We start from the raw sequence: 57,671 nt of genomic DNA on the forward strand, positions 1-57,671 counted from the left end.
CCCGCTAGCGCCAAAGACAGCAAAAGTCCACTGCTGGCAACTGTAGATGGCGGACAGACTTGGGTGGATGGCCTGTTACCGGACATGAAGGCAGCGATTCAGAAGGAGAAGGATCACCTTCAGCAGTTGAAGCTGGAATCTTCGCTCTATACGGATCAGGCCGCGGCCAAGGCGATCATCGGCTCGAAGTGGAAGCTTGTGCCGGAAACCGCCGCTCCCGGCGATGTGGTGCTGGTGCGTCATGACGAGCCAGGAACGATACAATGGCTGAACAAAACCTATACGCTTCAGCCGTATGGAGCGGGATATTTCGCTTATTTGCCGCTTTCGATGAGTGCCAAGCCAGGCAAATATCCGATTGGCGACCAAACCTTGACCGTACGGGCGAAAAAGTTTGAAACGCAGTATTTGAAGGTTACCGCTCAAATGGAGAGCATGAAGCAAGATACGGCGCGCATTGATGCGGATCAGAAGAAGATTGATCAGGCTCGAAGCAAGTCCGAGCCCGCGTTCCTGTTCAGCGGTCCGTTCGTGAAGCCGATCGAGGGGATTTTGACGACGCCGTATGGGTACACCCGTTATGTGAACGGGAAATACGACAGCGCTCATCTGGCCGTTGATCTGGCTGCCAAGGAAGGCACCCCGATCAAAGCCACCAACGACGGGGTCGTCGCATTAGCCGACAGCCTGTACTTGACCGGCAATTCCATCTATATCGACCATGGGATGGGGCTTTTTTCGCAATATGCCCATCTGTCTGAGCTGCGCGTCAAAACGGGCGATCGGGTCAAGCAGGGCGATATTATTGGGCTAGTCGGCACGACGGGATTCTCCACAGGGCCGCATCTGCACTTTACCTTTTGGGCGCATAATGTGCAGGTCAATCCCGATCTGTTCTGGGGCACGACACCGTTTCGCTGGGTAGAGCCCAAAGGCTAGGAGGCAAAGGACACCGAACCGCTGAGTTGCAGCGTGGCCCGGTGTCCTTTCTCATTTTAGCGCAGAAATACGCTCATATGTTTCGAAATCGCAAATGACGAACAGCCGCGCTTCCTCCGGAATGAGCTGATCCAGCTTGCGGTTGATATTCAGTTGATCCCCATCGGAGATCAGGGTCGCCCCTTCTTCCAGCAGCTGCTCGAAGGCATCGCGGTATGTTCTCCACGATTGCCTGCGGCGAAGAACATGAAAGTTATTATCGGATTGTCGAGTAAGCAGCTGGGATACGATGCGGGAAGAACCCGGCGAAAAAGCAGAACGCACCGCTAATTGTGAAATGGTTTCGTTGCCCAGAATGAACTCGTTGACGTTGACATGTTGGAAATTTTGCATGTTTTCACGATTTTTGATTTCGACAATGGAATGTACATGACTGTAATTACGTTCAATGGTCGTGGCAACGAGCAGTGTTTTGCCATCAACGAACGAAGGATCGCGAAGCATCGTATGGTCCTCTGTCGTATCATTGGCAAAAACGAATACGGAACGCGCTTTGGTCATATTCGCCATTTCTAACGTTTCGAGATGAGACGGATTTCCTTGAATATAATGAACGCGGTTATGGATAATAGGCGTCTTCTCCATGATATCAATGAGTACAATCTCAGTTTCGGTATCTGTATTCAAAATTTCCTGGATGGCCAGCTCGGCATGCTTGCTCCAGTCGATGATCACAAAATGCTGTTCCCCTTGGTATCTCAATTTGCCCGCTTCCTTTCGCTGTCTGTAGATAAAAAGTGAATCAATCACTTTCCCGATGCTTACAGAGATCAAGCCTATACCGAAGACATAGAGAAAAATGCCAAGGCATTTGCCTGCCACTGTTCTCGGATAATAGTCCCCATAGCCTGTTGTGGTCACGGTTGTCATCACCCACCAAAGGCCATTGAAGAGGTTCCCGAAGGTCTCTTTTTCCAAAAGGTAAGCACATGATGAGGAAAGTAGGAGAAACAGAGCGGCTAGTCCAAAAAGGAACTTGTTATTCATCCGCAGCAGCTTCAGAAAAAATTTACTGAAATAGAACATAGAGCTGTCCTTTCATGGGTCCAAATGGAAAAAATGGGATGGGAACGACATCATTGTATCATAGTTTGATTTATTGTTGGAGAAGTGGATTTTTGCCGCTTATGCGTGTTAAAATAAGGAACAAATGTTCTGAAATGGAGAATCAAAATGGCTGAAATCTTCAATATTTCCGTCCGCTCTTTGGTGGAATATGTGTATCGCAGCGGCAGCATCGAGTCTGGATTTCGGACAAGCCGCGCGCTGACAGAAGGAACCAAAGCCCACCAAAAACTACAGAAGCAATATGACGAGTTGGATCTGCATGAAGTGTATGTTTCGGCGGAGATTACTTATCAGGGACTGCTATTTGTCATTGATGGGCGCTGTGATGGTCTATTGTTGGACCCAGACGGCGTAACGGTTACCGTGGACGAAATCAAATCAACCTCTTCGGACATCAGCCTGATTGAGGCGGACTCTTATCCGGTTCACTGGGCACAAGCGAAGTGCTATGCCTATATGGTAGCCAAAGATCGGGGTCTTACCCGCATGCGTGTACAACTGACCTATATGCAAGTGGAAACGGAAGAAGTTCGACGTTTTGTCGTTGAGGCATCCATCGAGGAGCTGGAGCAGTTCGTCTTTCATGTCGTGCAGCTATTCTATCCATATGCATTGGCGAAATATGAGCATGAGCAAGGCAGGAATCTCAGCATTAAGGAACTCGCTTTCCCGTTTCCCAGCTACCGTGAAGGGCAGCGAAAGCTTGCAGGCGCTGTTTATCAAACGATAAACGAAGGGCATAAGCTGTTTGCCAAAGCCCCAACGGGCATCGGGAAGACGATGTCGACCCTTTTTCCCTCGGTCAAAGCGATGGGTGAGGGGCTATTGCAGCGGATATTCTATCTAACGGCAAAGACGATTACAAGAACGGCTGCGGAGGAAGCTTATTCACTTTTGCAGGATCAGGGCCTGCGACTTCATACGGTGACGATCACGGCTAAGGATAAGGTGTGCTTTAAGGACGAAGTCCGGTGCACCAAGGAGTACTGTGAATTCGCTGACGGCTACTATGACCGGATTAATGAAGCGGTGTTAGATCTATTGCGGCATGAGACGATAATGACTCGCCAAGTCATTGAGTCGTACGCGCGTAAGCATCGTGTATGTCCTTTTGAATTTTCTTTGGATGTCGCTTATGCGGCTGATGCGATCATTTGCGATTACAATTACATTTTCGATCCTCGGGTGAATTTGAAAAGGCTGTTCGAAGAGCAGAAGCGGCAAACCGCTCTGCTTGTGGATGAAGCGCACAATCTCGTTGATCGTGCGCGGGAGATGTACTCCAGCGAGCTGCAGAAATCCAGCTTTCTTGCGCTGCAGCGTGAGTTCAAGGGCGTCCATGCTGAGCTGCACGATGCGGCTAAGGCGATCAATCAGTATTTCATTGCGCTGCGTAAAAGAATTGGAGACAGCCCTATGCTGGTGGAGCCGGAGCTGCCGGAAAGCTTGATTGCACTGCTCGAAGTGTTCATTGCAGCGGCCGAGAAAGTGCTGGCCGGGGCGGGAGGCAGAGCGGATCAAGGGAGAGCAGACATTTTCTCAGGGGAGACGACTCCTGACGAGAGGGATCGCTTGACGGCACCTGCGCTGCTGCTTGAGGCCTATTTTAGCACGCAGAATTTCGTGCGTATCGCGAAGCTGTTTGATGAGCGGTATGTGACGTTCACCTCTAGTGACAGGAACGAGGTTAATGTGAAGCTATTTTGTCTGGACCCTTCCCATCTGCTTCGGCAAATGGGCAAAGGGTACCGATCCCACGTGTTCTTTTCTGCGACTCTGTCGCCACTGTCCTATTTCATGGACACACTGGGTGCCGGAGAGGACGACTATTCGGTAACGGTGCCATCCCCTTTCAGCAAAGACCAACTGGAGGTGTTCGTACAGCCGTTATCGACACGCTATCAAGACCGTGAGCGCAGCCGTGAGCCGATTGCACGTTCCATCTTGGAGCTGGTGACGGGCCGTTCAGGCAATTATCTCGTATTCTTTCCTTCCTATGCTTACATGAGCAGCGTGTATGAAGCCTTCACCGATCTTGTCGAAGCTCAGCCAGCGGGTGGTGCATCATCGGGTGAAGCCGGGAGCGGTCTGGACGTTCTTGTTCAGCAAGCTCTCATGTCCGAGGAAGAGCGCGAGCAATTTCTGGCCGCGTTTCAGGCGGGTACGGAGAGGACGCTGGTAGGCTTTGCTGTGATGGGAGGGATTTTCTCCGAGGGCATCGACTTGGTGGGAGATCGGCTGACAGGCGTAGCTGTCGTGGGCGTAGGCTTGCCTCAGCTAGGTCCGGAACGGAACTTGATCAAGTCTTACATGGACAGCACCGGCAAAAATGGCTACGAATACGCCTACGTTTTCCCCGGCATGAACAAAGTCCAGCAAGCCGGTGGTCGCCTGATCCGTTCTGAAACTGATCGCGGCGTACTGCTGTTGATCGACGACCGCTACCTGCAGCCGCTGTATCAGCGCTTGCTGCCGGAGGAGTGGCGCGACTACACGGTGCTTCCTTCGCGGCGTCGGTAAGATTGAGCCTGCCGAAAAGGCAGTCTCAGCAGCCGTCTGCGCGCCAATCCGCGCTGAGAAGGCGAAAATGGCAAGCACAGCAAGCACCCCCTCTAGGCTCCCAAAGAGCCGTCTCATCTCCAACCCCATCAAAGCAAAAAGTGCCCACCGGCACGATCATGCCAGTGAGCACTTCTTTCCTTACAGTGACATGCGATAAATGTTCACGACGTCCTCGCGCGACAGCTTCTTAAAGTTGCCGAAATCGCCGTAAATCATGGCCTTGTCTGCCATCACTTCGATGCTGGACTCGTCGATATCGTAGTCTGCCAGTTTGCTTGGCGCACCGATGGAAGCCAGGAAATCGCGGAGTGCCGCAATCCCTTCCTCGGCAACTTGACGGTCCGTTTTGCTGGACGCATCAATGTCGAAGACGCGCTGAGCGAATTGTTTGAACCGCGGCACGTTGGCATCGAGTGTGTAGGTCATCCAGTTCGGAAAGAGGATGGCTAAGCCGCCGCCGTGCGGAATATCGTGAACCGCGGATACGGCATGCTCCAGATTATGCGTGGCCCAATCCCCGCGAACGCCCATGCTTAGAGTACCGTTGAGCGCCATCGTGCCGCTATATAGAATCGTGGCACGCTCCTCCAGATTCTCCAGATCCTGAAGCAGGCGTGGTGCCGTATCGATCACGGTGCGAAGAATGGTCTCACAGAAGCCATCCTGCAAAGGCGTATTTGTTGTATGATGGAAATATTGCTCAAAGACATGGGACATGATATCTACGATACCGTAAACGGTTTGGTTTTCAGGCAAAGAAGTGGTATGAGCCGGGTCGAGAATTGAAAATTTCGGGAAGGCGAACGGGCTGCCCCAGCCGAGCTTTTCTTTTGTTTCCCAGTTGGTGATAACAGAACCGGAATTCATCTCCGAGCCAGTCGCGGCAATAGTGAGAACTGTTCCGAGCGGCAGCGCACCTGTAGGGGAGGCTTTGCGTGTCACAATATCCCAGAAGTCACCGGCGTATTTAGCGCCTACGGCAATCGCTTTGGCACAATCGATAACGCTTCCCCCGCCAACTGCGAGCACAAGATCGATGTTCTGGTTGCGGCACAATTCGACTCCTCGATGAACGGTAGTCAATCTCGGATTGGGCTCAACACCGCTAAGCTCGAAGACATGGGCGTCAATGACTTTTAGCAAATGAAGGACATTCGAATAAATCCCATTTTGTTTAATACTTCCGCCGCCATAGACGAGCAGCACGTTTTTGCCGTATTTAGGTACCTCAGCTGTTAATTTCTCCAGTTGCCCCTGACCGAAATGCAGTGTGGTTGGATTATAAAATGTAAAAGTATTCATTGGTGTGCCTCCTCTGTGAATCTGTAGGAAAGTTGGACGTACTAGTTTTCATTGTATAGAAAGCAGCTTGAAAAACAAAATAAGCCCTTCCTAAAGACAAACCGCCTTTACAATCAGGTTACCCTATCCAGAGCTGGATGAATCTAATTGTCGAAAATTAAGTGGGCTATTTGATCCATATTGGAACTTTAACCGTTAGGAAAGTAGCGTCCCTCTTATCTATAAGCGTAATATAGAATCTACATGTATAATTCCATTTTCAGGGAAGTGATAGCAGCATGCTGGCGACTAGACGGTCGGATCATATTTTGGAAATTGCTTATAGTTGTGTTAGGTGGTTTTTGGTGCCGACGTCGACTCTCTTATTTCTCAACTACTATCATCGAACAACGACAGATCTTATCATTTTTGTGGTACTATTCGTTTTAGCGGTGACGTATATGGCGGTTACGGAAATTGCCATCCATCGGAGCCCTGTTGATTCAGTGTTCTACCGATATGTGACGAGAATTGGCGTGTTTATGGATTATACGGCGTTTCTTGCAATTATTTCACTTACAGGGGGAACCAACAGTCCCTTGTATCCGATAGCTTATTTAGTTCTGTTGCATGCGTCGCTCTATTGGAGTTTGGTTGGCGCTATCGTTGCGGTAATTATGGTGATTATTGGCTATATCGGTGTTGTCTTATGGGTAGATGGCGGATTTATGCAGCAGGAGATGCCGCGGCATTTGTTTAATTTTGCTTTTTTGATCATGATCGGTGTGATTGGCGGCATTATCGTAGCGCGGGAGCGAAAGCATTTTGTAGAGAAAGGAATTTTTGAGAATTTAGCTAAAAAAGATTACCTTACGGGGCTGTATAATCATCGCAGCTTTCAAGAGCAGATCAGAGAAACGATTGTGCAGAAGAAGCATTTTTGCCTCGTTATGGGGGATATTGATTACTTCAAAAAAATTAACGATCAATATGGCCATCAAGTGGGGGATGCGGTTTTAAGAGCTATCGGGACTTTGCTGAATTCTGTTATTTCTGCTAATCAAGGCAGTGCTTTCCGTTACGGCGGAGAGGAGTTTGCCCTTATTTTATATACGCAAGATCAGCAAGAAGCAACGGAGATACTACGTCAATTCATGGACAAGCTTAGTATGCTGGAATTCGGTGCGGATATCGCTAAGTTCCCTATCACGATGAGCTTCGGTGCGACCATTCGCAACAAAGAACAGAGAACGACGGAACTGGTAGCCGCAGCGGATTCCCTGTTGTATGCAGCCAAAGAGCAAGGCAGAGATCGCTTAATTTGGGGATAGAAACAACATTTGCAGATGCTCAAGAGGAGGAAGTTAAGATGGCCACATTAACACCGTACATTTATAGTAGTGATGCAAGAAAACAAGCTGATTTCTATGTGAAGGCGTTGGGTGGGGAAATTGTCAGCCTGCGCACCTTTGCAGATATGCCTGGTGTTGAGGAATCAGAGAAAAATAGGGTGATGCATGTGGAGCTTCAATTGCTCGGATTGCGTTTTTTTATGGCTGATTCGGGTACGAACACGGTAGAACGAGGTCATGGACTGGATCTGACACTAGAAGTGAAAAGTGAAGAAGAAGGGCGCCGTATTTTTGAAGCTCTGTCGGATGGCGGTGTTGTGAAAATGCCTTTTGCCCGCATGTTTTGGGGGACGATGTTCGGTCGACTTGTCGATCCTTTTGGGGTTTGTTGGCAGGTATCAACAGAAGCTTAAGTGGGTCAGGGGGAAATCGAATCATGAAAGGATACTCTGTAGGGCAGACGGCTAGAATATGCCAGACCTCGATTCAAACGCTCCATTTCTACGATAAAATAGGGCTTGTAAAGCCGCATCGTGTAGATCACCAGAATGGCTACCGCTATTACTCCAGCCAAGATATTCTGGCGGTTAAGATTGTTCAGGACCTGCAAGGCATGCAGTTTACGCTGGAGCAGATCGGCCAGATGTTCAAGGACAACAACACGGCGAGCATCCCGGAGTTGATGAGTGCCAAGAAGGCAGAGGCACAAGCGGCGATTCGCTCACTCGAGTCCGTAGTTGAGTCCATTGATGAAAGATTGCGGGATTTGGAAATTCATCATCAGCTGCGCAAAGCGTTCGAGCATACGGAATATTATCTAGAGCTGAAGACGTATCCAGACCGGTATATAGCTTTCGAAAGGAAAAATGATGTATGCGGGATGGAATCTTCTGTTATACGGTTTATGGCCTTGTTAGACAGGGTCAAAGAGAACGGATTGACGGTAGACGGTCACATCTGGACGATCTATCATGAAGATTTGCTGACATTTGATCGAAATGACTCTGATATTGAGGTATGTGTGCCGCTGCTGGCGAGCGAGATTGAACCGTCCTTCACCAGGTGGTTGCCGGGCGGAGAGTACATCTCTGCTGTCTATGCCGGGTTTCCCGATGAAGAAACGTGCAAAGGGCTATACAAGCGGTTGCGAGAATGGATGATCATGAATGGCTATGAAGAGAACGGTCCTGTGCTGGAGCGATACTTGATTGATTTTACTCATATGAGGAATACAGATGAATTTATTGTTGATTTGCAAATTCCTGTGAAACGTGTATTGACCCTATAGCTGCTATAGGGTTTATTTTTATTTCATAAGGCTAATAAGCTGGCGAAAAACGCCAAGGAGGATGCGAGATGGAAGTGATATTGGGAGCAGGTCCGCTGGGCAGAGCAGTCATGAAGGAGTTATTGAAAAGAGGGAACCGTGTAAGGTTGGTGAGTTCCTCGGGAAAAGCGGATGTGCCCTCTGGTGTAGAGATCGTTCAGGCTGACCTGATGAGTGAAAGCGGTGCATTAGCTGCGATCAAGGGAGCGAATAACGTCTTTCAATGCGCAGCTCCGCCGTATCATAAGTGGGAAGGCTTATTTCAGCAGATGATGGGCCATATTGCGCACGCGGCATCGTATCATCAGGCCAATCTTATTATGGGGGATAACCTGTATATGTATGGAGAAGTGAAAGGGCCTATTCATGAAGGGTTGCCTTATAGAGCCTATACCCGCAAGGGAAAGGTAAGGGCTGAGCTGGCTCGAAATCTGCTCAACCTGCATGATACAGGCACGTTAAAGGTAACGATTGGCCGAGGATCTGATTTCTACGGTCCACATGCTCGGAATTCCTCGTATGGTGACCGTTTTTTTGGTTCACTGACGAAGGGGAAGGCCGTTTCGCTGTTGGGAAATCCGGATGAATTGCACACGGTCACGTATGTGGAGGATTTCGGGCGAGCACTGGTTATCCTAAGTGAGCATGAGGAGGCTTTCGGCCAAGTGTGGCATGTCCCGCATGCCGAGACTGTGAGCGCCCGCAAATTCACAGAACTAGCCTATGAAGTTGCTGGACACGCTCCGCGTATCGGTACAATGGGTCGCGGGATGCTTCGTTTGGGTGGTCTGTTCATACCCGCGGCGAAAGAAGTTGTGGAGATGCTGTATGCGTTTGAGCAGCCTTTTGTGATGGATTGTACGAAATTCACGAAGCGCTTTGGTAAGGAAATGGCACCAACACCTCTACGCGCTGCGCTTGAACAGACCATCGCTTGGTATCGTCAGCAGTCCAAATAACCAACTACACCTGCCGACCGATTCATTTTGTTTATATTCCGTTTAAAATTGATGTGTATGATCAGGTTAAAGAAGTAGAACATACACAGACGGATCATAAGCATCCGATCGGCAAAGGAGTAGGAGATATGACTACAACAAGGAAAGAAGAGCTCAGGGGCAAGAGCAACTGGCGCGGGTTCATCCGCTTGCTTCTCCAGACGAATCCCCCCAAGCTCGTACTCGGCATAGCATTAGGTTTAAGTGTTATTTCAACGTTAGTAGGCTTGGTCATACCATTGTTCACCAAAAATGTCGTGGATAGCTTCTCCATCGACTCTCTAAACTGGCTGCAGATTAGCGGGATGGCGATTGCTTTCGTAGCCTCAGCAGTTGCCTCCGGGGTATCCGTGTACTTGCTCAATTTAGCAGGACAGCGTGTAGTAGCAGGAATCAGGGATCGGCTTTGGAAAAAGCTGCTCGTGCTGCCCGTTAGCTATTATGACAATCATCAAACGGGTGATACGATCTCACGGATGACGAATGATACCGCTGTGATTAAAGGCTTGATTGCCGAGCATATGTCGGGCTTCATTACAGGCATCATTGCCATTATCGGTTCGATCGTAGTTCTGCTTTATATGGATTGGAAAATGACATTGATCATGTTCAGCGTATTCCCATTAGCTTTCATTATCTTGTTCCCGTTAGGGCGGCAAATGTTCAAAGTATCCAAAGGCCTGCAAGCGGAGACCGCCAGTTTCACTTCGGTACTCAATCGAGTATTGTCTGAAATCCGCTTAGTGAAAGCGGCCAATGCGGAACCGGTTGAGTATAAAGAAGGCAGCACGGGCATTCAGAAGCTTTTCAAATTTGGGCTGAAAGAAGGCCGCATTCAAGCGCTGATGGCGCCGCTCGTTACCTTCGTCATGCTGATGCTATTCGTCGTCTTATTCGGCTACGGCGGTATGCGTGTCGCCTCCGGGGCAATTTCTGCCGGTCAACTGGTGGCGTTCATGTTGTATTTGTTCCAAATTGTTATGCCGATTACCCAAATCACACAGTTCTTCAATCAAGCGCAGAAAGCGATGGGCGCTACGGATACGATCCTGAATGTTCTAGATTATGAAGAAGAGAATCCACATGCAGGAGCAGCTGTCACGAACGCCTCGCAGTCGCTTCAATTCGATCGGGTGACCTATGGATACAAAGAAGGGGAACCGGTATTGAAAAATGTCAGCTTCACGATGGAAGCGGGTAAAGTCACGGCTATCGTAGGTCCGAGCGGCAGCGGCAAGACGACGATGTTCTCGTTGTTGGAACGCTTTTACTCGCCGCAAAAAGGGGCTATTACCTTAGGTGTAGAAGGCATTGATCAGTTCTCTCTCATATCCTGGCGGAGTCAAATCGGCTATGTGTCCCAAGAGAGCCCACTGATTGCCGGTACCATTCGGGACAATATTTGCTACGGTTTGCAGCATGAAATCACGATGGAAGAGCTGAAAAGAGCTTCGCAGATGGCCTATGCCGATGCTTTTATCGAAGAACTCCCGCAAAAGTATGATACCGAAGTGGGTGAGCGTGGGATCAAGCTGTCAGGTGGTCAAAGACAGCGGATTGCGATTGCACGGGCTCTGTTGAGAGATCCGAAAATTCTGATGCTGGACGAAGCCACATCGAGTCTGGACAGCAAATCGGAGGTTGTCGTCCAGCAAGCCCTGCAAAACTTGATGCAAGGCCGCACCACGTTGGTCATTGCGCACCGCTTGTCCACCGTGGTGGATGCCGACCAAATTATCTTCCTCGACAAGGGTGTCGTCACAGGGAGCGGGACGCATCAGCAATTGCTGGAGTCTCATGAGATGTACCGCGAATTTGCTACGCAGCAGTTGCAGCTTCAGGAGCAGATGGTTGCGGAGCATGCTCCTAGTGTATCGTAACTACCGTTGAAGCCGCCTGAATCCTTGGGCGGCTTTTTTCTTGTGAGTTTGGATCAAGGGGAGAATGCGCAGTGAATACAGAAAAAGATCAGATCCATGAAATGGGCTCTGATCTTTGTTTTTAAGATATGTAGAATTATTGCTGAATACACCTTCTAATAACATCGGCCAGAGGCTGTTCGTCTCTAACTGACTTGATAAAAGCCAGAAGAATTTCATCTTTGTGTACTAAAGACCAGTCTAATTTAAACCCAGTATTTAGGGCCAAGCATCGGAGGAACTCTCTCTGAGCTCGACCGTTACCTTCCCGGAAGGGATGTAAGTGGTTAAGGTCCCCCATAAATAACGCCGCTTTCAAAGAAAAGATCTCAACGTCCAATTCAATTAGGTGATTTTCGTCTTTCAACTTGCTGAATATCTCCTTGGCTTGAGGGAGTATATGCTGGGTATAGGCAAAATTAAAGTTGCCCTTACTTATGTCCTCTTCCCGGATTTTTCCGGCAAACAAGGGATATACATCATGGAAAAGATAATGATGGATGACCTGTAAGTGTGCGAAGTCAAAAGAACCAGACATGGGCTGCGTAACCAATAATGCATTGCGTCTAGTAGTAACTATACTCTCGTATGCCGTTAACTTATGTTGATCCCTTATGTCGGGCTTATTAATTAGAATTTCTGTACCGGGATAGCAGTACTTAGATTGATTGGAAGCTTTTCTATACACCTAAAGCAATTTCGAGCGCACGTTGGAGGAATTCCTCTTCGGATAACTCTCCCCTGAGATTTTGTAGGATTAGTTCTTCACTGCCTGTAGGTAAAGTTTGTCCTTCTATTTCAAGTGAGGCTTTCGCGTTGCGAAAAGCATAGTCAGTTGTGTCTTCGATCATAGTGACTACGTTTGGCATTATTACCCCTTCTTTCCCTAGGAGACAGTATTATTATCTCTATATTATACCCTAAAACATAGGGCATTAACACTTCTATTTGCCAAAAGGGAAGGGACAATCGTACGTCGAATATGTTCATCAACTAGATTGGACTGATACCAGTAGGAGGAATGACGAATGGATAAAGTACGATGGGGAATTATCGGCTGCGGCAATGTGACGGAAGTCAAAAGCGGCCCTGCCCTACAGAAGGTGGAAGGCTCTGAGCTTGTAGCCGTAATGCGGCGAGATGCGCATCTTGCAGAAGATTATGCGAATAGACATGGCGTAGCCAAGTGGTACGACAATGCCGAAGCGCTGGTTCATGATCCAGATGTGGATGCGATATATGTAGCAACACCCCCGGCTTTTCACCACGAATATGCTTTAATGGCCGCTCGTGCTGGGAAGCCTGTCTATGTCGAGAAGCCAATGGCGAAAAATCATCAGGAATGCTTGGATATGATAGCGGCCTGCGAAGAGGCAGGTGTGCCTTTATTTGTTGCTTATTACCGTAGAGGCTTGCCTAAATTCGTGGAAATTAAGCGGCTGCTGGACAGTGGTGTGATCGGCGATGTTCGTTTCGTACAGACCACCTATTTGCAGCAGGCTAAGGACAATCAGGGAGAAGTACTGCCTTGGCGGTTGCAGCCAGAGCTATCCGGGGGCGGGTTGTTTGTTGATTTAGCCAGTCATACGTTGGATATTCTTGATTATTTGTTAGGTCCGATCGGTGAGGTAAAAGGTTTCGCCAAGAATCAGGCCCAGCGTCATCAAGTAGAAGACATTGTGACTGCGACGTATGCGTTTGAGTCCGGCGTGATGGGGACGGGGATATGGAGCTTCAATACATGTACGCACTTGGACAAAAACGAGATTGTCGGCAGTCTGGGGAAAATGACGTTTTCCACGTTTAGCGGCGATTTGCGGATTGAGGGCTTGGACGGTCTTATCGAAGAGAAGATCATACCGAACCCGGCGCATGTGCAGCAGCCGTTAATTACGAAAGTCGTAGAGGAATTGAGAGGACTTGGCAAGAGCCCGAGCACAGGCATAACGGCCGCGAGGACGAATCGGGTGATGGATGAGCTGTTAAAAGACTTCTATCATATGACATAGGCGTGATTGCGCTTCCACTAGATGTTTACAAAAAACGTACAAATACGGATAAAACGATTGACGGAAACCCTAGACCCAATTAAACTATGGTTAATTGTGATCTATACTTAGGCGCTTCGCAGTCTGGCATCCACGCACTTTGCTCCGCGAAAGCGTTAAAGTGGTGAGCGGGCGAATTGGCCAAGTCCAACAAATAGGAACGTAGAGAGGGGTAATCAGTTTGAAAAAGAAAGCACTCGCGTCACTCGTATTATCAGCAGCACTTATGCTTGTAGCAGCAGGTTGTGGGCAAAAGGCGGCTGACAAGACTCCGGCAGCAAGCGCGCCAGCATCAACAGCACCAGCGGCAACGGCTGCAGCAGGCAAGACTTACAAAATTGCCATTTCGCAAATTGTTGAGCATCCATCCTTGGATGCTACGCGTCAAGGCTTCTTGGCAGCATTGAAGGATGCAGGAATCGTGGAAGGAACGAACCTGAAGGTTGATTTCAACAACGCACAGGGCGATCAAACGAACAACTTATCCATTGCTCAAAAAATTGCCTCCGCAGACAATGATTTGGTACTCGGTATTGCGACACCATCCGCACAAGCGGTTGTGCAGCAAGTGAAGAAAGCTCCGATTCTATTTGCAGCGGTAACTGATCCGCTTGCAGCGAAAATCGTTAGCAGTGTAGACAAGCCGGGCGGCAACGTATCTGGAGCATCCGATACGAATCCGATGGCGGTTGCTCAGTTAATGGATTTCGTGGCTACGAATATGCCGAAGATCAAAACAGTAGGTCTCGTTATCAATGAAGGGGAGCCGAATGCGGTCATCATGGCCAAAAATGCGGAAGATTCTCTGACCAAACACGGTATTAAATTGGTAAAAGCACCAGTTACGAACACATCGGAAGTTAAGCAAGCTGCTCAATCCCTTGTGGGTCGTGCAGATGCCTTCTTGATTACGCTCGATAACACGGTTGTTAGCGGCGTAGACGGTATCATTCAAATTGCGAATGACAAGCACATTCCTTTCTTCTCCAGTGATCGTGATACCGTAGAAAAGGGTGCTTTCGCAACAGTTGGCTTCAAATACTATGACCATGGCTATCAAGTTGGCCAAATGGCTGTAGACATTCTCAAAAACGGTAAGAAACCGGCAGATATGAAAGTTACTGTGCCTGAGAAGCTGGACCTGATTTTGAACCTGAAAGCAGCGAAAGCCCAAGGGGTTGAAGTGACGGATGCCATGAAAAATGCCGTCAAAGATAAAGAGAAAAACATCATTCAGTAAAGTTTAGGACACAAAAGGGGTGAACGTCACTTTCGTTCATCTCTTTTTTCAAGTTGTGAGTTTCTTTGTTTATGAGTTAGGGAGGTTTTTCAGATGATGGATTCCATGATTGGCGCTGTCGAGCTAGGTTTGCTCTATGCGCTGATGGCACTTGGCGTGTATATCACGTTTCGTATTCTCGACTTTCCGGATTTGACGGTGGATGGCAGCTTCACGACGGGCGGTGCGATTGCTGCAATCATGATTTCGAACGGATATTCGCCGATACTTGCGTGTGTGGCTGCTTTTGCAGGCGGACTTGCTGCCGGAGCATGCACGGGCTTGCTTCATACGAAGGGGAAAATTAATGGATTGCTGTCAGGCATTCTCATGATGATCGCCCTTTATTCCATTAATATGCGGATTATGGGGAAACCGAATATTTCACTGCTGGGAGCCGATACGTTATTCTCGACGATGAAGCCGATTACGGTCGTGCTTATTATTGTGATCATTTTCAAGCTGCTGTTGGATGCGTTCCTGCATACAGATTTAGGACTGTCTCTGCGAGCAACAGGGGATAATGCCCGCATGATCCGCAGTTTTGGCGCGAATACGGATCGAACAACGATTCTGGGTGTCAGTTTATCCAACGGCTTAGTTGCGCTTTCCGGTGCGTTGATTGCCCAGCAATCAGGTTTTGCCGACATTTCGATGGGGATCGGGATGATCGTTATCGGACTGGCTTCGGTCATTATCGGTGAAGCGATTTTTGGCGCTCGCACCGTATTCCAAGCGACGCTGGCTGCGGTACTCGGTTCTATCGTGTACCGTATCGTAGTGGCCTTGGCGCTCCGCGTAGAATGGCTCAAAGCTTCTGATTTGAAGCTGATCACCGCTATCATCGTTATCATTGCGCTTGTCCTGCCTTCTGTGCAGCGCTCTGTGAAGCAAAAGGCAACAGCCAAACGCCGCTCAGCGGAGCTCATCGCTCGCGCTGTGCAGCTGAATAAGGGAGGTAAACGCTGATGCTCCAGCTCTCCAATGTTTCCAAGCTTTTCAACCCTGGCTCGGCGGATGAGAAAATCGCGCTGATCGGTATTAACTTAAACCTGAAGCCCGGCGACTTCGTGACGGTCATTGGCAGCAATGGCGCCGGTAAGTCGACGCTGATGAACATCATCTCCGGCGTGATGACGCCGGATGCGGGCGAAGTGCGCATCGGCGGCGAGGTGATTCACCACCTGCCGGAGTACGAGCGCAGCCGCTGGATCGGCCGCGTCTTTCAAGATCCCATGGCGGGGACCGCTCCTCGAATGACCATCGAGGAGAATCTCGCCATGGCGTATGCCCGCGGCAAGAAGCGCGGGCTGAGCTTCGGCGTCACCGCGCGCAAGCGCAAGCTGTTCCTGGAACAGCTTCAGCGCCTCGGAATCGGCCTGGAGGGCCGTCTGCGCGCGAAGGTGGGTCTGCTCTCCGGCGGCGAGCGTCAAGCCCTCAGCTTGCTCATGGCGACGTTCACCAAGCCGCAGATTCTGCTGCTTGACGAGCACACAGCCGCGCTCGATCCCTCGCGCGCGGAGCTGATTACCCGATTGACCGAGGACATCGTGCGCGAAATGAAGCTGACCACCTTGATGGTCACGCACAACATGGAGCAGGCGATTCGGCTCGGCAATCGCCTGATCATGATGGACAAAGGCCGTATCATCCTCGATGTCAGCGAGGAGCGGAAGAAGGACCTCACCGTGGAGCAACTGCTCGGTGAGTTTGAGAACATTAGCGGCACTAAGTTAGCGGATGACCGCGTGGTGTTGGGATAAAGAACGAAAGCCTTTGGCCCAGGGGGGAGAAGTATTCCCTCAGGACCAAAGGCTTTTTGTTAATGGAGTGCGCGCGCAAACCAAGTAGAGGACTTTCATGTCTGTATCCAACGGAGTTACGTGCTAAATATTTTGCAAGAAAATAGGAGTTAAAAAAGTCCCGGAATATATGCTAATCGCAACGATACTTGAAATGATGAGTGTGAATGAGTAACCTGTATTATACAAAAAGCGAATATTCAGCAGTGGAGTTTCTACCGATAGTTCTCTCCAAATGAAGAGGAGAAGCAAGACAAAACCAACGAGCATGAAGCCCGTAATCGTCCACTTCCTCCACTCCAGTGATTGACATCTTTGCCGGATTCTCTATAATTTGAATGAAAATCCATCATACTATCTAAGAGTTTATATGTCAATAATGACATATTGAAGGAGGTCTTATGAATACCCTTTCTTATGGCTTGCTAAGCCTGCTAACGAAACACTCTCGAACAGGTTATGAACTCATGCAGCATATTCAGCCTTTTTGGCAAGCTAAACATAGCCAAATCTATCCACTGCTTGCGCAATTGGAGCAGAATGGATATGTGGAGTTCGTTCATGTCCCGCAATCAGATAAACCAGATAAAAAAGTGTACTCCATCACGAAGAAAGGCAAGGAGGCGACGAGTCTTTGGATCGCAGAGCCTACGGATGAGCCTGTAGTGCGGGACGAGCTTGCTTTAAAGGTATACTGCATTAGCCTCGTCGATAAAGAACATGCGTGGAGATTGCTTGCAGAACGCAAAGAATACTATTTGAAGAAGAAAAATCGTCTCCATTTATTATTTGATAAAATCAAGGAAGAGAGCGGCAAGCCGCTGGAGAAACTGGAAATTCACGATTCCCAGTTCGGTCCCTACGTATTGGTACAGAAGGCTATGATGAAAGTAGACGCAGATTTGTCCTGGTGCGAGTGGATGAAGAAGAAGCTTAGTTAGTGAGCGGCTCCAGCAGCCAGCCAGTTTAGATTTATTTAAGAAATTAGTTAGAAAGCATTTAGATGGGGGCGTTACACTAGGAGAGGAGTGATGATCTTAAACGGGGGTTCGATATGAGTAAAAAGTGGAGCGTGTTCTTCATTATCCTTATTGTAGGTGTTGCGATTGCCGCGGTGTTTCCCTATGTGACCTTAGATCCTGCACGCAGCCGAGCAACACTGAATCCCTCTTTTTCTTTGCACTATACGGTGCTTGTAGTTCATATTGGATTTGCCCTGGTTGCTCTGATCAGCGGCTTATTTCAATTTCCTGCGCAATTTCGCGCACGCTATCCGTCATGGCACAGAGCTCTCGGTCGTGTATATGTCGCTAGTGTTATGCTAAGCGGCTTTTTGGGGCTGGTCATCACCTTATACATCGACAGCTTTATCAAAGCGATGGCTTTTCTGACCTTGAGTATAGTCTGGCTGTTTACCACATGGAAGGGCTTCCGATTTGCAGTCAAAAGAAAGTTCCCGGAGCATCGCCTTTGGATGATCAGGAGCTATGCCGTCACCTTGGTCGCGACATCAGCGCGGTTGATCGTGCCTTTTTGCATTTTGATTTATCTCGCTATGCACGGATTTCATCTGCCGGAAGGCGGCCGTGAGCAGATGATCGCTGATATTTTAGAGGTCAACGTTTGGCTAGGGCTGCTCGTCAATCTGTTCCTTGTGGAGTGGTTTTTGCTGCGGGGCCGGAAGCTTTTGGAATGAAAGGGAACTAGGATCCGTTATTTCATCGAAAATGGCTTTATTTCCAGCTTAGGCGGAACTAGGATCCGCTAAATGTGGCCTTGCTTCTCCGAAACAGGCACATTCGGGCACTTAGCGTACTCTAGTTCCGTTTCACTCCAAATTAGCCCTTTTTTCTCGAAATAGTGTACCGTAGTTCCGTTTCATCATCTGAAGAAGGTGCCACATCTCTTAATGGCATCCACGCGCGAAATTCTTGCAAATAACAATCCACGAACTTCCATACTCCTAAGTAGAAGTCCCTAACATCCACGTCCGCCGGAATGCCATCCCAGCCTCCCAATCAGACGCTTCAACCTCCGATATCCTGAATGACCGTTTGAATCTTCTGCAGGCGAATATACTCCGACTTCTCCAGTTGAGGCCGAAAATAGGCATATAGATAGGCGGCATCGTGGAAACTTAATCCGGGGTAGCAGACGACCTCCTGTACTACATTGGGGTTATCCATGATCACCTGCCATTCCCCTGTGCGGTTCGCAGGCTCTATGGTCGTGAGGACATGCTTTTTGGCCGCTAGAGTAGCCTCAAGTTCTGCCCACACACATTCCCATGAAGGGCTGAAGTGGACTGGCTCTGGGAATAGGCGGCGGCCTTTGGCGATCGTCAGCTCAATGTCTGCAATATCTGCGTCAGTTGCGGTCTTAATGATCTCTGTCAGGCCGTCTAAGATCCGGCGGAAACCGGAATAGCCCTCGGCATGGACCTCTTTTTGAAATGCTTTTTCATCCTCGCAGGTAGGAAGGCTTTGAAAATCGGCAAATCGATGATTGGTCATACGGATATGTCCCCCCAAACAGTTCCTTTCTCCAAAATGTATCACATATTATTTCCCAAAAAAAGCCCTTACAGGACTAACGGCTGCTTTGGTTTAAATTCAGTTTATAAAAGCCCCTTATGCTAGGTGCAGGCAGACGACCGACATAACAGAGTTGATCATTTTCCGCGGACTGCATGGAGTTTGCGCAGGTGCCTTGATACCGATAGCCATTACGATAATTGGTGATATTATGCCTGTGGAGACATGAGCGAAAGGCGAGACTGCTGCCTGCCAGCACCAAAGGATATAGAGATACAAGTAGATGCGGATTCGGTGCTGAAGCTACCGGAATTCGTCTAAATGAGCTAGGAGTTGTATGTTAAAATGAGGTTAAAGCAAGTGCGACTAGATTCTAACAAAGCGAGGCTTGAGGCAGATGGCTCCCTTACTAATTGTTGATGATGACCCCTATATCCGCGAACTGGTTCGCGTCTTCATGCAGAATGAAGGCTTCGAAGTAGTCGAAGCCTCGGACGGCGCGGAAGCGCTCAAGCTGCTTGAGACCGTCCAGGTAGATATGGTGATTATGGATATTATGATGCCCAATATGGACGGCTGGGAGCTGTGCAAAGAGCTGCGGGAGCACTACGATCTCCCGCTGCTTATGCTCACAGCCAAAGGCGAGACTTCGCAGAAGGTCAAAGGCTTCGAGCTAGGTACGGACGATTATCTCGTCAAGCCATTCGAGCCTGTGGAGCTGGCGCTGCGCGTGAAGGCGCTGCTGAAGCGCTACAAAATCGCTTCGTCTCAGACTGTTCAGGTCGGGGATCTCAGCATGAATCGTAAAACGTATGAAGTCTCGGTCGGTTCTGATAGCATGACCCTGCCGCTCAAAGAATTTGAGCTGCTTTATAAGCTTGCCAGCTATCCGGGAAAAACCTTCTCCCGCGACCAGCTCATCGAGCAGATCTGGGGCTTCGATTATGAAGGCAACGAGCGGACAGTGGACGTTCATGTCAATCGGCTGCGGGAGCGGTTCCCGGAGGATCAGCATGCTTTTCGCATTGCGACGATTCGGGGACTCGGGTATCGGATGGAGGTCCTGCGATCATGAGCAGGGAAAAGCGGCAAGAACGCAGGAACTTGCGGAGGAAGGAGCACGAGCAGCGCAAGAGCATGCGAAACATGCAGTCCAGAAAGCAGCGTGTACGAGGCTTCTTCTTTGCGATAGGCATTTTTATCTTGATTATTATCTATTGGCTGGTGTCGTTTTACGGGACGTCCTGGTTATATAGCTGTCTCAATAAACGTCCTTCCGAAGTTGTGGTCCAACTCATTAACTCAGTCTGCGGAATGTTTCTCTGGGGGCTCACCATGGCGATTATGGGGCGATTCATTCAGAGCCAGCAAATGATCTTTTTTCAAAAAATGATAGCGGCCATTCGCAGCATGTCAAGGGGAGATTTCAACGTTTCTGTCGAGAATAATCCGCATAACGGCCCCTTTGTGGAATTGGTGGATTCGATCAACACGATGGCCGTAGAGCTCGGGCAGGTAGAAAAAATGAGGCAGGAATTCATCTCCAATGTCTCTCATGAAATACAGTCTCCGCTGACATCTATTAGTGGATTCTCACGGGCGCTGCAAAACGAGCAGCTATCGCCCGCAGAGCGGAAGCATTACTTGGAGATTATCGAAACGGAAAGCACAAGACTATCGAAGCTTAGCGATAATTTATTGAAGCTAACCTCGTTAGAATCACAGCATCATCCCTTTGAACCGACAAGCTACCGTCTGGATAAGCAGATTCGCAATCTTATTCTAGCCTGTGAGCCCCAGTGGGTGGACAAAGATATTGAGATGGATATTGAGCTTGAGGCGGTTACGATATCCGCTGATGAAGACCTCCTAAGTCAGGTATGGACAAATCTCATTCATAATGCTGTGAAATTTACCCCGGTAGGGGGAACGATTGGTGTCCATGTTACAAGCAGCGGTGAAAGTGCAATCATCCGAATTTCCAATAATGGCGCGTGTATTTCGGAGGAGGATTTGCCGCATATTTTTGAAAGGTTCTATAAATCCGATAAGTCGAGGAACCGAACTTCAGGCGGCAATGGACTTGGCTTGTCGATTGTGAAGAAAATTATTGAGATGCATGAAGGCTATATTGTTGTAGAAAGTGAACCAGAGAAAAACACGACCTTTATTGTCCGTTTCTCATTGCCGAAATAAGTGCATGAACAGAAATAGGGACCCCCGCTTATCTGAGATAACCGGAGGCCCCTAAGGTTCATTCATCGTATTCAATTGTACTTACACACACTCCAATCAACCAACTGACGTTGAAATTACGACAACATTACGTACCTACGGATCCTTTCCTCGAATAAACGCTATTCACATTTACCGTGTTGGATTCCCACATGTCCGATGAACGATGGCCGTTCCCGCACCTTTTCTTCCGTCGTTTGAAGGAAAAGTGGACATGTTTCGCTAACGTGGTCCAATGGACTATCCCCTTCCTAAGTTGAGGTTATCCTCGCTCCTATCCGAAGGCTGTACCAGCTGTACGGCTTGTCCTTCAAGTGAGCTTGTATTCATTATATATTAATATTTTAATATTGTAAATATTCAGAATATTCTATTATAGGCGAGTTATCCCGCCTGGTTTCCTATATGCTTTGAATTGCTCGTGTATGCGTTGTTTTTGGGCGAGAGTCTACGATTAATTTCGAAAGCAGGCGATCCACCATTTCTGATTTCAGGCAGTATGCTCATAGTAAACGCGAGAATGCCTTGTACCGGGTGCCTTGGTACGAGAGAGTTCCCAGATCGCCTTCCACGATATAGCCGAACTGCTGACGGCCAATATATAATTCAAGCCGACTCCGATCTTCGAATTCAAACGTCGCATAGTAGCTCGTGCTTGAAGTTGAATCGCCAGAGCCGCGGCTTACCTGCATTCTTTTGGCGACAACCTTGCAGGTCCGATTTTGGAGGGGGGAGGCGTTATTGGACACCCATGTTGAGAGCGACTTGATGATAATGAAGATAAAACCACCAATGACGAGAACAAAAATAAGGATAAAGACCGTAAAAAAAATGTTGCTGCCCATAGAAAAAAATCCTATGTTAAACCCAGTTGGCATGCTGTTCACTCCTTAGAAGTTTCTTAGAGGTTAGACGTATAGGTGATTGCATTTTCTATAAAAAACGTTTGACGAATCGGTAGCCAGTTTCATGAAAATCTAGCGGCTCGTTATTCTCACGTGATTGGTCATGCTTCTCTGCTCCGGTGATCCACCACATCCCGTTGCAAGCATGCTTCTTCGTCAATTGCTCGGCATAATTCTTCAATTTATCGGCGGCAGCCTGCTGATGTTTCGTTTCATCCAAAGAAATAACGGATATCTCGCTGAACTTTAGAATCTCACCATCGCCTTGACGAATACGAAAGCCCAATGTGCCTAGAATCTGGTTCTGCTCTTCGTAGACATAGAGGGATTCGTTTGGATTATCTCGCATAAAATGCAGCCTATTTTCAATGTGCAGAGGTGAAATGTCTTTACCTGTACGCGCTGAAACAAAGGTGCTGATTTCTTTGGTATCTTGGGAAGTAGCTTCACGAATGATGTACGTCATAAATAGTCCTTCTTTCTATTATCCTATGATTATGCTAATTATACCATATATTGGAACATGAGTTCTACGTTTGAACATGAAGCTGCCAAAATAGAAGGTGGATCGCACAAAAAAGGGTTGAACAGAAACGCTTCTGCTCAACCCTTTTTCATTTTTAATTCAAAAGAATTCAATTACGCTTGCGCATGAATCGTGTCCAACGTCGTGCGATCGCTAGCTTGCACGAGTTTAATGAGCAGCTCCTTCGCGGCTGCGTAATCATCCACGTGCAGGATCGACGCGGAGGTATGAATGTAACGCGCGCATACCCCGATGACGGCTGAGGGGATGCCTGTGCCCTGCACATGCACGAGGCCGGCATCTGTTCCACCCGCCGAGATGAAGTACTGATACGGGATCTTATGCGTCTCCGCCGTATCCAGAATGAACTCTACCATCCCGCGGTGGGTTATCATCGTGGGATCGAAGATACGCAGCAGCGCTCCACGTCCCAGTTGCCCGAAGGCATTGCGGTCGCCGGTCATATCCCCGGCGGCGCTGGCGTCGAGCGCGTAGAAGAGGTCCGGCGCAATGAGGTTCGCCGCCGTGCGTCCGCCGCGCACGCCGACCTCCTCCTGTACGGTTGCACCGGCGTACAGGACATTCGGGAGCTTCGTACCGTGAAGCTCCTTCATCAGTTCAATCGCCAGGCCAACGCCGTAGCGATTGTCCCAAGCTTTGGCCATAATCCGTTTCGGATTGGCCAGCGGGGTGAACGGGCAGATGGGCACAATCTGCTGCCCGAGCTTGACGCCGATGGCGAGCGCATCGGCTTTGTCTTCTGCGCCGATGTCGATGTACATCGTCTTGATGTCTGCGGGCTTGCTGCGTGACGCTTCGTCCAGCAAGTGCACGGGCACCGAGCCGATCACACCGATGATCGGCCCCTGCTCGGTCATAATCTGCACGCGCTGCGCGGGCAGCACTTGACTGAACCAGCCGCCTAGGGGCTGGAATTTGATCGTACCATGCTCGGTGATACCGCTGACGAGGAAGCCAACCTCGTCGAAGTGGCCGGCGACCATGATTCTAGGACCTGTTTCATCGCCGCGCAGGATGCCAAACAAGCTGCCGAGTCCGTCCTGGACGAACTCGTTCGTATATTTCTCTAACTCACCGCGTACAAACTTGCGGATGTCCCGTTCAAAACCGGGCGCTGCTTGCAGTTCAGTCAGTGTTCGGAATAACTCTAAAGTTTCAGTATTCATGATGGTTCCCTCGCTTTGATTCATTGTAGTTGTAAGAACATACGATGCGGATCTGAGCAATATTTTAACATAGCCAAGAAAAAGCGTGAAATCTTTCATAAGCCTATTGACTAAACTAATGTCATTAGTTATTATACTAATATAAATAGCAAACAGGAGGCGTTATAATGAAAATCACGCAAATCGGTCAGTTATATCAAATTACTTTTATGCCCAAATTATTCCCCGTTAATTGTTATTTGGTGGAGGAAGCTGAGGAGTTAACCTTAATTGATGCGGCAATGCCATTTAGTCTCAAAGGGATTCTGAAGGCGGCCGCGACGATCGGCAAACCCATTACACGCATTGTACTTACCCACGCGCATAGTGATCATATCGGTGCTCTGGATGGCTTGAAAAAGGCACTGCCGCAAGCCGTTGTCTACATTTCACGCCGAGATGGCAAGCTGCTCGCAGGCAATCAAGAGCTGGAAGCGGGCGAGCCAAATTTACCAATTAAGGGCGGCGTGCCCAAAGCAGGTGCCATCCAAACGAAACCGGATGTATACTTGGAAGATGGCGATTTGGTCGGCTCGCTGCAAGCCGTAGCGGCTCCAGGGCATACACCCGGCATGATGGCTTTCTTGGATGTTCGCAGCCGTGCGTTGATTGCAGGGGATGCTTTTCAAGTGCGCGGAGGGGGGGCCGTGTCCGGAGTGACGAAATTCTGGTTCCCCTTCCCGGCTCTGGCAACTTGGAGCAAAGAAGGGTCACTGGAGAGCGCGGTTAAACTAAGAGCACTTCAACCTAGTGTACTCGCAGTTGGTCACGGACAAATGATTGAGCGACCGCAACAAATCATGGATAAAGCTTTGGAAGAAGCATCCAAAAGCTTTCATAGCCAAACAGCAAACATCTAGAGATGAGGTAGCCAAATGGCCATTCGACAAGGACTGGATTCAGAAACCGTACTGCTAGCAGCGATCGAAATAGCAGATCAACAGGGCATCGAGCTCGTTACCTTGGCTGCATTAGCAGCAAAATTAAATGTGAAGACACCGTCTCTCTATAATCATATCAAGGGATTGCCGGATCTTAGGAAACTAATGTCTCAACGGAGTTTACAGCACATAAGAGAGGCGATGGTCGAAGCTGTGCTTGGCAAGTCCGGCGAAGACGCGCTGCTGGCTGCTGGATTCGCATATGTGAATTTTGTCAGAAAGCAGCCAGGCTTATATGATGCTATGGCGGCATTGCCGGATTTGGAAGATCCGCAAGTCAAAGAAGCGAGTACACAAGTTGTGATGTTCATACTGCGTCTGCTGGAGCCTTACCACTTAAGTGAAGAAGATGCTCTGCATGTAGTGCGCGGCTTCCGCAGCATCGTCCATGGGTTCGCTTCCCTTGAGATGAAAAACGGATTCCGTATGAATCTGGAACGGGACGAAAGCCTGAGACGGCTTTTGACGACCTATTTGCGGGGAATGGCCAAGGGGTGAATCCCTTGCAGCTTCAGGCCTAGTGGGATTTGGGGTAGGCTGTGAGAATGGTTGGCTGCTGATGTCTAAGAAAACCCAATATTACCATTAAATATCGTGCCACTATAGAGATGATAGAATTTATGATAAATAATAGTTATAAAGTATCATTTTGGAATTAAAAAGAAACTTTTTCCATTGTTGTATTGTCTAATAGTATGAAAGACCAACAAATCTACACTACTTCTCCTTTACAAGCGACAGCAGGTGTAGAGCTATGGAAAGATGGTTATTACATAGACACACATAGTGCTACTGTGAATGGAAGTGGTAAGGTAGAAGCTAAAGACTTACTAGATGCGTGTACCCATCCAAGTATCTATGATTACGATTTATATGTAACTTATTATGGTTCCCTGATGCTACTGCAAATAATATTTATGGTGCATACAAAAGTTCGCTTTTAGCGAATTGGTAGACATTATAGGAGGTAATAAAAATCAATAAGAAGCTTATTTCAATAATGAGTATTGGTGCAATTATTACTGGAATAGTTGCACTTACACCTGTATTTGCAGAATCAAATGTCCATCCTGAGAAGGGGAGTAAGGTAGTAACAGTACCGGCAGAGCAGCAACAGAAAAAGGAAGTTGTAGATCGCCTGAAAAAGTCTTGGGCGAAGGGAATAGCCAAAATTGAGCTGAGTAAAGGCGAGATGTTCAAGAATGATGAATGGGACTTAATATATGGCGTAGATGTTGATTTTCATTTTACTAACAATCTTTCAGCCACTGAATCACAATCATTCTTTATGGCGTTGGATTTGGCCAAAAAAGAGTATAAAGCTGGCGATTCTCAATATGGGATATTGTTAAATAAAGATCATAAATCGGCTAGAATTATTTGGGAGCGTGCCAATGGAGGTTTCCATATTGCAGATATAGCCATAAAAACCCAAACTGCGACTTTAGAAAAAGATCCAAACGTAAGCAAGAATCCAGTTTGGTCGTTAATAAGCCAAGAAGAATTACAGTAACTTTATATTAATATATTGAAATCATATATAATGCCAGCCTTTATTCATTAGAGGCTGGCATTAATAATGCTTGGCTCCCCAACTCACCGTTCTTAAATGTCAAGTCTACAACTTTTTTTCTTTGTCTAATACTTTACTTTCTCAGTCCACAACTTTATTTTCTTCAGACAGCTGAGAGCATGAGAGCATGAGAGCATGAGAGCACGAGAGTATGAAAGTATGAAAATGTGAAATTGCTGAAACAGTGAAACATAGAAAGGCGACAAAAGCACTAACCAGAAGCACTAGAAGCATCGAAAGTACCAGAATCATTAAAAGTACCCAAAGCCTCGAGAACACCGATAGCACCCACAGTATCTAAAGCAACAAAAGTACTGAAACTATTAAAAGAACCAAGAGCATCAGCAGTACCAACGAAAAGCACCCAAAGCAACAAAAGCAACAAAAGTAACAAAAGCACTGAAAGCACTGAAAGCACTGAAAGCACTGAAAGCACTGAAAGCACTGAAAGCACTGAAAGCACCCAAGTACTGAAACTATCAAAAGCACCAAGAGCATCAGCAGCATCAACAGCATCAACCAAAAGTATCAAAAGCACCCAAAGTATCCGAAGCATCAGAAGCATCAGAAGCACCAGAAGCAATGAAGGCACTCAAAGCACTCAAAGCACCGAAACCATCGAAACCATCGAAAGTACTGAAAAAGCACCGAGAGCATCTACAGCACCCACCCACCCCAAGCGCCCAAACCACCAAAAACCTGCAAAAATGCAGTTTTTCTTCACGAAATCGACGGAAAAATGGAAAAGCCTGCAATTGTGCAGGAATTTCAAGCTTTTTTGCTCTGAAATCAAAAAAGAGACTCAAAAGCCTGCAGAAATGCAGGAATTTTATTAAAAAGGGTTATTCCAAGAGTAAAAAGATGCACAATTGCAGGTTTCCCAAAAAGTCTAGCCGCACATTTCGCTGAAGCCCCGAATTTTAGCCAAATGCCGCAGCCGGCAGTCTCGCAAATGTCGTGACGTTAGCGGTTTTCTGCGATTTGACACTCTTCAACCGGCAGGCCGGAATCTACATAGCCCAAATCGACGGCACGCCATAAGTAGAGCGAGGCGAAGCTGCGGTAAGGTGCCCACCCCGGTGCGATTTGTCCCAAATAATTGCCGTCCTTGCGTTCCTCCAGCTGGTGCAGCCAGCGAGCTGCGCGCTGAAGGCCTGCATCTCCGATGGACATGACATCGGATCGGCCCAGCGCAAAAATCATGAACATTTCCGCCGTCCAGACGCCAATGCCTTTGACGCTTGTAAGCTGCTTCAGCAGCTCGGCGTTATCCAGTTCATGCAGGCGATCCAAGTTCACTTCGCCGCTTACGATTTTAGTGCTGAGATCGCGGATATAGCGGATTTTGGGGAATGAGACACCGCATGCTCGTATAGCAGTTTCATCGGCAGCGAGTACTAATTCGGGCGTGAATGCCGGTATGACAAGCTTGACTCTGGCTTTGATGGTCGCGGCTGCTTTGGCGGATAATTGCTGAGAAATAATCGACATTGCCAATGATTCATAAGGAAATGGGCTTGGTGTCAGCGTTCGCTCACCGATAAGGTGAATTAGCTGCGCTAGACGACTATCGGCTTGGCATAAAGCGAGGATAGCGGGGTGTTCTGTATGTAGGCGAATGGATGAAGCGGTTGGAACAGGCAGCAGTTGTTCTCCGGAAGATTGTGTCTCCATGCAGCGGCAAACCTCCTATCTTAATTGATGGATTAGTCCTATTGAATGCTAGTGTAGTAATACATACGATGGCTTAAAAGAATTGTTGCGCTGAAACGAACTGCTTGTTCCTTCAAGCTGATTCTATCGATCGAGAGGATGCAAAGCTCATGTATCTCGCCGTGTTTAACTTTTTGAATGCGCTTTTAGTATAATGTAAAGATAAAGGCGTTGCAGAGAAGGAGCGGGGGAAGCGGATGGTAGACGAAATGGGTAAGCAGTTGTCGGTTTCGCGCAGGAATGTGGGGATTTTTGCCCATGTCGATGCGGGGAAGACAACAACAACGGAGCATCTTCTTTATCATAGCGGACGAATACGTGCCTTAGGCAGTGTAGATAGCGGTACGGCGCAAACGGATTCCATGGATGTGGAACGGGAGCGGGGAATTTCGGTGCGCAGTGCGACGACGGCTTTTTCGTGGAAAGAGACGTTTATTAATTTGGTAGATACGCCGGGCCACGTGGATTTCTTATCCGAAGTGGAGCGCTCTCTGCGGGTGATGGACGGCGCGATTCTAATTGTTTCTGCGGTGGAAGGCGTGCAGTCGCAAACGGAAATGATTTGGCATGCGCTGCAATCGTTGCAGATTCCAACCTTACTGTATGTGAATAAAATGGATCGCATCGGCGCGGACCCAGCGCGCGTGCTGCAAGAGATCCACAAGCAACTGACGCCGATGGCGGTGCCGATCTATGCGCCGCTTGGCATAGAGGACACGTTCCGCGGTGCGGTGAACGTGCTGGCAGAGGGCGCGCCAAGCGCGCCCACGCCCGGCTTCGACCTCGCAGCAGCGGTCGAAAAGCTGTCCGAGCTCGACGAGCCGCTGCTGTCGAGCTATATCGAAGGCGTGCCCATTCCGGCACGCGAGGTGAAGACGACCCTGCAGCGGTACGCGCGGCAGGGGTTGGCTTATCCTTTGCTGGTGGGAGCCTCCAGCAAAGGGATTGGCATCGAGGAGCTGATGGAAGCGATCCTCGATTATTTGCCCGGGCCGAGCGGCAGCGCGGAGCAGCCGCTTTCGGCCGTGGTGTTCAAGGTCGAGCGGGACAAGACCATGGGGCGCATGGCCTACGTCCGCGTCTACGAGGGGACGATCCGCAACCGGGACACCCTCTTCAATGCCACGCGTGGCGTGGAGGAGAAGGTGACCCAGATTCGCAAAATCGATGGCCGCCGCGCCGAAGATATCGGGTTGGTGGCGGCAGGCGATATCGCTGCCGTCTGCGGCTTGACGCAGGTGCGGATCGGCGATGTGCTAGGCCGGCCCGAGGCCGTGCCGCCAGCACCCCGGCTGGCTGTGCCGCTGTTGACTGTGCAGGTGCATGCCCAGAGCGATGCTCAGTATCCGGCGCTTGTCGCCGCTTTGCAGGAGCTAACCGACGAAGACCCGCTGCTGGATTTGCAGTGGCTCCAAGAAGAGCGGGAGCTGCATGTGAAAGTTATGGGCGCGATCCAGCTCGAGATCCTGACGAGTTTGCTCGACTCTCGCTTCGGACTGCAAGCAAGGTTCGATCAGCCTTCCGTGATTTACAAAGAAACGCCTTCGAAGTCCGGCGAAGGCTTCATTGCTTATACGATGCCCAAGCCTTGCTGGGCCATCCTGCGCTTTCAGATCGAGCCCGGCGAACCGGGAAGCGGGCTCGTGTACCAGTCGCTGGTCCGGGGCGAGCAGTTGCTCGCGCAGTACCAGAACGAAGTGGAGCGCCGCGTACCGGAGGCGCTTCAGCAAGGGCTGCTCGGCTGGGAAGTCACCGACCTGAAAGTGACGCTTACGTACGGCGAGCATCACGTGTGGCACACCCATCCGCTCGATTTTGCCGTAGCCACGCCGATGGGCCTCATGCAAGGTCTCGCGGAGACGGGGACGAAGCTGCTTGAGCCGATGCTGCAAGTGCGGATTACCGTTCCAGAAGCCTACGGCGGCAAGGTGCTGAGCGACTTGGTGCAGATGCGTGCGATCTTCGATCCGCCGCAAATTAGCGGCGACCGTTTCGTCGTGGAAGGCCGACTTCCCGCAGCTACCTCCTTGGACTATCCGGTGAAGCTTAGCGCCATGTCAGGGGGCAGGGGCGTGATTACGTCCTCCTTCGGCGGGTATCAGCCAAGTCCGCCGGATGTGCAGGCCGAGCGCAAGCGGCGGGGGGTTAATCCACTCGATCAGTCCAAGTATATTTTGGCTGTCCGCAAGGCCTTATCGACGTAAAAGGGGATGTCTGCTCATTGACAGAGGGCATTCCCCTCGATACAATGAGGATAAGTTAATACATGTGTGACGGAGAACGGGAGACTCACTTAGATTGCCAATTGCATATAATTGGCAGTTCTTGGTGAGTTTTTTTATTGTTTTATCCGTTAAGGACTGAGGAAGAGGCGAAGATCATGTCATTGCAAGCGCAGCGAATTTTGCCGGCAATACGAAAGATGAAGGACTTGGAGAAGCTCTTGAAGTCGTCTTTTACCTACATTGTGCTGCTCGACAGCCATATTGGGCAATTGAAAAATATTGTGGATCTGGGCAGGGCGAGCGGGAAGAAGCTGCTGCTGCATGCGGACTTGATTGAAGGGCTGAAAAACGATGAGTACGCAGCAGAATTTCTGTGCCAAAGCATTCGTCCGGCAGGCATCATTTCGACGCGGGGGAATGTGATTACGAAAACCAAACAGAATGGCCTCATCGCCATTCAGCGGCTTTTTCTCTTAGACAGCAGTGCCTTGGACAAAAGCTACAGCTTGCTGGAGAGGACGCAGCCCGATTATATTGAGGTGCTTCCCGGCGTCATTCCGCACATCATCAGTGAAGTGAAGGAACGGGCGGGGATTCCCATTTTTGCCGGAGGCCTCATCCGCTCGGTGGAAGATGTTGAGCTTGCGCTAGGAGCTGGAGCCACCGCGGTGACGACGTCCAAAACGGAGCTTTGGCAGCACTATCAGCAACGATCCTGAAACATTTGGAGGCATGACAATGACAGCCGCAGGGGCTAAACCTTCTTATATCCTTTCCCTTGACCAGGGAACAACGAGCTCTAGAGCGATTTTATTTGATCAAAAAGGGAGTATTGTGCATACCGCGCAGCAGGAATTCAAGCAATTTTTTCCGAAGCCAGGCTGGGTAGAGCACGATGCGAATGAAATATGGCTATCCATTCAGGGTGTGATGGCGGCGGTTTTATCCGAAACAGGGGTGCAGCCGCCTGAAATTGCGGGGATTGGCATTACGAACCAGCGGGAAACCGCGGTTGTCTGGGATCGGCATACCGGCATGCCTGTCTACCATGCCATCGTATGGCAGTCGCGCCAGACGGCGGATATTTGCGAAGCGTTGAAGGCTGAGGGGCTTAACGATCTGTTTCGTGAGCGAACAGGGCTGCTGATTGATGCTTATTTTTCGGGGACGAAGATCAAGTGGATTCTGGACCATGTAGAAGGCGCCCGTGAGAAGGCATTGCGTGGGGATTTACTATTTGGCACGATGGACACGTGGCTGATTTGGAAGCTGACAGGCGGCAAGGCGCATGTGACGGATTATTCAAACGCTTCGCGCACGCTTATCTACAATATTCACGAGTTGAAGTGGGATGAGGAGCTGCTTGATCATTTGGACATTCCGGCGGTGATGCTGCCTGAGGTTCGCTCTTCCTCTGAGGTGTACGGCTATACGCAGGAGAGCCTCTTTTTCGGATCGGCGATTCCGATTGCAGGTGCGGCGGGAGATCAGCAGGCGGCTTTGTTCGGGCAGGCGTGTTTTGACAAAGGCATGGCGAAGAACACGTATGGCACGGGTTGCTTTATGCTGATGAATACCGGCAATCACGCGATTCCTTCGCGCAGCGGCCTTCTGACGACAATTGCCTGGGGCTTGAACGGAAAAGTCGAATATGCGCTGGAAGGCAGCATTTTCGTGGCGGGATCGGCGATTCAGTGGCTGCGTGACGGACTGCGCATGATTAAGTCTGCGAAGGACACGGAGGATTACGCGAAAAGGGTGACGTCAACGGATGGCGTGTATGTCGTTCCGGCCTTTGTTGGGCTGGGGACTCCCTACTGGGATAGTGATGTGCGAGGCGCGATATTCGGCCTGACACGCGGCACGTCCAAAGAACACTTCATACGGGCGACGCTGGAATCTCTCGCTTATCAGACCAAGGATGTCTTGCAAGCGATGGAGGATGACTCGGGCATTGAGCTGACGAAGCTGCGGGTTGATGGTGGTGCTGTGAAGAACGACTTCCTGATGCAGTTCCAAAGCGATATGCTGGGTGTCACTGTAGAACGCCCGATGATCAGTGAGACGACAGCGCTTGGAGCGGCTTTTCTAGCCGGCTTGGCGGTCGGGTTCTGGAAGGATCAAGCGGAGATTGCCGCTCAGTGGCAGGTGGATCATGCCTTCGAGCAAACGATGGCGGGTGAGCAGCAAGCTAAGCTGTATCAAGGCTGGAAAAAAGCAGTAAATGCCGCAATGGCTTTTAAATAATCCAAAGCAATGATATACTATTTTATAACAAGTTAATATTCGGTTGGAGACTGGGAGAAGCCATAGCGGCCTACGCGTGTGAACGTGTTAGGTGTGTTGTGGCTTCTTTATTTTTTATATACGCGAGGAGAGATTCAGATGACAATGGAACAAAAATATACACAGACTGTGGTTGGCGCGAACGGATTTAATGGGCTGCAACGAGCAGAGATTCTGCAAGCCATGGCGAAACAGCCCTTGGATTTAATCGTTATTGGCGGGGGGATTACAGGTGCGGGTATTGCTTTGGATGCTCAAAGCAGGGGGCTTCGCACCGCGCTGATCGACATGCAGGATTTCGCGGCAGGGACGTCGAGCCGTTCGACGAAATTGGTTCACGGGGGGCTTCGCTACCTGAAGCAATTGGACGTTAAGGTCGTTGCCGAGGTCGGCAAAGAACGCGCCATTGTTTATGAGAATGGCCCTCATGTAACGACGCCGGAATGGATGCTGCTGCCTTTTTATAAAGGAGGCACGTTCGGTAAATTTTCTACATCGCTAGGTTTGCGGGTGTATGATTTCTTGGCTGGTGTCAAAAGGTCGGAACGGCGCAAGATGTTTCGCCCTGATCAGACGCTTTCCCATGAGCCGCTTTTGAAGGAGAAGAATCTGAAAGGCGGCGGCTATTATGTGGAATATCGGACGGATGATGCACGCTTAACTATCGAAGTGATGAAAAAAGCCGTCGAGCTTGGCGTTATGGCTGTAAACTATGCCAAGGTCGAAGAGCTGCTCGTAGAGAATGGCAAGCTGGTCGGCGTGCGCGTGGTCGATCAGATGAGCGGCGGGAAGGATTCATATTCGCTGTATGCCAGTAAAATTGTGAATGCTGCTGGTCCATGGGTGGACACCTTGCGCGAGATGGATAAATCCAAGCAAGGCAAGACGCTGCACTTGACCAAAGGCGTGCATCTGGTGTTTGATCAGAGCAAGTTTCCGCTGCGGCAGGCGATTTATTTTGATACGCCGGACGGAAGAATGGTGTTTGCCATCCCGCGGGACGGCAAAACCTACATCGGAACGACGGATACCAATTATAAAGGGGATATTGTGAATCCCCGTATTACGGTTGCAGATCGCGCTTATGTGCTGCGCGCCGCGAACGAGATGTTTCCGTCCCTTGAGCTGACGGAAGCGGATGTTGAATCGAGCTGGAGCGGGCTGCGCCCTCTGATTCATCAAGAGGGCAAGGACCCTTCCGAGATTTCGCGCCGCGACGAAATCTTCGTGTCGGACTCCGGCCTCATTTCGATGGCCGGGGGCAAGCTGACCGGCTACCGCAAAATGGCGGAGTCGGTCGTCGACAAGATCGCCGCCATGCTGCTGGCGGAGGGCAAGGTCTCGGCGGCGCTGCCGCCAAGCCGCACCCGGATGCTGCCGATCTCTGGCGGCGATGTGGGCGGCTCTGCGAAGCTAGCGTCGTTCTTGCAGGGCAAGATCAGCCAAGGCCAGCGGCTGGGGCTGACGAAGCCAGAGGCAGCGCTGCTTGCGCACCGCTACGGCTCCAACGTGGACGCCGTCTACGAGCTGCTGGAGCAGCACCGGGATGAGGCGGCGCGGCGCGGCATGCCGGCCGCCGTGCTCGCTGCGCTCGTATACGCGGTGGAGCGCGAGATGGTCGTGAAGCCGGCGGATTTCTTCATCCGCCGCACGGGTGCCCTCTTCTTCGACATCGCGTGGGCGAAGAAGTGGAAGGCGCCGGCAGTCGCCTTCCTGGCAGAGCGCTTCGGCTGGGACGAAGCGCAGACTAAGGCTTATGCAGCCGAGCTGGAGCGGCTGCTCCATGAAGCGGTGAACCCGCTGGAAGCTTAGGCTCCAGTATGTAATTACAAAATATAGAAATATTTATTTTTTAGAATTGACATATCAAAGCCAGAACAGTTACTATAAAATTAACAGATCTCGCCAAGCCTCTGCTTGAAAAAGCATGCGTAATACGGGCGAGCCATTTTTTTATTCGGGAGTAAGTTTTTATGAGCATCGATCCAATTGAACCTATTGAACTGAAGCCGCCTAGGACATATGAAGAGCAGCTTAATATTTTTCGCTGCCGTGGACTTGTCATTGACGATGAAGTAAAAGCCCTAGAGACTTTGAAAAGGATCAATTATTATCGACTGACGGCTTACATGCTAACTTTTAAAAAGGATAATGTTTTCCTACCGGGAACGACGTTCGAGAAAGTATATCGGCATTATGAATTTGATAGTAAACTAAGGATTCTCCTCACAGAAGTGATTGAGCATGTAGAGATAGCCTTTCGGGCTCATCTTAGTTATGAAATAGCACACAAATATGGGGCACTTGGTTACCGTAATCCAGATAACTTTAGGAATAGTGATTATCACGCTGAATTTTTGAAAAAACTCGATACCTCTTTGGAAGATTCAAAAGATCACTTTGTACTTCATCACCATGTTCATTACAATAAACAATTTCCTGTTTGGGTTGCCTTTGAAGTTCTTACGTTTTCAAACTTGTCCATGCTTTTTAGAAACTTACTATTAGTTGATCAAAAGCACATCACGAGGACTTATTACAGAAATCTCGATTATGGACAAATTTCAAATTGGCTTCACGGATTAACTATTGTTAGAAATCGGTGTGCTCATTACAGCAGGTTGTTCAACACTGCAATGCCTGTGGGTATAGGATTTCGGGTTATTGATCGAAATAAGGATATTAGAAGTAATGAGCTTTTTGCTATCATCTTTAACACAAAGTATTTGATTACAAATAGAACAGTATGGAGCAACTGGGTTACTCGATTGGAAGCTTTGATTGGAGAGTACCCAGAGGTGGAAGCAGGCTACCTAGGTTTTACAGAGGATTGGTATGCACTGTTAACTACCTAACTGGAGTGTGTTTTAGATCTTAGATATTTCCTCCTAATTATATGCACACACATTAGACATAATTAAGCCTCCAAAGCCGCAATAAAGTGGTTTTGGAGGCTTTTTCACGGTGCAACAGGTGTACTCCAACGCTATAAAGTATGCTATCATGCCTATAGAGGGCGGCGCGGTATGCCGCTAATTTTTGTTGAACAGAGTAGGTGTGCACAGATGGGAATAACCGAACTTTTGTCCTACTTCACGGAAGAAAATTTATCCTTGCTGCTAGACAAGTATCGTTCGCTCGGCCCTTTACCCGGTCTTCTTCTCCCTTTTATGAAATCGTTCATTCCGCCGCTTCCCACGTTGGTCATTATAAGCGTAAATGCTGCTGTATATGGGCTATGGCTCGGTTTTTTGTATTCTTGGATCGGCATTGTGAGCGGATGTCTGGTAACTTTTCTCCTTGTGAAAAAGGTTGCAGGGCACCCTTATCTAGAGCGCTGGTCGCAGAAGCCAAAGGTGCAGAAAAGCCTTGTGTGGGCGCGTCGTCAGGCGTTCAACTATGTCTTCCTGCTCAGCCTCTTTCCATTAGGTCCGTTCGTCGTCATTAATATGGCTGCGGGGCTGGTAGGGATGAGATTTCGCTCGTTTCTAGTTGCTGTTGCCGCAGGGAAAGCCGTCATGGTCATGTCGGTTTCTTTTATCGGCCACGATCTTAATGGATTTATTGAGAATCCCTACCGGATTCTATATGTTGTTGTATTCGTAGTCGTATCTATGCTGATTAGCAAAAGAGTGGAGAAGCGTTTTATGTAACCAATGCCGGCATATCCGCCATCAGCATTTCATGAAATTTGGCCGCCGCGAGGGATGGCGTTGTATCTCGGCGAGCAGCGATTCCGATATAGCGTGTTGGAATGGCGACAGTAGGCTTCAACTCGTAGAGCAGCCCGTCCGCTAGTTCTTGGGTTACATAGGATTTGGAGACGAAGGCGACACCTAGGCCAAGTTTGGCAAATTCGATGAGCAAATCAATGCTGCCTAGTTCAATATCGGCTTGAATTGTGACATTTTGTTGGGAGAACCAATGCTCAGCGAATCGTCGGGTGCTGCTTCCGGCTGATAAGAGCAACAGCGGGAATTGGCCGAGATCATGGGCTGTGAGAGGAAGAACGGCCTTATCGCGATAAGCCTCTCCGCCGACGAAGCAGTCCTGCAAAGTCATAATCGCTTGGATCGTTAAAAGGGGATCTTCGGCAGTGGGCAAATGAATCAGCCCAAAGTCGACGGTGCCCTCTTTGACCCTCTGTGTAATTTCGGAGGTTTTACCGTGCGAGAGCCGGATACGAACTTCAGGATACTGCTTATGATACTTGTCCAAATAAGGAAATAAGAAATGCTTGAATAAGGAGTCGCTCGCTCCGATGCGAAGTTCGCCTCCTGTGAGGTCTTTGAGTTGGGACATTTTGCGTTCCCCGGCATCCAGCAGGGCGAAGGACTGCTCGACATAAGCTAGCAGGGCTTTTCCTTCTTCCGTAAGCTCCACCCCCTTGGACAGCCGATGGAAAAGCTTCAGGGACAAGGCTTGCTCCATTTGTTTAATGGCGTAGCTAACGGATGGTTGGGTGATATACAGCTCTTGCGCTGCTTTGGTTAAATTGCCTGTTCTGGCGGCGTGCAGGAAAATACGATACCATTCCAAATGGATCATGATATAGAGCTCCTTTATGGGAAGGTGCTTATTTGGCGATTTCATTTATGCCTAATCCCCTCATTATAATGAGCTTATAGCTTAAGCACAATTGGAGAGGGTGCAGGAGATGAAACCATCATGGATTCAACATGAACCAGATCGAGAAGCAAGATCACCATGGTCGCAGCATCAGGAGGGCCAAACTGTGCGGTTATCGCCGCCTCATGCTCAGATTGATCGGACTTTGCGTATTCCTGGAAGTAAAAGCTTTACGAACCGCGCGCTGATCATCGCCGCACTGGCGAAGGGGACGACACGGCTGCAGGGTGTTCTGCAAAGCGATGATTCTTATTGGTGCATGAAAGCATTGAGAGAGCTGGGGGTCCACATTGACGTGGATGGGGATATGGTGACTATCCAGGGAAATGAAGGGCAATGGGCGATCTCGGATGCAGAGCTATATGTGGGGGCAGCCGGTACGGTTGCACGCTTTTTGCCTGGTGCACTTGCGGTAGGCAGGGGAGTTTGGACGCTAAAAGGAAGTCGGCGCATGAGCGAGAGACCTCTGACTGTGCTGTTAAATGCGCTATCCAGCCTAGGCTGCGCTATCCAGTATCAAGAGAATCCGGGGAGTGTGCCGCTGACTCTGCAGGCAAATGGGTTGAATGGAGGCGAGGTTACGGTGTCTGGTGCAGTGTCCAGTCAGTTTATCAGCGGATTATTGCTGGCTGCACCCTATGCCAAAGAGCCGCTGAGGATACGCATGGATGGGGAGGTCGTACAACGTGATTATGTAGAAATGACGCTGGATATGATGCGGGCATTTGGGGCAAAACCGGAGGTTCAAGATGAGGGGCGAACGATAGCGATTCAGCCCAGTGTCTATGAAGCTCGGACATTATCTCTTGAGCCGGATGTATCTACGTGCGGTTACTTCTGGGCTTTGGCAGCTTTAACGAATGGGCGCATAAGGATTGAGGGGATTTCGGCGCAAACACGCCAGCCGGATATTGAATTGCTGGATGTACTGGAGAAAATGGGCTGTACGATCACTCGCGGCGAGACTTTTGTAGAGGTGCGTGGCACAGCACGCCTTAAAGGGGGATTCACTGTAAGCATGCAGCGCTGGTCCGACCAGACGCTTACGCTTGCTGCGTTGGCGCCATTCGCGGACGGACCTATTACGCTGACTGATGCTGCCCATATTCGGCATCATGAATGTGATCGCATTGTGGCGATATGTCAGGAGCTTCGCAAGCTGGGTATTCAAGTCGAGGAGCACGAAGACGGTTTGACGGTGCATCCCGGACAGCCGCAACCAGCGCTGCTTGATCCTCATGACGACCACCGGATGGCGATGGCGCTATCGCTGATCGGTGCAAGGGTAGATGGTTTGCAGATTTCTGATCCTGGCTGCGTGTCGAAGACGTGCCCTGATTTCTATGAGCGCTGGCGTGATCTCGGCATTGGTGTTGATTTGATCTAACTTGTAGGTTGGTCTGCTGGGTTCAACCGGTTGCTTCATCGAGCAGCACCTGAAGGCGCAGTTTCGGATACAGAACGGACATTTCCTCAGCTTGCTTCTCTAATTTCTTGCGATCAAATGGTTTCGTGAAAATGTCCCGATCCGGCAAAAAGGTCACGCTCGTTCCGGTCTCATGGGTGAATCCGACCGTTTGCAGCTCGCTTTGGGGGATGCCGTGCTTATAAGATTGTTGAAACACACGGCCGTCACGACGAATTTCAACCGAAAGCTTAAGAGACAGCGCGTTGACGATGGGCATGCTGATGCCTTTTTCACTGCCTGGTGCCAAGAATGAGGCACTGGCGCTGAGACGGTTCATGTCCGTGAGAACGGTTTGAACGCGTGGATGGTCTACGCCGGGAAGCGCCTGAACAGGGATGCCTCGACCGTTATCGCCTATGGTTACGCTGCCGTCAAGATGCAGGATGAGATGGATCTCGGTACAGGTCCCATGCAAATGCTCGAGAATGCTGTTCTCGACGACAGCCCAGAGGAGTAGATGAGGGTCATAGCCATCATTGGCTGCTCCCAAGTAGGGATGTGCATTATTTCTGACCTCCGACATGTCAAGGAAATCACTGGTATCGAATAGATCATTTGCCGCAGCAAGCAGTAGGAGGAGCGGAAGTGCACGATGGCCGGGTACTGCGTATTTGCCCCCTCGCTCTTCCTGTACGAGCAGATCAGCGCCAGCTAATGCTTTCATATGATGATAAAGCTGTCCTGTTGTCCCCATATTCAGACGCTCAACGAGCTCTGGGCCGGTAAGCGGCTCTTGTAAAACAGTCCGCAAAATATCCAGACGCTGCTTATGGCCGATAGCGCCAAGAATTTTGGCTGCTTTATCGCTATCCAAGCGCAGAAGCTGATTAACGCCTCTTTCTTGCGGTTCCCAGCGATAATGGGTAGGCCCGCTCTGGAATTGTCCGGAGTAAAAGACCCTGCTTTGTTCCGCATCCGGCAGCTGTTGTTGGGTCATAAATTTGCTCGTATCTTCCTGTCTATGCATGAATTGTTCGATTCGTTGCTGGAGCGTATTCATTTGCGCTTGCAATGCATCTAGTTCGGCTCCATAATCCCGTGGCACAGTCAATTGGATCACCTCATGAATAATTTATTTAATTACGTAATTACGTAATTAAATAATATCATGTGAGATAGAAAATGTATACAATAAAATGAATGAATGCTCTCGATATTTTCTGGGGTCAGATTTGTCTGGAAAAATGTAACAAAAAGACGAACAAATGCTAAGGGGAGCGTTTGTTCGTCTTTTTGTTGAGATTTCATCGTTATGGCTGCTTATAAGCCAACCTCCTGTTCACTCCATGCCCAGAAGCGATGTGCCATATCTTCATCTTGGGCCCTCTCCGAGATGGGCGCTATCTTCTTCTTATACCAATATTCACCGCTGATCGTCTGTACGTCCGGACTGGTGGACAAATAAATCGCCGTTTCCGCACCTTGCGCCGGCGTCAGGAAAAAAGGCCGTAGCAGTCGGTGCACGAACTTGCCAAAGCCGGTGTCGCGATCGACGCCGATGTTCGTGCCGACGGCTCCCGGATGCAGGGCGTTGACCGTAGCTGTGGTGCCCGCTAGTCGCTTGGCCAGCTCACGCGTGAACCAAATATTCGCAATTTTGGATTGCGCATACCCTCTCCACACACTGAACCCCCGCATCAGGTAAGGGTTATCGAAATCGAAGCGCCCGATCTTATGGGCGCCGGAGGAGACGTTCACGATCCGCCCTTGCTGCGCGCGGACAATGGCCTCTAAGAGCAGGTTGGTCAGCAGAAAGTGACCAAGATGATTAACGCCCGTCATGGCTTCGAAGCCATCGGACGTTGTTTGCCGCTTCACGGTGACCACGCCCGCGTTATTGACGAGCACATCAAGCACCTGATGCTTGGCAAGGAAATCTTCCGCGAAGGCGCGAATGCTCGCGAGCGACCCCAGATCGCAAAGCATCAGCTCTATGCGATCGGATCCGCTTTGCTGTCGTGCCTCAGCCAGCGCAAGCTCACCCCTCTGCTTGCTGCGGCACAGCATAATAACATGCGCACCTTTGCGGGCTAGGGCGACAGTGGTAGCGAGTCCCATCCCAGAGTTAGCTCCGGTAACAATAACGGTTGGATGATGCATACGGACGCCTCCTTGGCTTTTTATTCCATTATAGCTTATGGATAGGGGACTCGCATTGTCTGCCTAACGGTATGTGGGTGGGGGGAGACGGATAGGTGAATGATGGGTCGTCGAATATGTAGATAGGTGGATAGATTGGTGAATGGGTAGATAGACAGAATGATGAGAGGAAGATGGGGAGATGCGCAGGTAGATAGATGAGTAGATAGATGGATTGATGGATAGATGGATAGAAAGATGAGTAGATGGATGGGGAGATAGATGAGTAGAATAGATGGATTGATGGGTAGAAAGGTAAGTAGATGCGCAGGTAGATAGATGAATTGGTGGACAGAGCGATAAGCAGATGGATGGGTAGATAGATGAGTAGAATAGATGGATTGATGGGTAGAAAGGTAAGTAGATGCGCAGGTAGATAGATGAATAGATGGACAGAAAGCTAAGTAGAAATGGGGAGATAGATGAGTTGATAGATGGAGTGATGGGCAGAAGGATAAGTAGATGCGTGCGTAGGTAGAATTAGATGAATTGGTGGATAGAGGAGTAGATAGATGAATAGATGGACAGAAAGCTAAGTAGAAATGGGGAGATAGATGAGTTGATAGATGGGGTGATGGGCAGAAGGATAAGTAGATGCGTGCGTAGGTAGAATTAGATGAATTGGTGGATAGAGGAGTAGATAGATGGATAGATGGACAGAGCGATAAGTAGATGGATGGTTAGTTAGGCAGATAAATAGCTAGCGTGCGATAGGGATCGACATGAAGGAATCAAATGAGGTTGTACTACAAGCCATGTTTGAGTTGGGAGTATGTGGTACTAGGGTGACGGAGGTTTGATCGCCGCCATGTGTGCCATGGCACGCGGTCGTCAGGATCCGCGCAAGGATGATCGGCCATCGACGATAAAACCTGCAAATGTGCAGGCTTTTTCCGGAAAATCGTACGAAAAACGAAAATTCCTGCAAATGTGCAGGAATTTTTAGCTTTTTCAGCTTCAAGTTCGGAAAAGGCCTCAAAAGCCTGCAGAAACGCAGGAATTTCATCGTTTAGATGATTTCCAGTATGAAAAAGATGCATAATCGCAGGCTTTCACAAAGTTCAGCCACTCATTTCGCTGTATTCGTACTTTTTGCTAGGGACAAGCGTATCCCTACGAGTCTAAAGAGCTTCCTTTGTCTTTGATTGTAACCGAAAACATAGACAGAAGCAGCGCAGCTTTCAGTTTGACAAGCAAATTCACTGCAACAACTAACCAACGCTACATATGCCAAAATGAATCTGAGTATGCACTGGATGCAGCAGGACTACGATGATAGTCCACAAAAAAAGGGCTGTTCCTAAGTAGTTGTTTCTACTTTTGGAGACAGCCCCTATTGTCTATTCAATTTCTACACCAGAGGTTCCATGCCACGTTCAATCCAACCCTCACGTGTTGGTCCATAGATCTCCGGCACTCGGAGACCGGCTTGACGCATCAAGACGATCATTTCACCGCGATGATGGATCTCATGGGAGATGAGAATGCGCAGGGTTGCAGCATTCTCCCACTGCTCTCCATACATATCGGTGGATTCTGCCAAGGTGGCATCTGTCCACTGGGACTGGATCGCATCAGTAAGGCCGGCAGCTGCAGTGCGATAAGTATCTGCAATGGTTTGGGCAGACGATGGGGCATGGTGCTCCCCAGGCGGCGCCGTGAATGTAAGTCCTGTACGCGAGAGCATCTCATGAATGGTTGTTGCAATGTGCCAGCCCAGCTGTCCGAGCGAGCGGAAATCCGGCGCAATACGTTGTGTAAGTGAAGTATCCGTCAAAGTGTCCAACACGCGCTGAGTCGCTTGTGTTTCATTGTTCCATTCCGCAACGAAATCTTGAATTGTTTTAAACATGGGAGAGCCTCCTTAGAGTTTTTCGCCAGAAAAACTGACGCCGTAAGCATTTGCTTGAGTTTTTCGCCAGAAAAACTGGCATCGTAAGCATCGCTTGAGTATTCGCCAGAACTGGCAGCGTAAGTACTAAGCCTTTCGAGTACTATATCCCTAGTATAGACAACTACTACTGACAACAGGTTGTCAGTGGCTCGAATAGAGTAGAACAATTTTTTCGGCCTTCTCTTTGATGACAGCTGCTATGTGGGGCGGCTGGAGTATTCGTATGCTCGGACCGAAACTTAGCAGCATCCCGTGAAGCCAGGGCTCATCCGGCTGCGTAGCCGTAATCATCATGGAGCCATCCGGTTGATAGTCGATCTGTTTCGGTTGGAAGTAGTCTTCGATTTGAGCCTGCACATTAGGCTGGGCGTGCAGGATAAGTGTAATAAGCGAATGAGGTTCGTGATTGCCCCAGCCGTGCTGGAGCGTCTCTATCGTTTCCGTTTTGCGTTCAAAAGTTTGAGGGAGTACGTTGATTTCCTTCATTCGAGATAGACGGAAGACACGAAAATTCTCGCGAAGCAGACAATAACCATAGAGATACCAACCAAAGCCTTTGGCCACGATGCTCATCGGTTCGGCGGTTCTTATGGATTGCTCGCTTTGTGAAGAAATATATTGAAAAGAAATTTGTTTAGAGTCTTTAATGGCGGTGCGCAGCATATTCAGCTTCTCTTTGTCATGGGTGCCTTCACGCCATGGATTCATATCAATGATCAGTTGGTTATTCGCTGCATGGTGTTCGGATTTGGCGACGAGCGCACCAACTTTGTCCAGCAAGCTGCCGACTTCTTGATCGCCTACGGTGGAACGTATCCCTTTGAGCCCAACAATGATGGATTGAAGCTCTTCCAAGGACAAATACTGACGTTCCAGTCGATATTGATCCATAATTTCATAGCCGCCGTTCAAACCGGCGTAAGAGGCGATAGGAATGCCGGCTTGATTAATGGCTTCGATGTCACGGTACACGGTTCGCAAGGAAACTTCAAAGCGTTCCGACAGCTCCAGCGCGCTGATTCTCTTGCGATTCAAAAGCAGCATCGTAATCGCAAGCAAGCGATCTATTTTCAAAAAAGACACCTCATCCACTCATAATTATTACAAACATACATTCGATTAAAAGAGGAGAAATTCCTTTTCTAGGCAAAAGGAATAACTTGTCAGGTTGCCCTCGGAACAAAGGAAAAACGATCGACAAAGGGAATTACTTACAAATGAAGAAAATGAAGCATGGAGGCGGTCAACCTATGAATGCCAAGTTAAATGAGTGGATTGTGGATGCGGATATCCATACTTTGCAGAAGGCGATGGAAGCGGGCGAGGTCAGTTCCGTGGGGCTGGTTGAGTTGTACCTCGAACGAATAGAGCTTTACGATCATGCGATTCACGCCGTATTAGAAATAAATCCAGATGCAAAGGAGCTGGCTCGACGGCTTGATGAGGAACGTCAGAGTCAAGGCAGCCGCGGACCACTGCACGGCATCCCGATTCTCCTCAAAGATAATATTGATACCGCCGACCGTATGCCTACCAGTGCGGGATCTGTTGCTTTAGCGAACTCGGTTGCGGCTGAAGATGCTTTTATCGTGACGCAATTGCGGAAAGCGGGGGCCGTGCTCTTGGGGAAGGCAAATATGACGGAATGGGCTAATTTCATGTCGGCAGCGATGCCCTCCGGTTATAGCTCGAGAGGTGGTCAGGTTTGGAACCCTTATGGGCCCGGCAAGTTCGATGTTGGTGGCTCCAGCGCAGGGTCAGGCGCCGCAGTGGCTGCCAGCTTCGCAGCAGCCGCGATTGGCACCGAAACGTCAGGTTCCATTGTGAATCCGGCTCATCATAACAGCCTGGTTGGGTTGAAGCCAACCGTAGGCTTGTTAAGCCGAACAGGCATCATCCCCATCTCTCACAGCCAAGACACGCCGGGACCGATGGCAAGGACAGTAGCGGATGCAGCTATTTTGCTAAGCGCACTGACAGGGACCGATGAGCGGGATGCGATGAGCTTGGCAAGTGAGGGAAGAGGCCAGCAAGACTACACCGCTTTTCTCGATGCAAAAGGGCTTCAAGGTGCGAGAATCGGCATCCCTCGCTGGTTCTACAAGAACTTGAACGAGGAGGCGCGCCTCGTGGCCGAGAATGCGATTAAGGTCCTGCGCGAGCAGGGCGCAGTTTTGATTGATCCTGTCTCGCTGCCATGTGAGCAGCAAGCGGCGGCGTGGAATATCGATGTGCTGCGCTACGAATTCAAGAAAGATCTTAACGATTACCTAGCCAAGCTAGCACCCTCCGTCCCCGTGCATTCCTTGGAGGAGGTAATCGCGTTCAATCATGCGCATGCGGATACAGCGCTGGTCTATGGACAAGACATGCTTATCTGGTCGGATGAAACGAGCGGTACGCTGACAGAGGCCAACTATCTGGAAAGTCTGCATGATTATCAGAAGCTTACCCGGGCACAAGGGATCGACCATGCAGTAGCGGAGCATCAACTGGATGCCCTCTTGTTCCCTGGCGATGAGGGAGAAGATATTGCGGCGAGAGCCGGCTATCCGCTGCTGATTGTTCCTGCTGGTTATACGGCTGATGGACCGATGGGCGTTATGTTCGCCGCGGGGGCTTATAGTGAGCCGACACTTATTAAGCTGGCTTATGCTTTTGAGCAGGCTACGCGTTATCGGCAGCCGCCGGTGTTGTAATCGAGAATTTGAAAGCCTCCAACCCCTTGTTAGCGAAGGGATTGGAGGTTTTTTTGGCCTTCATAGAATCGGACAGCTGATGATCATTTCCCGGCTTTAAACCGCGGCGAAGTCTCTGGGTCCAGCGCATATGCTACATATGCTTTGGCGGACTGATCCAATTGTTCATCCGTAGCCTGATATACACCATTCACCGAGAATGGGGTCAAGTAGTGTGTCCCAATGAGATTGCTTGTCGCTTGGAAAGGGCGAAGCAGCTCAGGAAGCGTGTACTGGTTGTAGCCCCCCGGCGCGTAAGCTTTCTCGGGACCTCCTGTAGAGATGGCGATAAGCAGATCTTTGCCATGCAGCTTATCGCCTTGATTGCCGTATGCCCACCCATGGGTAAGAACGGCGTCCAGCCATTTTTTAAGCAAGGGGGGCGAACTGTACCAATAAAAAGGGAATTGCAAGATGATGCGATCATGGGCTTCCAAAAGCTGTTGTTCTGCAGCCACATTAATCTGCTCATCTGGATATACATCGTACAGGCGGTGCACAGTGACGTTCTCTTGTTGTTCCATTTCGCTGGCCAATCGGCGGTTAACGCGGGAGTCGGCAAGGCTTGGATGTGCTAGAATTACTAGAATTTTCATTGAGGTGCTCTCCTTTGATCATTGAATTGCGATAAGCTTCTTCTTCTTCTTCTTCTTCTTCTTCTTCTTGCAATTTTACAGAATACCTCAAGCTTTGTGAATTTATGCAAGCAGCTCAGAGCTGCTTAAAAGGGACTTTTTTGCAAGGGATTGAGGAATATTGATTCTAAAATTCATCAGCCCAAAGTCAATGGCCGCTCCGCATATGAAATGGAAACATTTGAAATAATAAAGCGAATTCAAATGAAAGGTAGGCGTCTGATCATCATGTTTAGAAAAATCACCCCAATTGCTCTGCACAGAGCAGCAATCAGCTTGCTCATCAGCAGTCTTCTCTTAGGGGGAGGAGGCTTAGCCTCTGCGGAAGAGCTTCCACCTCCATCGTCACCACAACCTTCGCAGCAAGGTCAGCTGGTGCAAACGAGGGAAATTGATGTCACCGGCGATGGCAAACCTGATACGGTAGCGCTGATTGGTTCGAAGTTGGACCCTAATAGTCCATACTTCGATAAACTGTACATTGTTGTGTCCGGTCAAGGTCAGCAGCAGGTTGTTATCCCATTGGAGGGCGGATACAATCCGCACATGCAGTTCTGCGATTTCATCGGGGATAAGCTTCCGCAGATTTATGTGGCCGCCGAAACCGGGGGCAGCGGGGGACTCTCTTATTATTACATCTACTCCTTGAAAAATAATGTCCCAACCGCAATTCCCTTGCCTGAACCGCTTCGCGTCAAATCGACCTTTAAGAAAAATTACAAGGTTCTGCTGAAAATCGAAGAGACCGGCAAATCCTTCAAAATCGATCTGATGGACCGCAAGGACGATTATGAGAAATTCGGTATATACAAAGACGGCAAGGTGATTAAGCCTCTTATTGTGAATGTAGACGGGTATGGGGCACTTAAACCCATAGACAAGGATCGAGATGGCATCTGTGAATTAATGGGTATTCAGCGTATTACCGGCATTGCAAATGCTGATACAATCGGTTATGCCAATTCCATATGGAAATGGAAAAAAGGCAAATGGGTCTTGAAAGAAGCTTCCATTACCCAAACACTGCAGCGTAGCCCACGTTAAACGAATCTCATATAACGAGTAAAAACGCCTCCCAAACCACATCTTTCGTGGGGATGGAGGCGTCTTTGCTTCGCGTACGAATTGAAAATTCCTGCGATTGTGCAGTTTTTTTCCTTGAAATTGTATGAAAAATGGAAATACCTGCGATTATGCATGAATTTTAAGCTTTTCCATCCTCTAATCGAGAAAAAGCCTCAAAAGCATGCAGAATTGCAGGCATTTAAAAGAAAAGGCTGCGCCAGCATGTAAAAAGATGCATAATCGCAGGCTTACCTATAGTACAGTCGCACACCACGCCGATGATCGTGCCATTCGCCAGCGATCATTGTTCTATCTTGCAGCTTGCTCACCTGAAATAGTAAATCCGAGTCCATTACGCCCAGTTGCCCTTACGGAACAAAGGCTCACGGGTCCCATCCGCATAGAGGCCATCAATTGACATATCGGCAGAGCCGATCATGAAGTCAACATGGATTAAGCTTTTGTTATAGCCATTTTCGGCTAATTGCTCGGGGCTCATCTGGGTTCCGCCTTCAATTGTGAACGGATAAGAGTTGCCGAGTGCAATGTGGCATGACGCATTTTCGTCAAATAGCGTATTGTAGTAAATAAGCCCGGAATTGGATATCGGAGAATCGTCCGGCACGAGCGCCACTTCGCCTAGATAACGAGCGCCTTCATCCATATCGAGCATTTTGTTCAGCACCTCTTGCCCAACTTCGGCAGTAGCTTCCACGACTCGGCCGTTCTCGAATCTCAAGGAGAAACCGTCGATTAAGGAGCCTTGGTAGCTCAGCGGCAAGGTGCTGCGAACGATTCCGTTCGTGCCACTACGGGCAGGCATGGTGAATACTTCTTCAGTGGGAATGTTCGGAATGAAGAAAGTTCCCGCCTTCGACTCGCTTCCCGCGGCAACCCACAGGTGTTTGGCAGCCAGTTCAATATACAGATCTGTGCCTTCGCCTTTGAAATGCAATTGCTTGAATTTCTTCGTATTCAGCATATCTTGTTTCGCTGTTAGCAGAGCAATGTGCTCATTCCAAGCGGCTAACGGATCTGCTTTATCCACCCGCGTCAGCTTGAAAATTTGCTCCCATAGCTTGATGATACGATCTTGTTCGTTAAGTTCAGGGAAAACTTTGGCGGACCATTCCGCTGTCGGATAGGAGACCATCAGCCAATTGACCTGATTGCTGCGCAAATACTTCAAGAAGCCTTCGCGTGCTGTGGCTGTCGTTTTGCTGGAAATAGCGACGCGCTCTTGATCTACGTCCTTAAGTAAATCGGAATTAGGCGCATAGATTTGTAAAAAGGCTGCGCCATCCCGGGCCATTTCTTCCATGCCATTCGCGCGCCACATCGGGTATTCACGGAGTGTAGATTCCGGTGCATGCTTCATGCGAAGCGCTTTGACTTCATCGTCATCCCAGTCAATCACGACATCTTTGGCGCCGGCGTCATACGCCTTTTTGGTTAGCTTTCGCACGAATTCAGCGCAGGCGATGGGGGTCATGATGACGACGGTTTGATCTTTTTGAACATTTAATCCTACTCGTATTGCGAGTTCTGCATATTTGTCTAAATAATGCTCGAATGTCTCCATCTGACTGGCTCCTTTATATTTTACTAAGAATTAGTGTATGATAGAAAATAAAACTTTAACCTGTGGGAGAAAGGCTGGCGGAATATGGAAACGAAGAGCGTAACAAGCACTCCATCCAATTTCATTAAGAACATTGTAATCGAAGATTTGAAAACAGGCAAAGTCAGCCAGGTCGTTACCCGATTTCCCCCGGAGCCGAACGGTTACCTTCATATAGGGCATGCCAAATCGATATGTCTTAACTTTGAACTTGCGGATGAATTCAAGGGGCTGACGAACCTCCGCTTTGACGATACGAATCCGGTCAAGGAAGATACCGAGTATGTAGAATCGATCAAAGCCGATGTGGCTTGGCTTGGCTTTCAGTGGGACGGATTGTTCTTTGCATCGGACTATTTTGAAGAAATGTACAAACGTGCGCTTGTTTTGATTCGCAAAGGCTTGGCCTATGTGGATGACCAAACAGCGGATCAAATCCGTGAAGCCCGCGGCACTTTAACACAGCCAGGTACGAACAGTCCGCACCGCGATCGCAGCGTAGAAGAGAACGTAAGTCTATTCGAGCGTATGCGCGCAGGTGAATTTAAAGACGGGGAACGAGTGCTTCGCGCGAAGATCGATATGTCTTCTCCGAATATTAATTTCCGTGATCCCATTCTGTATCGTGTGGTGCATGCGCATCATCATAATACAGGCGATACTTGGTGCATCTATCCGATGTACGCGTTCGCTCATCCGATTGAGGATGCGATTGAGGGCGTTACGCACTCCATTTGTACGCTTGAGTTCGAAGATCAACGTCCTTTCTACGACTGGGTGATCCGCGAATGCGAGATGCCGAATGTACCTAGACAATATGAGTTTGCCCGTTTGAATATAACGAATACGGTGATGAGTAAAAGAAAGCTGAAACAGCTCGTTGACGAGAAAGCTGTTGATGGCTGGGACGATCCGCGAATGCCGACCATCTCCGGTTTGCGCCGCAGAGGCTTTACGCCGGAAGCGATCCGCAATTTTGCCCGCGAAATCGGCGTTGCCCGCAGCAACAGCACGGTGGACGCGAAGATGCTGGACCATTTTATCCGTGAGGATTTGAAGTTGAAAGCTCTTCGGACCATGGGCGTGTTGAACCCGCTGAAAGTGGTCATCACGAACTATCCGGAAGACCAAGTCGAGATGCTAGAAGCTGAGAACAACTCCGAGAATCCGGAAATGGGCAACCGCCAAATTCCGTTTTCCCGCGAGATTTATATTGAGCAAGACGACTTCATGGAAAATCCGCCGAACAAATATTTCCGCTTATTTCCCGGCAACGAAGTGCGGCTGAAGCATGCTTACTTCATCAAATGCAATGACTTCGTGAAGGATGAGAACGGCAAAGTCGTTGAGCTTCACTGCACGTACGACGTAGAAACGAAAAGCGGCAGCGGCTTCACAGGCCGTAAAGTCAAAGGAACGATCCACTGGGTGGATGCAAAAAGCGCCGTACCTGCGGAGTTCCGCTTGTACGAACCGCTCATCTTGGACGACTCAGAAGACGAAAATGCTACGTTCCTAGAGAACCTGAACCCGAACTCTTTGCAAATCGTCCAAGGTTTCGTCGAAGACAACATGAAGCAAGCGAAGCCGCTGGATAAGTTCCAATTTTTCCGCCATGGCTATTTCAATGTAGATCCCAAACATACGACTAGCGAGCAATTGGTGTTTAACTTGATTGTTTCGCTGAAAAGCTCGTTCGAAGTGTAAGCGATAGTGTGATAAACGTCCGGCCTCACTGAATAAGTGGGCTGGGCTTTTTTTTGTCTTATTTCATGCATGCTTTTTGCTGAAAATTGCTGTACTATTTGCTTATAGTAGGACGAAAACAAGCTTCCTGCCACGAAGTCTTGTAGGAGATTAGACACATGTCGCTTAGGAGAGTGCTGCCCGGATGACAACCATTTTGGTCGTTGATGATGATCATAATATTTGCCGGATTACGAAGCTGTATTTGGAGAAGAGCGGGTATAAAGTGTTCACAGCTCATGATGGAGAGCAGGCGCTGACGCAGTTCGGGCAGCTAAGCCCTGATCTTATCGTGCTGGATATTATGCTGCCTAAACGGGACGGCTGGTCCGTCTGTCAGATGATCCGGGCCCAAAGTGATGTCCCCATTCTCATGCTGACAGCAAGAGGCCATGTGGACGAGCGGATCGAAGGCTTGCAGATGGGCGCTGACGATTATTTGGTGAAACCTTTTGACCCGAATGAGCTGGTTGCTCGTGTCACGACGATTCTTCGCAGGACGCTGCTTCGCGCAGAGGCTGCTGCACCAGCACATATTTATGAAATCGGCAGCTTGCGTGTCGATGTGTTGTCTCATGATGTGACGGTGGAAGGACAACTGGTGGCGCTGCCCAAAAAGGAGTATGAGCTGCTGCTGTTTTTCGTGCGTAATCCGAATCAAGTGTTTACTCGAGAAGATTTGATTGCGAAGATCTGGGGTTGGGATTTTGAAGGCGAGGACCGTGTCGTGGATCTGTATATCAAGCGCTTAAGGCAGAAGCTGTCTGCACTGACCGAACGCAAAGTAGACTGGGTAATTCGCACTGTCTGGGGTGTAGGTTATAAGTTTGAGGGCCCTGACGCATGCTGAACTCCTTTTATAGAAAGCTTTTATTCGTATATATGTCCATTACGATTGTATCCATTCTAGCGATATCGGGAACGATCGGTTATTCCATGCAGCAGAAAACCTATGATCGCAGCGAGAAGCTGCTGCTTGAGAAGGTGGAGCAAGTGGATGAGCTGGCCAAGGGGCTGCTTGATGGTTCGACACAGTCGAAGGATTTCCGAAGGCAAATCAACAGTATTGAGAAGTCGTCCAACGTTCACGTTGCTGTCGTTAAGCACCCTAAAGTGAATCTGGATAAAGTTCAGTCCATTGGTGAGACTCCTGCACGCAAGGTGTGGGTAGATAAAGTGTTGTCGGGCAATCAGGTAACCGTACGGAGTAATTTTGCCCAGAACAGCACAGTCCAGATGTTGATCGTAGGAAGACCGGTCCTTCAGGACAAAAATGTGATCGGAGGTATTTTCCTATATACACCAATCGTGAGTATTGAAGGAACGATTGATGGGATCAATCGGGCGATTTTAATATCGGCGATATCGATTGCGCTGGTGGCCATGGCGGTGTTGTACTTCGTCTCCCGGCATTTCGTAAAGCCGATACAGCTCATGAGCAAGACAGCGGAGGCACTGGCCCTAGGGGATTTCAGCGGGAGAGTCCCTGTTAGAGGGAATGACGAAATCGCCTCTTTATCGGGTTCGCTGAACCGGATGGCGGGCAAGCTGCAGAAGGTGGAAGAAAGCCGCAAACGGTTTCTCTCCGAAATCTCACATGAGCTGCGGACACCGCTGACCACGATTCGGGCGTCTCTGCAGGGGATTACCGATGGTGTCGTTGAACCGAAGGATGCGAAGGATTTCATTCAAGTGTCGTTACAAGAAACGCTTCGTCTGAGCAGCTTGGTGGATGATTTAATGGAGCTGTCATCGTTTGAGGAGAAGCAGGTGAAGCTCAACTTCCAGCATATTGATGTCACGGACGTCATTGGCCTTGTCGTGACCCAGCTTAAGATGAAAGCCAAAGGCATGGACATAGAGCTGAGTTCTGAGGCTGCTTCACCTTATATGGTGTACGCGGATGTTGATCGGCTTAGACAGGTGTTTATTAATTTGCTGGATAATGCCATCAATCATATTGAGCCGGGATCGGAAGCGGGGATTCGGGTGAAATCGGTCAAAAATGAGCGCTGGATCGAAGTGTGGGATAACGGTCCAGGCATAGCGCCGGAGAAACTGCCGCAGCTCTTCAATCGCTTCTACAAATCAGATGAAAGCCGCAACCAGTCTGGGGCAGGCCTCGGTTTGACGATCAGCAAGCATATTATTGAAGCGCATGGGGGCACGATACGCGTAGAATCGAAGCTTCAAGTGGGGACTGTTTTTAAAGTTTTCCTACCGATCGCAGATGTTTCGCCGCATGACAAACTTATGACATAACTATTGACTAAGATAAGGTTCGTAAGGAAGTTATAGACGAAACCATTTGAGGAGTGAATACTTATGTTGAAAAAATTAACAAGTCTAGCGTTGTTAGGTGCTATTGCTTTATCCGTTCCAGTGGCAGCATTTGCCGAGGATGCTCAAGGGAGTACCACTGCCTCAACGGCCAGCACCTCCCACCCGCTGAAGCAGCTGCTGCAAGATAAAGCGCAAGCACTGGGGATTTCCACGGAAGGCAAAACCAATGAACAAATCAAATCAGAGATTAAAGCTGCGCTTGCTGCCAAGAACACAGAGCGCTTGAATAAAGCGGCTGCGAAGCTGGGCATCAGCACAGACGGGAAAACAACTGAGCAGTTGAAGGCAGATATCCAAGCCGCGGTTCAAGCGAAGCTGCAAGAACAAGCCACGAAGCAGGGAATTAGCACGGAAGGCAAAACGAACAAGGAAATCAAAGCGGATCTGAAAGCAGCGGCGTTGACGAAGCTGAAAGACAAAGCGACCAAAGCGGGGATTGCCTCAGACGGACTGACAGCCAAAGAGATTCGCGCAGCGTTGAAAGCAGGCCATGATGCGAAGAAGGCGGCGGCTGTGAACAAGAAGGCTGCGAAGCTGGGTATTTCTACGGATGGCAAAACGACAGAGCAAGTATTCGCTGAAGTTGAAAGTGCTTTGAAAGCAAAATGGGACAAGAAAGCCCAAAAGTAAATATAGGAATACAGGAACAAACCTCAAGGGCAGCCTTGGGGTTTGTTTGTGTTTGCAGCCTGAGCATGAAGGGGATGTTTCTAGGGTTTAAATATCCGAGTAGCAAGTACGTTTATTATAATGAGGTATTTCGGGAATATGTGATGTGAATATCCTTCGTTTCCGCATCAGGCGCAATAAAATCGAATAGCCGCTCTGCTTCTTCTCGGATGCTATTCAACTGCTCCTCCGAGATGGGACGGAAAAGCGAAATGTTTAAATCGGCCGCTTTGCGCTTCTGTGTCACGGACCAAATGCCGCAGACAAAGCCATCAACCAGCAGTGTGGCGCGAATGATGCCATTGTCTGTGAAGACCAGATGCTTATCGTCATCTTGCAGAATGCGGCTGCGATCGTCGTAAGACAGGAGCATGTTGTCGAACTCCGATAAGAAGCGCATCGGAGCCGGGGTTGCCGGATCCGGCCGAGGGGCACCCGGAAGGTCGAACAGCTCATTTCCTTGCTCGTCGCGGAATGCGAGCAGGCTGGGACGCAGCCGCTCGACGACCTCGCGCAGCCGAGTCAAGCCGGACCAGACCTGCATATCCTTGACAGAGGCAGGTCCGAAAGCCGCCAGGTAGCGCAGCAGCATGGCTCCCAGGTCCGGCTCCTCCGCCAGCGGGCGGCCCAGCCACGCCTCCGCGGTCGTGTGGGCGGCTTGTCCGCTGGCGCCCCAGATGCCGCGCGGCGGCACCTGAACAAGCGGCAAGCGGCAGCGCACCGCTTGCGATAGCGCTGTGGCGTCGCCATGCGGCCACAGGGCTTGGAGGCGCTTGCCGAGCTCACTGAAGGTGAGCGGCTGCGCCTCCAGCAGCGCTCGCCCGGCAGCGGCGAGCGCATCCAGGTCCAGTTCGGCAAGCTTCTTGCCGAACGAGCCCTTCAAGCCTCGCTCCTGCACCGACTGCAGGAGCGGGCGCAGCGTCACGCAGTCGTCTGCCGTGACGAGGTGGAGGGTGGAGCGCATGAGAGCGATGCGCACCATGCTTCTCTCCATGAGGTGCGCAGACAGCTCCTCATGCCGGAACTGCCGCAGTCGAGCCCACAACGCCACGTAGGGCGGGTTGGGAGCCTGCGCCTGCAGGCCGACGAGATGCCGGACCGCTTCGCGGACGGACAGGTCCGAGCGGCTTAAGAGCAATTGCCGGGCGAGAAGGGCCCGGTTAAGGGCGCGCGTGCTCAAGGGCTGGTTTGTTGTCTGCCCGGTTGATTTTGGTTTCGAAATGGTCATCGCAGCACTATCCTTTGGAGGAGATATTCTTGTAACGGTAGGGACTCAGGCCGACGTGCTTCTTAAACATTTGGGAAAAGTAGGAAGCGTTGTGCAAGCCGATAGAGCGGCCGATCTCCTCTATGCTCAAACTGCTGGTCTTCAGCAGCCAGCAAGCCTGACGGATGCGGAGGGCGGTCAAGTATTCGGTAATCGTTGTACCAATCGTTTGCCGGAAGACAGCGGATACATAATTGGGTGAAAGATGAATCGCTTTGGCCAATCGGTTCAATTCGAAATCATCGCTGTAATGTTCTTCCAGCCATTCCATCACTTGTTTGGCAACGAAGGAGCTGGGCCTGTTCGGCGGCGGGGATTGCAGCGAAGTTTCCTCAAAGGCTTTGAGGTGATGAAGCAGCTCCAGCAGACATAATGCCTGTTCTTCCAGCAGCTGCTCTGTTGAAGCATGGTCCATTCGATGCTTGAAATCGGTCAGCTTGCGGAGCGTCAGCTCTTGAGGCAGATGTGTGAATACCTGCATATGCAAAGGTTCTTTCCACAGGCGATGGAAAAAAGCGAGCAGCGCCGGAAACGGAGCCACATAACGTTCAATCGCTGACGGTTCAAATACGAATAAGGTCCGCACATAACGGGATTCATCTTCCAGCTTCAATTGAATGCGGTGAAGCTGGAAAGGCTGGAAATACACCAAATCACCGGGCTTTAAGTCGAAAATTTGTTGGTTCATGATGACTCTGATTTGTCCTTCGTGAACGTACAGCAGTTCCATGCCTTGATGGGAGTGATAGATTTCTTTGAAATCATGCGTTCGGTCGAAGCTATAAGAGCACTGTATGGGGTGCTGGTTCAAATTTAAGTAATTGAGAATTTTCATAGAAGAACCTCATTGGAAAATCGTAATATAACAACATTTTATCATAACCAGACCAAACATAAAGGCTTCTGGATTTGTTAAGCTATCCTGTAAGAAGAATCTTATATGGAGCAGTTAATCCGAGGAGGCTATGAGGATGGATAATAAGGAATTGAGTAAGCGATTGCAAGAGGGGACTTGGCAGGAAATCATGCCGCCGCTGTGGGAAGCGATACAGGCTAAGGTGGACCAAATGATCGTTCAGATCGGTGACAAATCGCCGCATGTGGCTCCTCCTGATACCGGTAAATACGATGATATGCGTCACGATTGGTGGACTGCAGGCTTTTGGCCGGGCATTTTGTGGATTATGTACGATCTGACAGGAAAGCCGCACTACCGTGAGAAGGCTTGGAGCTGGGATGAGCGATTTGAGCAAAAGTCCGTTCAGGATAACAATTTTCACCATGATGTCGGTTTTCAATATTTGCCTACCGCTGTCGTGAAGTACAAGCTGACCGGGGATCAAGCGGGCAGAAGACGCGGCTTGGCAGCTGCCAACTTCTTGGCGGGACGTTATAACATGGCAGGCAAGTTCTTGCGCGCCTGGAATCAGGATAAGACTGGTTGGTCCATCGTGGATAGCTCCATGAATCTCTCTCTTCTATTCTGGGCAGCCGAGGAAATCAAGGACCCGCGGTTTGACATGATTGCCAGAGCCCATGCCGATACCGTTGTGGAACATTTTATACGTCCAGACGGCTCCGTTAATCATATAGTAAGCTTTGATCCCTATACAGGTGAGGTTATCGAATCACTTGGCGGTCAAGGAGCCGGACCGGATTCCAGCTGGAGCCGAGGAGCTGCTTGGGCGCTGCACGGCATGGCGAATACTTACCGCTATACCCAAGATAAGAAGTATTTGCATGCAGCTCAGCGGGTAGCTCATTATTTCCTGGCGATGCTGCCAGACGATTCCGTCCCTCATTGGGATTTCCGTGCGGCAGAGTCGCTTGTGGACGAACCGCGTGATACTTCCGCAGGCTCGTGTGCGGCTTCGGGCTTGCTGGAGCTGGCAGATGCGCTGCCTCCCGTGCAAGGTCGTCCTTATCGGGAAGCGGCGGAGAGAATCATGCTTGGACTCACTCGCCACTACGGGGTGTGGGACAAACCTGATTACGAGGCTATTCTTACTTGCGGCACTGGCAATAAGCCTGCCGATTCCAATATAGATGTATCACTCATCTATGGTGACTACTACTATGTAGAGACGCTGGCCAAGCTGCTTGGCTGGAAAAACAGAATTTTTTAACGGAGGGTCATCATGAAGTCGATCAAGCTTGTAGAAGGCTGGGAGCATTATAAAGGCAGCTTGGGGGGCGCTTGGGAAGTCTGGCGCGAAGAAAAGCTGCCGAACAGCTTTTATCATTTACCCTGGGAAACGGTCACGCTTCCCCATTGTTATAACAGCGCAGACACCGTCGATCCCGATGTGAAATATTATCAAGGACCGGGCTGGTATCGCCATAAGCTCGAGCTTAGAAATCCGTATCCCGCCGGCAGAACGCGGCTTCGCTTCGAAGGCGTAGGGCAAAAGGCAGCGATCTATGTGTTTGATGAGCTGATCCATAGACATGTTGGGGGCTACGATGAATTTGTTGTAGATATCACAGAAGCCTCGGAGCGTGTGAAGGGGAATCCGCTTTACCATACATGTACGCCACTTGCTGTTGAAGCGGATAATTCCCGTGATCTGCAAACGATACCGTCAGATATCAGCGATTTTAATTTGTACGGAGGCCTGTACAGGAATGTGCATCTGATGTATGTGCCCCAGATCTCTT

The 57,671-nt window shown here is 49.5% G+C and carries 53 protein-coding genes (2 of these 53 running past the window's edge); 33 read left to right on the forward strand and 20 right to left on the reverse strand.

Annotated features, from left to right (window positions below):
• Nucleotides 1-939, forward strand: partial view of a peptidoglycan DD-metalloendopeptidase family protein gene (locus HQN90_RS39640; protein ID WP_173220784.1) — the 3' portion only. It extends 468 nt beyond the left edge of the window; only the last 939 of its 1,407 coding nucleotides appear in the window; the start codon falls outside the window, past its left edge; it ends in the stop codon at nt 937-939.
• A gap of 51 nt (nt 940-990) precedes the next feature.
• Here the strand turns inward: HQN90_RS39640 and HQN90_RS16975 are convergent, their stop codons facing one another.
• On the reverse strand, nt 991-2,025 hold the full coding sequence (locus HQN90_RS16975; RefSeq protein WP_173220786.1) for an ion channel: 1,035 nt from the start codon (nt 2,023-2,025) through the stop codon (nt 991-993).
• A 147-nt stretch (nt 2,026-2,172) separates the two neighbouring features.
• Between HQN90_RS16975 and HQN90_RS16980 the strand changes: the two genes are divergently transcribed.
• On the forward strand, nt 2,173-4,587 hold the full coding sequence (locus tag HQN90_RS16980) for an ATP-dependent DNA helicase (protein ID WP_173220788.1): 2,415 nt from the start codon (nt 2,173-2,175) through the stop codon (nt 4,585-4,587).
• A 180-nt stretch (nt 4,588-4,767) separates the two neighbouring features.
• Here HQN90_RS16980 and HQN90_RS16985 read toward each other — a convergent pair whose 3' ends face one another.
• A complete protein-coding gene (locus HQN90_RS16985) occupies nt 4,768-5,931 on the reverse strand; it encodes an iron-containing alcohol dehydrogenase (RefSeq protein ID WP_173220790.1) in 1,164 nt (387 codons plus the stop codon).
• A 344-nt stretch (nt 5,932-6,275) separates the two neighbouring features.
• On the opposite strand from HQN90_RS16985, the gene HQN90_RS39645 reads away from it, so the two are divergent.
• From HQN90_RS39645 to HQN90_RS17010, 5 genes are all read left to right on the forward strand, one after another.
• Nucleotides 6,276-7,241 (forward strand): diguanylate cyclase, encoded by a 966-nt coding sequence (locus HQN90_RS39645; protein ID WP_173220792.1) that lies wholly within the window; start codon nt 6,276-6,278, stop codon nt 7,239-7,241.
• 38 nt (nt 7,242-7,279) lie between these two features.
• Complete coding sequence (locus tag HQN90_RS16995; RefSeq protein WP_173220794.1) at nt 7,280-7,675, forward strand: VOC family protein; 396 nt, start codon at nt 7,280-7,282, stop codon at nt 7,673-7,675.
• A gap of 23 nt (nt 7,676-7,698) precedes the next feature.
• Nucleotides 7,699-8,550 carry a MerR family transcriptional regulator gene (locus HQN90_RS17000; protein ID WP_173220796.1) on the forward strand — a complete coding sequence of 284 codons (852 nt, stop codon included), beginning with the start codon at nt 7,699-7,701 and terminating at the stop codon, nt 8,548-8,550.
• Between the two features lie 68 nt (nt 8,551-8,618).
• Nucleotides 8,619-9,548 (forward strand): NAD-dependent epimerase/dehydratase family protein, encoded by a 930-nt coding sequence (locus tag HQN90_RS17005; RefSeq protein ID WP_173220798.1) that lies wholly within the window; start codon nt 8,619-8,621, stop codon nt 9,546-9,548.
• A gap of 128 nt (nt 9,549-9,676) precedes the next feature.
• The gene (locus tag HQN90_RS17010; RefSeq protein WP_173220800.1) at nt 9,677-11,467 is read left to right on the forward strand and encodes an ABC transporter ATP-binding protein; all 1,791 of its coding nucleotides are present in this window, start codon (nt 9,677-9,679) and stop codon (nt 11,465-11,467) included.
• Nucleotides 11,468-11,603: 136 nt separating this feature from the next.
• Here HQN90_RS17010 and HQN90_RS17015 read toward each other — a convergent pair whose 3' ends face one another.
• Both HQN90_RS17015 and HQN90_RS17020 read right to left on the reverse strand, forming a co-directional pair.
• Complete coding sequence (locus tag HQN90_RS17015) at nt 11,604-12,044, reverse strand: Fic/DOC family protein (protein ID WP_173220802.1); 441 nt, start codon at nt 12,042-12,044, stop codon at nt 11,604-11,606.
• 142 nt (nt 12,045-12,186) lie between these two features.
• Nucleotides 12,187-12,375, reverse strand: coding sequence for an antitoxin VbhA family protein (locus HQN90_RS17020; RefSeq protein ID WP_173220804.1), 189 nt, complete (start codon nt 12,373-12,375; stop codon nt 12,187-12,189).
• Between the two features lie 159 nt (nt 12,376-12,534).
• Here HQN90_RS17020 and HQN90_RS17025 point away from each other — a divergent pair, with 159 nt between their 5' ends.
• The 6 genes from HQN90_RS17025 to HQN90_RS17050 all read left to right on the forward strand — a co-directional run bounded on the left by HQN90_RS17025 (nt 12,535) and on the right by HQN90_RS17050 (nt 18,331).
• On the forward strand, nt 12,535-13,515 hold the full coding sequence (locus tag HQN90_RS17025; protein WP_173220806.1) for a Gfo/Idh/MocA family protein: 981 nt from the start codon (nt 12,535-12,537) through the stop codon (nt 13,513-13,515).
• 220 nt (nt 13,516-13,735) lie between these two features.
• Nucleotides 13,736-14,794 (forward strand): ABC transporter substrate-binding protein, encoded by a 1,059-nt coding sequence (locus tag HQN90_RS17030; RefSeq protein WP_246362517.1) that lies wholly within the window; start codon nt 13,736-13,738, stop codon nt 14,792-14,794.
• A gap of 93 nt (nt 14,795-14,887) precedes the next feature.
• The gene (locus tag HQN90_RS17035) at nt 14,888-15,802 is read left to right on the forward strand and encodes an ABC transporter permease (RefSeq protein WP_173220808.1); all 915 of its coding nucleotides are present in this window, start codon (nt 14,888-14,890) and stop codon (nt 15,800-15,802) included.
• Nucleotides 15,802-16,596, forward strand: a complete 795-nt coding sequence (locus HQN90_RS17040; protein WP_173220810.1) for an ABC transporter ATP-binding protein — start codon at nt 15,802-15,804, stop codon at nt 16,594-16,596. Before HQN90_RS17035 ends, HQN90_RS17040 begins: the two co-directional genes overlap by 1 nt.
• 440 nt (nt 16,597-17,036) lie before the next feature.
• Nucleotides 17,037-17,576 (forward strand): PadR family transcriptional regulator, encoded by a 540-nt coding sequence (locus tag HQN90_RS17045; RefSeq protein ID WP_173220812.1) that lies wholly within the window; start codon nt 17,037-17,039, stop codon nt 17,574-17,576.
• A gap of 113 nt (nt 17,577-17,689) precedes the next feature.
• A complete protein-coding gene (locus tag HQN90_RS17050; protein WP_173220814.1) occupies nt 17,690-18,331 on the forward strand; it encodes a DUF2306 domain-containing protein in 642 nt (213 codons plus the stop codon).
• A gap of 331 nt (nt 18,332-18,662) precedes the next feature.
• On the opposite strand, the gene HQN90_RS17055 is transcribed toward HQN90_RS17050, so the two are convergent.
• Entirely contained in the window at nt 18,663-19,148 is a 486-nt protein-coding gene (locus HQN90_RS17055; RefSeq protein WP_173220816.1) for a hypothetical protein, read from the reverse strand.
• Between the two features lie 418 nt (nt 19,149-19,566).
• On the opposite strand from HQN90_RS17055, the gene HQN90_RS17060 reads away from it, so the two are divergent.
• A complete protein-coding gene (locus HQN90_RS17060; RefSeq protein WP_173220818.1) occupies nt 19,567-20,244 on the forward strand; it encodes a response regulator transcription factor in 678 nt (225 codons plus the stop codon).
• Nucleotides 20,241-21,365, forward strand: a complete 1,125-nt coding sequence (locus HQN90_RS17065) for a HAMP domain-containing sensor histidine kinase (protein ID WP_173220820.1) — start codon at nt 20,241-20,243, stop codon at nt 21,363-21,365. The genes HQN90_RS17060 and HQN90_RS17065 overlap by 4 nt, the downstream gene beginning before the upstream one ends.
• 542 nt (nt 21,366-21,907) lie before the next feature.
• On the opposite strand, the gene HQN90_RS17070 is transcribed toward HQN90_RS17065, so the two are convergent.
• The 3 genes from HQN90_RS17070 to HQN90_RS17080 form a co-directional block, all read right to left on the reverse strand.
• Nucleotides 21,908-22,282 carry a DUF2500 domain-containing protein gene (locus HQN90_RS17070; RefSeq protein ID WP_246362519.1) on the reverse strand — a complete coding sequence of 125 codons (375 nt, stop codon included), beginning with the start codon at nt 22,280-22,282 and terminating at the stop codon, nt 21,908-21,910.
• A gap of 55 nt (nt 22,283-22,337) precedes the next feature.
• Nucleotides 22,338-22,775 (reverse strand): GNAT family N-acetyltransferase, encoded by a 438-nt coding sequence (locus tag HQN90_RS17075; RefSeq protein WP_173220822.1) that lies wholly within the window; start codon nt 22,773-22,775, stop codon nt 22,338-22,340.
• A 173-nt stretch (nt 22,776-22,948) separates the two neighbouring features.
• On the reverse strand, nt 22,949-24,022 hold the full coding sequence (locus tag HQN90_RS17080) for a M42 family metallopeptidase (RefSeq protein WP_173220824.1): 1,074 nt from the start codon (nt 24,020-24,022) through the stop codon (nt 22,949-22,951).
• A gap of 167 nt (nt 24,023-24,189) precedes the next feature.
• Here HQN90_RS17080 and HQN90_RS17085 point away from each other — a divergent pair, with 167 nt between their 5' ends.
• The 3 genes from HQN90_RS17085 (at nt 24,190) to HQN90_RS17095 (ending at nt 26,515) form a co-directional block, all read left to right on the forward strand.
• Nucleotides 24,190-24,921 carry an MBL fold metallo-hydrolase gene (locus tag HQN90_RS17085; protein WP_173220826.1) on the forward strand — a complete coding sequence of 244 codons (732 nt, stop codon included), beginning with the start codon at nt 24,190-24,192 and terminating at the stop codon, nt 24,919-24,921.
• Nucleotides 24,922-24,936: 15 nt separating this feature from the next.
• A complete protein-coding gene (locus HQN90_RS17090; RefSeq protein ID WP_173220828.1) occupies nt 24,937-25,500 on the forward strand; it encodes a TetR/AcrR family transcriptional regulator in 564 nt (187 codons plus the stop codon).
• A gap of 502 nt (nt 25,501-26,002) precedes the next feature.
• Nucleotides 26,003-26,515 carry a hypothetical protein gene (locus tag HQN90_RS17095; RefSeq protein WP_173220830.1) on the forward strand — a complete coding sequence of 171 codons (513 nt, stop codon included), beginning with the start codon at nt 26,003-26,005 and terminating at the stop codon, nt 26,513-26,515.
• Between the two features lie 271 nt (nt 26,516-26,786).
• On the opposite strand, the gene HQN90_RS17100 is transcribed toward HQN90_RS17095, so the two are convergent.
• From HQN90_RS17100 to HQN90_RS17110, 3 genes are all read right to left on the reverse strand, one after another.
• A complete protein-coding gene (locus HQN90_RS17100; RefSeq protein WP_173220832.1) occupies nt 26,787-27,098 on the reverse strand; it encodes a hypothetical protein in 312 nt (103 codons plus the stop codon).
• Complete coding sequence (locus HQN90_RS17105; RefSeq protein WP_173220834.1) at nt 27,091-27,381, reverse strand: hypothetical protein; 291 nt, start codon at nt 27,379-27,381, stop codon at nt 27,091-27,093. The genes HQN90_RS17100 and HQN90_RS17105 overlap by 8 nt, the downstream gene beginning before the upstream one ends.
• Before the next feature lie 157 nt (nt 27,382-27,538).
• Nucleotides 27,539-28,249, reverse strand: coding sequence for a DNA-3-methyladenine glycosylase family protein (locus HQN90_RS17110; protein WP_173220836.1), 711 nt, complete (start codon nt 28,247-28,249; stop codon nt 27,539-27,541).
• 236 nt (nt 28,250-28,485) lie between these two features.
• Between HQN90_RS17110 and HQN90_RS17115 the strand changes: the two genes are divergently transcribed.
• The 6 genes from HQN90_RS17115 (at nt 28,486) to HQN90_RS17140 (ending at nt 36,452) form a co-directional block, all read left to right on the forward strand.
• Nucleotides 28,486-30,492, forward strand: a complete 2,007-nt coding sequence (locus HQN90_RS17115) for a GTP-binding protein (RefSeq protein WP_246362521.1) — start codon at nt 28,486-28,488, stop codon at nt 30,490-30,492.
• 176 nt (nt 30,493-30,668) lie between these two features.
• Nucleotides 30,669-31,232, forward strand: a complete 564-nt coding sequence (locus tag HQN90_RS17120; protein WP_079415384.1) for a glycerol-3-phosphate responsive antiterminator — start codon at nt 30,669-30,671, stop codon at nt 31,230-31,232.
• A gap of 19 nt (nt 31,233-31,251) precedes the next feature.
• Complete coding sequence (gene glpK, locus HQN90_RS17125) at nt 31,252-32,760, forward strand: glycerol kinase GlpK (protein WP_173220838.1); 1,509 nt, start codon at nt 31,252-31,254, stop codon at nt 32,758-32,760.
• Nucleotides 32,761-32,898: 138 nt separating this feature from the next.
• Nucleotides 32,899-34,611, forward strand: coding sequence for a glycerol-3-phosphate dehydrogenase/oxidase (locus HQN90_RS17130; protein WP_420851056.1), 1,713 nt, complete (start codon nt 32,899-32,901; stop codon nt 34,609-34,611).
• A 161-nt stretch (nt 34,612-34,772) separates the two neighbouring features.
• Nucleotides 34,773-35,654 (forward strand): Abi family protein, encoded by an 882-nt coding sequence (locus HQN90_RS17135; RefSeq protein ID WP_173220840.1) that lies wholly within the window; start codon nt 34,773-34,775, stop codon nt 35,652-35,654.
• A gap of 210 nt (nt 35,655-35,864) precedes the next feature.
• The gene (locus HQN90_RS17140; protein ID WP_079415378.1) at nt 35,865-36,452 is read left to right on the forward strand and encodes a TVP38/TMEM64 family protein; all 588 of its coding nucleotides are present in this window, start codon (nt 35,865-35,867) and stop codon (nt 36,450-36,452) included.
• Here the strand turns inward: HQN90_RS17140 and HQN90_RS17145 are convergent.
• The gene (locus tag HQN90_RS17145) at nt 36,445-37,347 is read right to left on the reverse strand and encodes a LysR family transcriptional regulator (protein ID WP_173220842.1); all 903 of its coding nucleotides are present in this window, start codon (nt 37,345-37,347) and stop codon (nt 36,445-36,447) included. The two genes, HQN90_RS17140 and HQN90_RS17145, sit on opposite strands and share 8 nt — an antisense overlap.
• Nucleotides 37,348-37,456: 109 nt before the next feature.
• On the opposite strand from HQN90_RS17145, the gene aroA reads away from it, so the two are divergent.
• Nucleotides 37,457-38,815 carry a 3-phosphoshikimate 1-carboxyvinyltransferase gene (aroA, locus tag HQN90_RS17150; protein WP_173220844.1) on the forward strand — a complete coding sequence of 453 codons (1,359 nt, stop codon included), beginning with the start codon at nt 37,457-37,459 and terminating at the stop codon, nt 38,813-38,815.
• 22 nt (nt 38,816-38,837) lie between these two features.
• On the opposite strand, the gene HQN90_RS17155 is transcribed toward aroA, so the two are convergent.
• From HQN90_RS17155 to HQN90_RS17170, 4 genes are all read right to left on the reverse strand, one after another.
• The gene (locus tag HQN90_RS17155; RefSeq protein WP_338042337.1) at nt 38,838-39,941 is read right to left on the reverse strand and encodes an ArsR family transcriptional regulator; all 1,104 of its coding nucleotides are present in this window, start codon (nt 39,939-39,941) and stop codon (nt 38,838-38,840) included.
• Between the two features lie 215 nt (nt 39,942-40,156).
• Nucleotides 40,157-40,996: an SDR family oxidoreductase gene (locus tag HQN90_RS17160; protein WP_173220846.1), complete on the reverse strand. Its 840-nt coding sequence runs from the start codon at nt 40,994-40,996 to the stop codon at nt 40,157-40,159.
• A 1,390-nt stretch (nt 40,997-42,386) separates the two neighbouring features.
• Nucleotides 42,387-42,887 carry a DinB family protein gene (locus HQN90_RS17165; RefSeq protein WP_173220848.1) on the reverse strand — a complete coding sequence of 167 codons (501 nt, stop codon included), beginning with the start codon at nt 42,885-42,887 and terminating at the stop codon, nt 42,387-42,389.
• Nucleotides 42,888-43,070: 183 nt separating this feature from the next.
• A complete protein-coding gene (locus HQN90_RS17170) occupies nt 43,071-44,003 on the reverse strand; it encodes a helix-turn-helix transcriptional regulator (RefSeq protein WP_246362524.1) in 933 nt (310 codons plus the stop codon).
• Nucleotides 44,004-44,179: 176 nt separating this feature from the next.
• On the opposite strand from HQN90_RS17170, the gene HQN90_RS17175 reads away from it, so the two are divergent.
• The gene (locus tag HQN90_RS17175) at nt 44,180-45,628 is read left to right on the forward strand and encodes an amidase family protein (RefSeq protein WP_173220850.1); all 1,449 of its coding nucleotides are present in this window, start codon (nt 44,180-44,182) and stop codon (nt 45,626-45,628) included.
• An 83-nt stretch (nt 45,629-45,711) separates the two neighbouring features.
• Here HQN90_RS17175 and HQN90_RS17180 read toward each other — a convergent pair whose 3' ends face one another.
• Nucleotides 45,712-46,263, reverse strand: coding sequence for an NAD(P)H-dependent oxidoreductase (locus HQN90_RS17180; protein ID WP_173220852.1), 552 nt, complete (start codon nt 46,261-46,263; stop codon nt 45,712-45,714).
• A 267-nt stretch (nt 46,264-46,530) separates the two neighbouring features.
• Here HQN90_RS17180 and HQN90_RS17185 point away from each other — a divergent pair, with 267 nt between their 5' ends.
• Nucleotides 46,531-47,346, forward strand: a complete 816-nt coding sequence (locus tag HQN90_RS17185) for a hypothetical protein (RefSeq protein WP_173220854.1) — start codon at nt 46,531-46,533, stop codon at nt 47,344-47,346.
• 373 nt (nt 47,347-47,719) lie between these two features.
• On the opposite strand, the gene HQN90_RS17190 is transcribed toward HQN90_RS17185, so the two are convergent.
• A complete protein-coding gene (locus HQN90_RS17190) occupies nt 47,720-48,949 on the reverse strand; it encodes an aminopeptidase (protein ID WP_173220856.1) in 1,230 nt (409 codons plus the stop codon).
• 84 nt (nt 48,950-49,033) lie between these two features.
• On the opposite strand from HQN90_RS17190, the gene HQN90_RS17195 reads away from it, so the two are divergent.
• The 4 genes from HQN90_RS17195 (at nt 49,034) to HQN90_RS17210 (ending at nt 53,707) form a co-directional block, all read left to right on the forward strand.
• Nucleotides 49,034-50,695: a glutamine--tRNA ligase/YqeY domain fusion protein gene (locus tag HQN90_RS17195; protein ID WP_173220858.1), complete on the forward strand. Its 1,662-nt coding sequence runs from the start codon at nt 49,034-49,036 to the stop codon at nt 50,693-50,695.
• A gap of 184 nt (nt 50,696-50,879) precedes the next feature.
• Nucleotides 50,880-51,584 carry a response regulator transcription factor gene (locus HQN90_RS17200; RefSeq protein WP_173220860.1) on the forward strand — a complete coding sequence of 235 codons (705 nt, stop codon included), beginning with the start codon at nt 50,880-50,882 and terminating at the stop codon, nt 51,582-51,584.
• A complete protein-coding gene (locus tag HQN90_RS17205; protein ID WP_173220862.1) occupies nt 51,578-52,996 on the forward strand; it encodes a sensor histidine kinase in 1,419 nt (472 codons plus the stop codon). Before HQN90_RS17200 ends, HQN90_RS17205 begins: the two co-directional genes overlap by 7 nt.
• Nucleotides 52,997-53,059: 63 nt before the next feature.
• The gene (locus tag HQN90_RS17210) at nt 53,060-53,707 is read left to right on the forward strand and encodes a hypothetical protein (RefSeq protein ID WP_173220864.1); all 648 of its coding nucleotides are present in this window, start codon (nt 53,060-53,062) and stop codon (nt 53,705-53,707) included.
• Between the two features lie 115 nt (nt 53,708-53,822).
• Here HQN90_RS17210 and HQN90_RS17215 read toward each other — a convergent pair whose 3' ends face one another.
• Together HQN90_RS17215 and HQN90_RS17220 are read right to left on the reverse strand one after the other, a co-directional pair.
• Nucleotides 53,823-54,974 carry a winged helix DNA-binding domain-containing protein gene (locus HQN90_RS17215; RefSeq protein WP_173220866.1) on the reverse strand — a complete coding sequence of 384 codons (1,152 nt, stop codon included), beginning with the start codon at nt 54,972-54,974 and terminating at the stop codon, nt 53,823-53,825.
• A 7-nt stretch (nt 54,975-54,981) separates the two neighbouring features.
• Nucleotides 54,982-55,848, reverse strand: a complete 867-nt coding sequence (locus tag HQN90_RS17220; protein WP_173220868.1) for an AraC family transcriptional regulator — start codon at nt 55,846-55,848, stop codon at nt 54,982-54,984.
• A gap of 190 nt (nt 55,849-56,038) precedes the next feature.
• Between HQN90_RS17220 and HQN90_RS17225 the strand changes: the two genes are divergently transcribed.
• Nucleotides 56,039-57,139 carry a glycoside hydrolase family 88 protein gene (locus tag HQN90_RS17225; protein WP_246362542.1) on the forward strand — a complete coding sequence of 367 codons (1,101 nt, stop codon included), beginning with the start codon at nt 56,039-56,041 and terminating at the stop codon, nt 57,137-57,139.
• Between the two features lie 12 nt (nt 57,140-57,151).
• Nucleotides 57,152-57,671, forward strand: partial view of a glycoside hydrolase family 2 TIM barrel-domain containing protein gene (locus HQN90_RS17230; RefSeq protein ID WP_173220872.1) — the beginning only. It continues 1,889 nt past the right edge of the window; the window shows 520 of its 2,409 coding nt (coding positions 1-520); it begins with the start codon at nt 57,152-57,154; the stop codon falls past the right edge of the window.

It is taken from the genome of Paenibacillus alba (genome assembly GCF_013204855.1).
Taxonomy (GTDB): domain Bacteria; phylum Bacillota; class Bacilli; order Paenibacillales; family NBRC-103111; genus Paenibacillus_E; species Paenibacillus_E alba.

Bases quoted from the DNA above. Each gene is read 5' to 3' on its own strand.
- HQN90_RS16975 (WP_173220786.1), bottom strand. From the start codon at position 2,025: ATGTTCTATTTCAGTAAATTTTTTCTGAAGCTGCTGCGGATGAATAAC.
- HQN90_RS16980 (WP_173220788.1), top strand. From the start codon at position 2,173: ATGGCTGAAATCTTCAATATTTCCGTCCGCTCTTTGGTGGAATATGTG.
- HQN90_RS16985 (WP_173220790.1), bottom strand. From the start codon at position 5,931: ATGAATACTTTTACATTTTATAATCCAACCACACTGCATTTCGGTCAG.
- HQN90_RS16995 (WP_173220794.1), top strand. From the start codon at position 7,280: ATGGCCACATTAACACCGTACATTTATAGTAGTGATGCAAGAAAACAA.
- HQN90_RS17000 (WP_173220796.1), top strand. From the start codon at position 7,699: ATGAAAGGATACTCTGTAGGGCAGACGGCTAGAATATGCCAGACCTCG.
- HQN90_RS17005 (WP_173220798.1), top strand. From the start codon at position 8,619: ATGGAAGTGATATTGGGAGCAGGTCCGCTGGGCAGAGCAGTCATGAAG.
- HQN90_RS17010 (WP_173220800.1), top strand. From the start codon at position 9,677: ATGACTACAACAAGGAAAGAAGAGCTCAGGGGCAAGAGCAACTGGCGC.
- HQN90_RS17015 (WP_173220802.1), bottom strand. From the start codon at position 12,044: ATGTCTGGTTCTTTTGACTTCGCACACTTACAGGTCATCCATCATTAT.
- HQN90_RS17020 (WP_173220804.1), bottom strand. From the start codon at position 12,375: ATGCCAAACGTAGTCACTATGATCGAAGACACAACTGACTATGCTTTT.
- HQN90_RS17025 (WP_173220806.1), top strand. From the start codon at position 12,535: ATGGATAAAGTACGATGGGGAATTATCGGCTGCGGCAATGTGACGGAA.
- HQN90_RS17035 (WP_173220808.1), top strand. From the start codon at position 14,888: ATGATGGATTCCATGATTGGCGCTGTCGAGCTAGGTTTGCTCTATGCG.
- HQN90_RS17040 (WP_173220810.1), top strand. From the start codon at position 15,802: ATGCTCCAGCTCTCCAATGTTTCCAAGCTTTTCAACCCTGGCTCGGCG.
- HQN90_RS17045 (WP_173220812.1), top strand. From the start codon at position 17,037: ATGAATACCCTTTCTTATGGCTTGCTAAGCCTGCTAACGAAACACTCT.
- HQN90_RS17050 (WP_173220814.1), top strand. From the start codon at position 17,690: ATGAGTAAAAAGTGGAGCGTGTTCTTCATTATCCTTATTGTAGGTGTT.
- HQN90_RS17055 (WP_173220816.1), bottom strand. From the start codon at position 19,148: ATGACCAATCATCGATTTGCCGATTTTCAAAGCCTTCCTACCTGCGAG.
- HQN90_RS17060 (WP_173220818.1), top strand. From the start codon at position 19,567: ATGGCTCCCTTACTAATTGTTGATGATGACCCCTATATCCGCGAACTG.
- HQN90_RS17065 (WP_173220820.1), top strand. From the start codon at position 20,241: ATGAGCAGGGAAAAGCGGCAAGAACGCAGGAACTTGCGGAGGAAGGAG.
- HQN90_RS17070 (WP_246362519.1), bottom strand. From the start codon at position 22,282: ATGCCAACTGGGTTTAACATAGGATTTTTTTCTATGGGCAGCAACATT.
- HQN90_RS17075 (WP_173220822.1), bottom strand. From the start codon at position 22,775: ATGACGTACATCATTCGTGAAGCTACTTCCCAAGATACCAAAGAAATC.
- HQN90_RS17080 (WP_173220824.1), bottom strand. From the start codon at position 24,022: ATGAATACTGAAACTTTAGAGTTATTCCGAACACTGACTGAACTGCAA.
- HQN90_RS17085 (WP_173220826.1), top strand. From the start codon at position 24,190: ATGAAAATCACGCAAATCGGTCAGTTATATCAAATTACTTTTATGCCC.
- HQN90_RS17090 (WP_173220828.1), top strand. From the start codon at position 24,937: ATGGCCATTCGACAAGGACTGGATTCAGAAACCGTACTGCTAGCAGCG.
- HQN90_RS17095 (WP_173220830.1), top strand. From the start codon at position 26,003: ATGAGTATTGGTGCAATTATTACTGGAATAGTTGCACTTACACCTGTA.
- HQN90_RS17110 (WP_173220836.1), bottom strand. From the start codon at position 28,249: ATGGAGACACAATCTTCCGGAGAACAACTGCTGCCTGTTCCAACCGCT.
- HQN90_RS17115 (WP_246362521.1), top strand. From the start codon at position 28,486: ATGGTAGACGAAATGGGTAAGCAGTTGTCGGTTTCGCGCAGGAATGTG.
- HQN90_RS17120 (WP_079415384.1), top strand. From the start codon at position 30,669: ATGTCATTGCAAGCGCAGCGAATTTTGCCGGCAATACGAAAGATGAAG.
- glpK (WP_173220838.1), top strand. From the start codon at position 31,252: ATGACAGCCGCAGGGGCTAAACCTTCTTATATCCTTTCCCTTGACCAG.
- HQN90_RS17130 (WP_420851056.1), top strand. From the start codon at position 32,899: ATGACAATGGAACAAAAATATACACAGACTGTGGTTGGCGCGAACGGA.
- HQN90_RS17135 (WP_173220840.1), top strand. From the start codon at position 34,773: ATGAGCATCGATCCAATTGAACCTATTGAACTGAAGCCGCCTAGGACA.
- HQN90_RS17140 (WP_079415378.1), top strand. From the start codon at position 35,865: ATGGGAATAACCGAACTTTTGTCCTACTTCACGGAAGAAAATTTATCC.
- HQN90_RS17145 (WP_173220842.1), bottom strand. From the start codon at position 37,347: ATGATCCATTTGGAATGGTATCGTATTTTCCTGCACGCCGCCAGAACA.
- aroA (WP_173220844.1), top strand. From the start codon at position 37,457: ATGAAACCATCATGGATTCAACATGAACCAGATCGAGAAGCAAGATCA.
- HQN90_RS17160 (WP_173220846.1), bottom strand. From the start codon at position 40,996: ATGCATCATCCAACCGTTATTGTTACCGGAGCTAACTCTGGGATGGGA.
- HQN90_RS17165 (WP_173220848.1), bottom strand. From the start codon at position 42,887: ATGTTTAAAACAATTCAAGATTTCGTTGCGGAATGGAACAATGAAACA.
- HQN90_RS17175 (WP_173220850.1), top strand. From the start codon at position 44,180: ATGAATGCCAAGTTAAATGAGTGGATTGTGGATGCGGATATCCATACT.
- HQN90_RS17180 (WP_173220852.1), bottom strand. From the start codon at position 46,263: ATGAAAATTCTAGTAATTCTAGCACATCCAAGCCTTGCCGACTCCCGC.
- HQN90_RS17185 (WP_173220854.1), top strand. From the start codon at position 46,531: ATGTTTAGAAAAATCACCCCAATTGCTCTGCACAGAGCAGCAATCAGC.
- HQN90_RS17190 (WP_173220856.1), bottom strand. From the start codon at position 48,949: ATGGAGACATTCGAGCATTATTTAGACAAATATGCAGAACTCGCAATA.
- HQN90_RS17195 (WP_173220858.1), top strand. From the start codon at position 49,034: ATGGAAACGAAGAGCGTAACAAGCACTCCATCCAATTTCATTAAGAAC.
- HQN90_RS17200 (WP_173220860.1), top strand. From the start codon at position 50,880: ATGACAACCATTTTGGTCGTTGATGATGATCATAATATTTGCCGGATT.
- HQN90_RS17205 (WP_173220862.1), top strand. From the start codon at position 51,578: ATGCTGAACTCCTTTTATAGAAAGCTTTTATTCGTATATATGTCCATT.
- HQN90_RS17210 (WP_173220864.1), top strand. From the start codon at position 53,060: ATGTTGAAAAAATTAACAAGTCTAGCGTTGTTAGGTGCTATTGCTTTA.
- HQN90_RS17215 (WP_173220866.1), bottom strand. From the start codon at position 54,974: ATGACCATTTCGAAACCAAAATCAACCGGGCAGACAACAAACCAGCCC.
- HQN90_RS17220 (WP_173220868.1), bottom strand. From the start codon at position 55,848: ATGAAAATTCTCAATTACTTAAATTTGAACCAGCACCCCATACAGTGC.
- HQN90_RS17225 (WP_246362542.1), top strand. From the start codon at position 56,039: ATGCCGCCGCTGTGGGAAGCGATACAGGCTAAGGTGGACCAAATGATC.